52 protein-coding genes, 2 tRNA genes, 7 pseudogenes, 1 riboswitch and 1 other annotated feature are annotated in these 57,671 nt (G+C 32.0%); of the genes and pseudogenes, 46 read left to right on the top strand and 15 right to left on the bottom strand.

Translation table 11 applies throughout. The features are described from left to right. The 6 genes from dnaA to gyrA form a co-directional block, all read left to right on the top strand. On the top strand, positions 1 to 1,353 hold a 1,353-nt coding region (dnaA, locus tag NST64_RS00005), incomplete at its 5' end, for a chromosomal replication initiator protein DnaA (RefSeq protein ID WP_002447945.1). Between the two features lie 289 nt (positions 1,354 to 1,642). Then, on the top strand, positions 1,643 to 2,776 hold the full coding sequence (gene dnaN, locus NST64_RS00010) for a DNA polymerase III subunit beta (RefSeq protein ID WP_107632234.1): 1,134 nt from the start codon (positions 1,643 to 1,645) through the stop codon (positions 2,774 to 2,776). Between the two features lie 359 nt (positions 2,777 to 3,135). Then, positions 3,136 to 3,378, top strand: a complete 243-nt coding sequence (gene yaaA / locus NST64_RS00015) for a S4 domain-containing protein YaaA (RefSeq protein WP_172457903.1) — start codon at positions 3,136 to 3,138, stop codon at positions 3,376 to 3,378. After that, positions 3,375 to 4,490 (top strand): DNA replication/repair protein RecF, encoded by a 1,116-nt coding sequence (gene recF / locus NST64_RS00020; protein ID WP_002454554.1) that lies wholly within the window; start codon positions 3,375 to 3,377, stop codon positions 4,488 to 4,490. Before yaaA ends, recF begins: the two co-directional genes overlap by 4 nt. Before the next feature lie 9 nt (positions 4,491 to 4,499). Further along, positions 4,500 to 6,434 carry a DNA topoisomerase (ATP-hydrolyzing) subunit B gene (gene gyrB, locus NST64_RS00025; protein ID WP_039983987.1) on the top strand — a complete coding sequence of 645 codons (1,935 nt, stop codon included), beginning with the start codon at positions 4,500 to 4,502 and terminating at the stop codon, positions 6,432 to 6,434. 41 nt (positions 6,435 to 6,475) lie between these two features. Then, positions 6,476 to 9,130: a DNA gyrase subunit A gene (gene gyrA, locus NST64_RS00030; protein WP_002447991.1), complete on the top strand. Its 2,655-nt coding sequence runs from the start codon at positions 6,476 to 6,478 to the stop codon at positions 9,128 to 9,130. Positions 9,131 to 9,178: 48 nt separating this feature from the next. Here gyrA and NST64_RS00035 read toward each other — a convergent pair whose 3' ends face one another. Continuing rightward, positions 9,179 to 9,991, bottom strand: coding sequence for an NAD(P)H-hydrate dehydratase (locus NST64_RS00035; RefSeq protein WP_002488487.1), 813 nt, complete (start codon positions 9,989 to 9,991; stop codon positions 9,179 to 9,181). Positions 9,992 to 10,260: 269 nt separating this feature from the next. Then, positions 10,261 to 10,464: a binding site (T-box leader), on the top strand. Between the two features lie 75 nt (positions 10,465 to 10,539). On the opposite strand from NST64_RS00035, the gene serS reads away from it, so the two are divergent. The 26 genes and pseudogenes from serS to NST64_RS11590 form a co-directional block, all read left to right on the top strand. After that, entirely contained in the window at positions 10,540 to 11,823 is a 1,284-nt protein-coding gene (gene serS, locus NST64_RS00040; protein WP_002449409.1) for a serine--tRNA ligase, read from the top strand. Positions 11,824 to 12,111: 288 nt separating this feature from the next. Further along, entirely contained in the window at positions 12,112 to 12,807 is a 696-nt protein-coding gene (locus NST64_RS00045) for an AzlC family ABC transporter permease (RefSeq protein ID WP_049418820.1), read from the top strand. After that, entirely contained in the window at positions 12,804 to 13,133 is a 330-nt protein-coding gene (locus NST64_RS00050) for an AzlD domain-containing protein (protein ID WP_049418822.1), read from the top strand. The genes NST64_RS00045 and NST64_RS00050 overlap by 4 nt, the downstream gene beginning before the upstream one ends. Positions 13,134 to 13,218: 85 nt before the next feature. Continuing rightward, positions 13,219 to 13,320: riboswitch (SAM riboswitch) on the top strand. Positions 13,321 to 13,391: 71 nt separating this feature from the next. Then, positions 13,392 to 14,360, top strand: coding sequence for a homoserine O-acetyltransferase MetX (gene metX / locus NST64_RS00055; RefSeq protein ID WP_340731007.1), 969 nt, complete (start codon positions 13,392 to 13,394; stop codon positions 14,358 to 14,360). An 89-nt stretch (positions 14,361 to 14,449) separates the two neighbouring features. Further along, positions 14,450 to 15,361, top strand: a complete 912-nt coding sequence (locus NST64_RS00060) for a YybS family protein (RefSeq protein WP_049418828.1) — start codon at positions 14,450 to 14,452, stop codon at positions 15,359 to 15,361. 27 nt (positions 15,362 to 15,388) lie between these two features. Next, positions 15,389 to 17,356 (top strand): DHH family phosphoesterase, encoded by a 1,968-nt coding sequence (locus tag NST64_RS00065; protein WP_049418829.1) that lies wholly within the window; start codon positions 15,389 to 15,391, stop codon positions 17,354 to 17,356. Continuing rightward, the gene (rplI, locus tag NST64_RS00070; protein WP_002488452.1) at positions 17,353 to 17,799 is read left to right on the top strand and encodes a 50S ribosomal protein L9; all 447 of its coding nucleotides are present in this window, start codon (positions 17,353 to 17,355) and stop codon (positions 17,797 to 17,799) included. Before NST64_RS00065 ends, rplI begins: the two co-directional genes overlap by 4 nt. Positions 17,800 to 17,910: 111 nt before the next feature. Further along, positions 17,911 to 19,311 (top strand): replicative DNA helicase, encoded by a 1,401-nt coding sequence (gene dnaB, locus NST64_RS00075; protein ID WP_002449507.1) that lies wholly within the window; start codon positions 17,911 to 17,913, stop codon positions 19,309 to 19,311. 280 nt (positions 19,312 to 19,591) lie between these two features. Beyond that, complete coding sequence (locus NST64_RS00080) at positions 19,592 to 20,875, top strand: adenylosuccinate synthase (protein ID WP_049335768.1); 1,284 nt, start codon at positions 19,592 to 19,594, stop codon at positions 20,873 to 20,875. A gap of 385 nt (positions 20,876 to 21,260) precedes the next feature. Next, positions 21,261 to 21,335: transfer RNA gene (locus tag NST64_RS00085), tRNA-Glu, on the top strand. A 5-nt stretch (positions 21,336 to 21,340) separates the two neighbouring features. Next, positions 21,341 to 21,413, top strand: a tRNA-Asp gene (locus NST64_RS00090). A 488-nt stretch (positions 21,414 to 21,901) separates the two neighbouring features. Further along, entirely contained in the window at positions 21,902 to 22,603 is a 702-nt protein-coding gene (gene yycF, locus NST64_RS00095; protein WP_002449444.1) for a response regulator YycF, read from the top strand. A 12-nt stretch (positions 22,604 to 22,615) separates the two neighbouring features. Continuing rightward, positions 22,616 to 24,442, top strand: coding sequence for a cell wall metabolism sensor histidine kinase WalK (gene walK / locus NST64_RS00100; protein WP_002449341.1), 1,827 nt, complete (start codon positions 22,616 to 22,618; stop codon positions 24,440 to 24,442). Continuing rightward, positions 24,432 to 25,763, top strand: a complete 1,332-nt coding sequence (locus NST64_RS00105; RefSeq protein ID WP_049418831.1) for a YycH family regulatory protein — start codon at positions 24,432 to 24,434, stop codon at positions 25,761 to 25,763. Before walK ends, NST64_RS00105 begins: the two co-directional genes overlap by 11 nt. Beyond that, positions 25,764 to 26,555, top strand: a complete 792-nt coding sequence (locus NST64_RS00110; RefSeq protein ID WP_049418833.1) for a two-component system regulatory protein YycI — start codon at positions 25,764 to 25,766, stop codon at positions 26,553 to 26,555. 273 nt (positions 26,556 to 26,828) lie between these two features. Next, complete coding sequence (locus tag NST64_RS00115) at positions 26,829 to 27,611, top strand: MBL fold metallo-hydrolase (RefSeq protein WP_087437087.1); 783 nt, start codon at positions 26,829 to 26,831, stop codon at positions 27,609 to 27,611. Positions 27,612 to 28,030: 419 nt separating this feature from the next. Next, on the top strand, positions 28,031 to 28,510 hold the full coding sequence (gene rlmH / locus NST64_RS00120; protein WP_107632235.1) for a 23S rRNA (pseudouridine(1915)-N(3))-methyltransferase RlmH: 480 nt from the start codon (positions 28,031 to 28,033) through the stop codon (positions 28,508 to 28,510). Positions 28,511 to 28,556: 46 nt separating this feature from the next. Then, positions 28,557 to 29,087, top strand: a complete 531-nt coding sequence (locus NST64_RS00125) for a hypothetical protein (RefSeq protein ID WP_049418327.1) — start codon at positions 28,557 to 28,559, stop codon at positions 29,085 to 29,087. Positions 29,088 to 29,431: 344 nt separating this feature from the next. After that, positions 29,432 to 29,809, top strand: a pseudogene (locus NST64_RS00130) (transposase); the annotation flags it as partial. Next, positions 29,787 to 29,975, top strand: a complete 189-nt coding sequence (locus NST64_RS00135; RefSeq protein ID WP_049418332.1) for a hypothetical protein — start codon at positions 29,787 to 29,789, stop codon at positions 29,973 to 29,975. The pseudogene NST64_RS00130 and the gene NST64_RS00135, both read left to right, overlap by 23 nt. A 90-nt stretch (positions 29,976 to 30,065) precedes the next feature. After that, positions 30,066 to 30,566 carry a hypothetical protein gene (locus NST64_RS00140; RefSeq protein ID WP_152907175.1) on the top strand — a complete coding sequence of 167 codons (501 nt, stop codon included), beginning with the start codon at positions 30,066 to 30,068 and terminating at the stop codon, positions 30,564 to 30,566. Positions 30,567 to 30,674: 108 nt separating this feature from the next. Next, positions 30,675 to 31,532, top strand: coding sequence for a hypothetical protein (locus NST64_RS00145; protein ID WP_049418335.1), 858 nt, complete (start codon positions 30,675 to 30,677; stop codon positions 31,530 to 31,532). A 238-nt stretch (positions 31,533 to 31,770) separates the two neighbouring features. After that, positions 31,771 to 32,256: a GNAT family N-acetyltransferase gene (locus NST64_RS00150; RefSeq protein ID WP_049418337.1), complete on the top strand. Its 486-nt coding sequence runs from the start codon at positions 31,771 to 31,773 to the stop codon at positions 32,254 to 32,256. A 176-nt stretch (positions 32,257 to 32,432) separates the two neighbouring features. After that, a complete protein-coding gene (locus NST64_RS00155; RefSeq protein WP_049418338.1) occupies positions 32,433 to 32,576 on the top strand; it encodes a hypothetical protein in 144 nt (47 codons plus the stop codon). A 69-nt stretch (positions 32,577 to 32,645) separates the two neighbouring features. After that, positions 32,646 to 32,969, top strand: coding sequence for a restriction endonuclease subunit S (locus NST64_RS00160; RefSeq protein WP_080984376.1), 324 nt, complete (start codon positions 32,646 to 32,648; stop codon positions 32,967 to 32,969). 89 nt (positions 32,970 to 33,058) lie between these two features. Then, positions 33,059 to 33,741, top strand: a pseudogene (locus tag NST64_RS11590) (restriction endonuclease subunit S); the annotation flags it as partial. A 335-nt stretch (positions 33,742 to 34,076) separates the two neighbouring features. Here the strand turns inward: NST64_RS11590 and NST64_RS00175 are convergent. The 7 genes and pseudogenes from NST64_RS00175 to NST64_RS00205 form a co-directional block, all read right to left on the bottom strand. Further along, positions 34,077 to 34,574 (bottom strand): GNAT family N-acetyltransferase, encoded by a 498-nt coding sequence (locus tag NST64_RS00175; RefSeq protein WP_017175155.1) that lies wholly within the window; start codon positions 34,572 to 34,574, stop codon positions 34,077 to 34,079. 272 nt (positions 34,575 to 34,846) lie between these two features. After that, entirely contained in the window at positions 34,847 to 35,068 is a 222-nt protein-coding gene (locus NST64_RS00180) for a hypothetical protein (RefSeq protein WP_049418340.1), read from the bottom strand. 25 nt (positions 35,069 to 35,093) lie between these two features. Then, the gene (locus tag NST64_RS00185; protein WP_049418342.1) at positions 35,094 to 35,585 is read right to left on the bottom strand and encodes a DUF1643 domain-containing protein; all 492 of its coding nucleotides are present in this window, start codon (positions 35,583 to 35,585) and stop codon (positions 35,094 to 35,096) included. A 14-nt stretch (positions 35,586 to 35,599) separates the two neighbouring features. Continuing rightward, positions 35,600 to 35,910, bottom strand: a pseudogene (locus tag NST64_RS00190) (DUF960 family protein). 86 nt (positions 35,911 to 35,996) lie between these two features. After that, on the bottom strand, positions 35,997 to 36,347 hold the full coding sequence (locus tag NST64_RS00195; protein ID WP_049418344.1) for an SAUGI family uracil-DNA glycosylase inhibitor: 351 nt from the start codon (positions 36,345 to 36,347) through the stop codon (positions 35,997 to 35,999). A 534-nt stretch (positions 36,348 to 36,881) separates the two neighbouring features. Further along, entirely contained in the window at positions 36,882 to 38,420 is a 1,539-nt protein-coding gene (gene putP, locus NST64_RS00200) for a sodium/proline symporter PutP (RefSeq protein WP_049418347.1), read from the bottom strand. 684 nt (positions 38,421 to 39,104) lie between these two features. Continuing rightward, positions 39,105 to 39,339 (bottom strand): annotated as a pseudogene (locus NST64_RS00205) (cassette chromosome recombinase CcrB); the annotation flags it as partial. Positions 39,340 to 39,512: 173 nt separating this feature from the next. On the opposite strand from NST64_RS00205, the gene NST64_RS00210 reads away from it, so the two are divergent. Both NST64_RS00210 and NST64_RS00215 read left to right on the top strand, forming a co-directional pair. Then, positions 39,513 to 40,529 (top strand): hemolysin family protein, encoded by a 1,017-nt coding sequence (locus tag NST64_RS00210; protein ID WP_049418348.1) that lies wholly within the window; start codon positions 39,513 to 39,515, stop codon positions 40,527 to 40,529. Between the two features lie 217 nt (positions 40,530 to 40,746). Further along, a pseudogene (locus NST64_RS00215) lies at positions 40,747 to 41,073 on the top strand (HAD-IIB family hydrolase); the annotation flags it as partial. 264 nt (positions 41,074 to 41,337) lie between these two features. Here NST64_RS00215 and cstB read toward each other — a convergent pair. Both cstB and NST64_RS00225 read right to left on the bottom strand, forming a co-directional pair. Beyond that, positions 41,338 to 42,666: a persulfide dioxygenase-sulfurtransferase CstB gene (gene cstB / locus NST64_RS00220; RefSeq protein ID WP_049418349.1), complete on the bottom strand. Its 1,329-nt coding sequence runs from the start codon at positions 42,664 to 42,666 to the stop codon at positions 41,338 to 41,340. Positions 42,667 to 42,684: 18 nt separating this feature from the next. Then, entirely contained in the window at positions 42,685 to 43,752 is a 1,068-nt protein-coding gene (locus NST64_RS00225) for a DsrE/DsrF/DrsH-like family protein (protein WP_049418350.1), read from the bottom strand. 138 nt (positions 43,753 to 43,890) lie between these two features. Here NST64_RS00225 and cstR point away from each other — a divergent pair, with 138 nt between their 5' ends. The 6 genes and pseudogenes from cstR (at position 43,891) to NST64_RS00255 (ending at position 47,949) form a co-directional block, all read left to right on the top strand. Continuing rightward, complete coding sequence (gene cstR / locus NST64_RS00230; protein ID WP_000456194.1) at positions 43,891 to 44,151, top strand: persulfide-sensing transcriptional repressor CstR; 261 nt, start codon at positions 43,891 to 43,893, stop codon at positions 44,149 to 44,151. Further along, positions 44,148 to 44,906, top strand: a complete 759-nt coding sequence (locus NST64_RS00235) for a sulfite exporter TauE/SafE family protein (RefSeq protein ID WP_002473148.1) — start codon at positions 44,148 to 44,150, stop codon at positions 44,904 to 44,906. Before cstR ends, NST64_RS00235 begins: the two co-directional genes overlap by 4 nt. Positions 44,907 to 45,587: 681 nt before the next feature. Beyond that, positions 45,588 to 45,788, top strand: a pseudogene (locus tag NST64_RS00245) (hypothetical protein); the annotation flags it as partial. A gap of 40 nt (positions 45,789 to 45,828) precedes the next feature. Continuing rightward, a pseudogene (locus tag NST64_RS11595) lies at positions 45,829 to 46,008 on the top strand (copper-transporting ATPase); the annotation flags it as partial. Positions 46,009 to 46,013: 5 nt separating this feature from the next. After that, positions 46,014 to 47,447: a multicopper oxidase family protein gene (locus NST64_RS00250; RefSeq protein ID WP_049417917.1), complete on the top strand. Its 1,434-nt coding sequence runs from the start codon at positions 46,014 to 46,016 to the stop codon at positions 47,445 to 47,447. Between the two features lie 19 nt (positions 47,448 to 47,466). After that, on the top strand, positions 47,467 to 47,949 hold the full coding sequence (locus tag NST64_RS00255) for a YdhK family protein (protein ID WP_070855475.1): 483 nt from the start codon (positions 47,467 to 47,469) through the stop codon (positions 47,947 to 47,949). 205 nt (positions 47,950 to 48,154) lie between these two features. On the opposite strand, the gene arsC is transcribed toward NST64_RS00255, so the two are convergent. The 5 genes from arsC to arsD form a co-directional block, all read right to left on the bottom strand. Continuing rightward, entirely contained in the window at positions 48,155 to 48,550 is a 396-nt protein-coding gene (arsC, locus tag NST64_RS00260; protein WP_019835552.1) for an arsenate reductase (thioredoxin), read from the bottom strand. Between the two features lie 18 nt (positions 48,551 to 48,568). Continuing rightward, positions 48,569 to 49,858: an arsenite efflux transporter membrane subunit ArsB gene (gene arsB / locus NST64_RS00265; protein WP_049418523.1), complete on the bottom strand. Its 1,290-nt coding sequence runs from the start codon at positions 49,856 to 49,858 to the stop codon at positions 48,569 to 48,571. A gap of 2 nt (positions 49,859 to 49,860) precedes the next feature. Next, a complete protein-coding gene (locus NST64_RS00270; protein ID WP_019835554.1) occupies positions 49,861 to 50,175 on the bottom strand; it encodes an ArsR/SmtB family transcription factor in 315 nt (104 codons plus the stop codon). Positions 50,176 to 50,314: 139 nt separating this feature from the next. Next, positions 50,315 to 52,039 carry an arsenical pump-driving ATPase gene (gene arsA / locus NST64_RS00275; protein ID WP_193391461.1) on the bottom strand — a complete coding sequence of 575 codons (1,725 nt, stop codon included), beginning with the start codon at positions 52,037 to 52,039 and terminating at the stop codon, positions 50,315 to 50,317. Continuing rightward, a complete protein-coding gene (gene arsD, locus NST64_RS00280) occupies positions 52,026 to 52,373 on the bottom strand; it encodes an arsenite efflux transporter metallochaperone ArsD (protein WP_049418520.1) in 348 nt (115 codons plus the stop codon). The genes arsA and arsD overlap by 14 nt, the downstream gene beginning before the upstream one ends. Positions 52,374 to 52,655: 282 nt before the next feature. Between arsD and NST64_RS00285 the strand changes: the two genes are divergently transcribed. The 6 genes from NST64_RS00285 (at position 52,656) to NST64_RS00310 (ending at position 57,664) form a co-directional block, all read left to right on the top strand. Further along, positions 52,656 to 52,850: a hypothetical protein gene (locus tag NST64_RS00285; protein WP_002441924.1), complete on the top strand. Its 195-nt coding sequence runs from the start codon at positions 52,656 to 52,658 to the stop codon at positions 52,848 to 52,850. Positions 52,851 to 52,895: 45 nt separating this feature from the next. Continuing rightward, on the top strand, positions 52,896 to 53,216 hold the full coding sequence (locus NST64_RS00290) for an ArsR/SmtB family transcription factor (RefSeq protein ID WP_002449352.1): 321 nt from the start codon (positions 52,896 to 52,898) through the stop codon (positions 53,214 to 53,216). An 87-nt stretch (positions 53,217 to 53,303) separates the two neighbouring features. Continuing rightward, the gene (locus NST64_RS00295) at positions 53,304 to 54,188 is read left to right on the top strand and encodes a permease (protein WP_049418518.1); all 885 of its coding nucleotides are present in this window, start codon (positions 53,304 to 53,306) and stop codon (positions 54,186 to 54,188) included. 13 nt (positions 54,189 to 54,201) lie between these two features. Continuing rightward, positions 54,202 to 54,330, top strand: coding sequence for a hypothetical protein (locus NST64_RS00300; protein ID WP_002449516.1), 129 nt, complete (start codon positions 54,202 to 54,204; stop codon positions 54,328 to 54,330). A gap of 710 nt (positions 54,331 to 55,040) precedes the next feature. Further along, positions 55,041 to 57,101 (top strand): heavy metal translocating P-type ATPase, encoded by a 2,061-nt coding sequence (locus NST64_RS00305; protein ID WP_049418526.1) that lies wholly within the window; start codon positions 55,041 to 55,043, stop codon positions 57,099 to 57,101. 17 nt (positions 57,102 to 57,118) lie between these two features. Further along, positions 57,119 to 57,664: a YdhK family protein gene (locus NST64_RS00310; RefSeq protein ID WP_199184097.1), complete on the top strand. Its 546-nt coding sequence runs from the start codon at positions 57,119 to 57,121 to the stop codon at positions 57,662 to 57,664. Positions 57,665 to 57,671: the final 7 nt, after the last annotated feature.

Raw genomic sequence — 57,671 nt, forward strand, 5'->3', positions numbered from 1 at the left:
ATGTCGGAACAAGAAATTTGGAAAAAGGTATTAGAAGTAGCTGAGTCAGAGATTTCGAAAACAACGTTTAATACGTTTTTAAAAGACACTGAACTTAAAGAAATTCGCGACAATGTTGCTTACATCTTTGTTATTCATGAGTTTTACGCTGATTGGTTAAACTCAAATTATAAAGATGTAATTCAAACAATTATGAAAGACATCATTGGTTATGAAGTTGATCCAAAATTTTACACTGCTGAACAACTTGCTGAACTTGACGAAACGAGTCGTAAACAATCAAATACTGTAAAAAAAACGTCTGCCATTGATGATAGTCATGATGATATGGATCAATTTAATACGCATAATACGTTTGATACATTTGTGATTGGGCCTGGCAACCGCTTCCCACATGCAGCAAGCTTAGCTGTAGCTGAAGCACCTGCACAAGCTTATAATCCATTATTTATCTATGGCGGCGTAGGATTAGGGAAAACGCATTTAATGCATGCCATTGGTCATCACGTACTAAGTAATAAACCGAATGCCAAAGTGCTGTATACTTCAAGCGAAAAGTTTACAAATGATTTTATTAAATCCATTCGTAACAATGAACCTGAAGCATTTAGAGAAAAATATAGAAATATCGATGTATTATTAATTGATGATATTCAATTCATTCAAAATAAAGAACAAACACAAGAAGAATTTTTCCATACATTTAATGAATTGCATCAAAATAAAAAGCAAATTGTTATTTCAAGTGATCGTCCGCCTAAAGAAATAGCAAAACTTGAAGATCGCTTACGTTCTCGATTTGAATGGGGACTTATTGTTGATATCACACCGCCAGATTATGAAACACGCATGGCCATCTTGCAGAAAAAAATCGAAGAAGAGAACTTAGAAATTCCAGCAGAAGCATTGAATTATATTGCAAATCAAATTCAATCAAATATCCGTGAACTTGAAGGAGCTTTAACACGTTTACTTGCTTATTCAAAATTACAAGGTAAACCGATTACAACAGAACTTGCTGCTGAAGCATTAAAAGATATTATTCAAGTTCCTAAATCTAAAAAAATCTCGATTCAAGATATTCAAAAAGTAGTTGGACATTATTACAATGTACGCATCGAAGATTTTAGCGCTAAGAAAAGAACAAAGTCGATTGCCTATCCAAGACAAATCGCAATGTATCTGTCTAGAGAATTAACTGATTTTTCATTACCAAAAATTGGTGAGGAATTTGGAGGACGCGATCATACTACAGTTATTCACGCACACGAAAAAATTTCGAATGATATTAAGGCGGATTCAATTTTTAAGCAAGAAGTTGAAGATTTAGAAAAGGAAATACGTAAACAGTAATAGGAAATATGAATCTGTTGTATAACAGTGTTGCTAAAATATAACATTCAATATCAAAGATGACTATGTTTCTAAATAATTTTATAAATATAGCAAGGAGTTAGAAAATGTTAAATTGTGGATAATGTGAAAAAGTAATACACATCATTAACAACTTATCCACATGTGCATAACTTTGATATAAAAGGTGTTTCGTTAGATATCCACTAATCCACAAGCCCTACTACTATTACTATGATTTTAAAACCTATATAATTTAAGTATAAACGACTGGAAGGAGTTTAAATTAATAATGGAATTTACAATAAAAAGAGATCACTTTATTACGCAATTGAATGACACATTAAAAGCAATCTCACCAAGAACAACTTTACCAATTTTAACAGGTATCAAAATTGATGCTAAAGATAATAACGTTATTTTAACTGGTTCTGACTCAGAAATTTCAATTGAAATCACGATTCCTAAACAAGTAGATGGAGAAGATATTGTTGACATTACTGAAACGGGATCAGTGGTTCTTCCTGGTCGTTTCTTTGTCGACATCATTAAAAAATTACCAGGCAAAGATGTTAAATTATCAACAAATGAACAGTTCCAAACGCTTATCACATCAGGGCATTCAGAATTTAATTTAAGTGGTTTAGATCCTGAACAATATCCATTGTTACCACAAGTATCACGTGATGATGCCATTCAATTATCTGTAAAAGTACTTAAAAACATCATTGCGCAAACAAACTTTGCAGTGTCCACCTCAGAAACACGCCCAGTTTTAACTGGTGTGAACTGGCTTATACAAGATAATGAATTAATATGCACTGCTACTGATTCACATCGTTTGGCTGTAAGAAAATTAAAGCTTGAAGATGAATCGGAAAACAAAAATGTTATTATCCCAGGTAAAGCATTATCTGAATTAAATAAAATTATGAGTGATAACGATGAAGACATCGATATCTTCTTTGCCTCTAATCAAGTATTGTTCAAGGTCGGTAACGTGAACTTTATTTCACGTTTATTAGAAGGTCACTATCCTGATACAACACGTCTTTTCCCTGAAAACTATGAAATCAAATTAGGATTAGATAACGGTGAATTCTATCATGCGATAGATCGTGCGTCATTACTTGCACGTGAAGGTGGAAATAACGTAATTAAATTAAGTACTGGAAATGAGGTTATAGAATTATCATCTACATCACCAGAAATCGGTACAGTAAAAGAAGAAGTTACAGCAACTGATGTTGAAGGTGGCAATTTGAAAATTTCATTCAACTCAAAATATATGATGGACGCATTAAAAGCAATTGATAATGAGGAAGTTGAAGTAGAATTCTTTGGTACGATGAAACCATTTATCTTAAAACCAAAAGCAGATGATTCAGTCACTCAACTCATTTTACCAATCAGAACATATTAGTGATTAAAGAGTAATTAAAAAGTTAAAGTAGGACAGAGTTCTTATTGAATTACTGTTCTACTTTTTTATTGATTAAAACAGTTATTTTAAACTATCTCAGAAGTTCATAGTGAAGCTAAATTAAGTAAAACGTGGTTTTTATCCACAACTCATTATATTCGCTAAAATAGGCCTTAAAATTAAAAATTGAGATATTATCTCTGATTACTTTTGTCATAATTTCAAAAAATGATCTATTTTTTACATAACAAATTAAAATAACAAAAACTTATTTAAAAGTAAACGGTTTCACACTTCATTTTAAATGAAATTTATTCCTAAAAAAGGTATAATATAGTAATGATATATAAAGAAATGGAGTGATTATTTTGGTTCAAGAAGTAACAGTTGAAGGCGAGATTACGTTAGGTCAATTTCTTAAAACAGAAGGGATCATTGAATCAGGTGGACAAGCAAAATGGTTCTTACAAGATTACGACGTTTTATTAAATGGCGAACGTGAAACACGTCGTGGAAAAAAGTTAGCTGACCAAGATCGTATCGACTTCCCTGATATTCCAGATATCGATTCATTTATTATTATTCATCAAGGTGAGCAATGAAACTTAAAACACTCCAATTAGAAAACTATCGCAATTATGAAGCGGTTACGTTAAATTGTCATCCTGAAGTGAATATTCTTATTGGAGAAAATGCACAGGGAAAGACAAATTTACTTGAATCAATTTACGTCCTTGCTTTAGCTAAAAGTCACCGAACCTCCAATGACAAGGAACTTATACGGTTTAACTCTGAGTATGCTAAAATAGAGGGTGAGCTAAGTTATAGACATGGAACCATGCCATTAACGATGTATATAACTAAAAAAGGTAAACAAGTTAAAGTGAACCACTTGGAACAAAGTCGACTCACACAGTATGTTGGACATCTAAATGTGGTTCTTTTTGCACCTGAAGACTTAAATATTGTTAAAGGTTCTCCTCAAATTAGAAGACGATTTATAGATATGGAATTAGGGCAAATTTCGGCAGTATATCTCAACGATTTAGCTCAATATCAACGTATTCTCAAACAAAAAAATAATTATCTTAAGCAGTTACAACTTGGTCAAAAAACAGATAAAACGATGCTAGAAGTTTTAAATCAACAATTTGCACAATACGCACTTAATGTCACTTTAAGACGTGAGCAATTTATTGAAGAATTAGAAGCTTTAGCGCAACCTATCCACGCTGGTATTACGAACCAACGTGAAACATTATCTCTAACATATTTACCAAGTATTAAACTTAGCGATACAAGTAAAAATAAGAGTGAATTATTAGATGAAGTTATCACGTTATTGAATGAATATCAACAACGTGAAATGGATAGAGCAGTATGTTTATATGGTCCACATAGAGATGACTTAGGATTTAATGTGAATGACATGGATGCCCAAACATATGGATCTCAAGGTCAACAAAGAACAACCGCTTTATCAATTAAACTAGCAGAAATAGAATTAATGAACATTGAAGTCGGAGAATATCCGATTTTATTATTAGATGATGTCTTAAGTGAACTTGATGATTCTCGTCAGACGCATTTACTCAGTACAATTCAACATAAAGTACAAACATTCGTAACAACTACATCGGTAGACGGTATTGATCATGAAATCATGAATAATGCGAAACTTTACCGAATTAATCAAGGTGAAATTATTAAGTAATAGAAAGTGATGGTGAATACATTGTCAGATGTAAACAACACAGATAATTATGGTGCTGGACAAATACAGGTATTAGAAGGACTTGAAGCGGTACGTAAACGTCCTGGTATGTATATTGGCTCAACTTCAGAAAGAGGTTTGCATCATTTGGTATGGGAAATCGTTGATAACAGTATTGACGAAGCGCTAGCTGGATATGCGAATCAAATTGAAGTAGTGATTGAGAATGACAACTGGATTAAAGTGACTGACAATGGTCGTGGTATTCCTGTAGATATTCAAGAAAAAATGGGACGTCCCGCAGTAGAAGTTATTCTTACTGTGCTTCATGCTGGAGGTAAATTCGGTGGTGGCGGATACAAAGTATCTGGCGGACTACATGGTGTAGGTTCATCTGTAGTAAATGCGTTATCACAAGATTTAGAAGTGTATGTACACCGTAATGAAACAATTTATCATCAAGCATACAAAAAAGGCGTGCCTCAATTTGATCTTAAAGAAGTAGGTAGTACGGACAAAACAGGTACAGTGATTCGCTTTAAAGCAGATAGTGAAATCTTTTCAGAAACAACAGTTTATAATTATGAAACACTTCAAAAACGTATTAGAGAATTAGCATTCTTAAATAAAGGTATTTCAATTACACTAAGAGACGAACGTGAAGATAAAGAACAACGTGAAGACACGTATCATTATGAAGGTGGTATTAAATCTTACGTTGAATTACTGAACGAAAATAAAGAACCTATTCATGACGAACCTATTTATATTCATCAGTCAAAAGATGATATCGAAGTAGAAATTGCAATACAATACAATAGCGGTTATGCTACAAACTTATTATCTTATGCGAATAATATCCACACATATGAAGGTGGTACACATGAAGATGGTTTTAAACGTGCACTTACACGTGTCTTAAATAGTTATGGAACTCAAAGTAAGATTATTAAAGATGATAAAGAACGTCTTTCAGGTGAAGATACACGTGAAGGTTTAACAGCAGTCGTCTCTGTAAAACATGGTAATCCACAATTCGAAGGTCAAACGAAGACGAAATTAGGTAACTCTGAAGTACGTCAAATCGTTGATCGATTATTTTCAGAACACTTTGAACGCTTTTTATATGAGAATCCAAATGTTGCAAGAATCATTGTTGAAAAAGGAATCATGGCGTCAAGAGCACGTGTAGCAGCTAAAAAAGCGCGTGAAGTGACACGACGTAAATCAGCATTAGAAATTTCAAGTTTACCGGGTAAACTGGCAGACTGTTCAAGTAAAAATCCTGACGAAAGTGAAATCTTCTTAGTTGAGGGTGACTCTGCCGGGGGGTCTACAAAAGAAGGTCGTGACTCAAAAACACAAGCTATTTTACCGTTGAGAGGTAAAATATTAAATGTGGAAAAAGCACGTTTAGATCGTATTTTAAATAACAATGAAATCCGTCAAATGATTACAGCATTTGGTACAGGCATAGGTGGCGAGTTTGATATTTCTAAAGCTCGTTATCATAAGATTGTTATCATGACAGATGCTGATGTAGATGGTGCGCATATTCGTACATTATTACTTACATTCTTCTACAGATTTATGCGTCCATTAATTGAGGCTGGGTATGTATACATCGCTCAACCACCATTGTATAAGCTAACACAAGGTAAACAAAAATATTACGTCTTTAACGATCGTGAATTGGATAAATTAAAAGCTGAACTAAATCCTACTCCAAAATGGCAAATTTCTCGTTACAAAGGTTTAGGTGAAATGAATGCCGATCAATTGTGGGAAACAACAATGAACCCTGAAAATCGTATGATGTTACAAGTAAAACTTGAAGATGCAGTAGAAGCGGATCAAACATTTGAAATGTTAATGGGTGACGTTGTTGAAAATCGTAGACAATTTATCGAAGATAATGCAGTTTATGCTAATTTAGATTTCTAATTTAACTTAATGTGAACTGACTATAAAAGGAGGATATCTTGATGGCTGATTCTCTACCACAATCAAGAATTAATGAAAGAAATATAACCAATGAAATGCGCGAATCATTTTTAGACTATGCGATGAGCGTTATCGTTTCACGTGCATTACCAGATGTACGTGATGGTTTAAAACCTGTACATCGTCGTATTTTATATGGTCTAAATGAACAAGGAATGACTCCAGACAAACCTTATAAAAAATCAGCACGTATTGTTGGGGACGTTATGGGGAAATATCATCCACACGGCGACTCTTCAATTTATGATGCTATGGTAAGAATGGCACAAACCTTTAGCTATCGTTATCCTCTTGTTGATGGTCAAGGTAACTTTGGTTCAATGGATGGTGACGGTGCTGCGGCAATGCGTTATACCGAAGCAAAAATGACCAAAATCACATTAGAACTGTTACGTGATATCAATAAAGATACTATTGATTTCTTAGATAACTATGATGGTACAGAAAGAGAGCCCGAAGTCTTACCTTCTCGTTTCCCTAACCTTTTAGTGAATGGCGCTTCAGGTATTGCGGTTGGTATGGCTACAAATATTCCGCCACATAATTTAACAGAAGTCATTGACGGAGTCTTACGTTTAAGTCAAAATCCTGATGTCACAATCTCAGAATTGATGGAAGACATTCAAGGTCCTGATTTTCCAACTTCTGGCTTAATTTTAGGTAAAAGTGGCATTAGACGTGCCTATGAAACTGGTCGTGGATCGATTCAAATGCGAGCACGTGCATCAATAGAAGAACGTGGCGGTGGCCGTCAGCGTATTGTTGTGACTGAAATTCCATATCAAGTGAATAAAGCAAGAATGATTGAGAAAATTGCAGAATTAGCGCGTGAGAAAAGAATTGAAGGTATCACAGATCTTCGTGACGAAACAAGTTTACGTACAGGGGTAAGAGTGGTTATTGATGTACGTAAAGATGCCAATGCAAATGTTATTTTAAATAATTTATATAAACATACGCCATTACAAACGTCATTTGGTGTAAATATGATTGCCCTTGTGAATGGTCGACCTAAATTAATTAACTTAAAAGAAGCGCTTGTTGAATATTTAGAACATCAAAAAACAGTTGTACGTCGTCGTACAGAATACAATTTGAAAAAAGCGAAAGATCGTGCACATATCTTAGAAGGTTTAAGAATTGCGCTTGATCATATTGATGAAATTATTTCTATTATTCGTGAGTCTGACACAGATAAAGTGGCGATGGAAACATTGCAAGAACGTTTTAAATTGTCTGAACGTCAAGCTCAAGCCATTTTAGATATGCGTTTACGTCGTTTAACTGGGTTAGAGCGCGATAAAATTGAAAATGAGTATAATGAATTATTAAGTTATATTGCAGAATTAGAAGAGATCTTAGCAAATGAAGAGGTATTACTTCAACTGGTTCGTGATGAACTTACAGAAATTAAAGAACGTTTCGGTGATGAACGTCGTACTGAAATTCAATTGGGCGGTTTAGATCACTTAGAAGATGAAGACTTAATCCCTGAAGAACAAATCGTCATCACTTTAAGTCATAACAACTATATTAAACGTTTACCTGTATCTACATATCGTTCACAAAACAGAGGTGGACGAGGTGTACAAGGGATGAATACCTTAGAAGAAGACTTTGTCAGTCAACTTGTAACATTAAGTACACATGATAATGTTTTATTCTTTACGAATAAAGGCCGTGTTTATAAGTTGAAAGGATACGAAGTACCTGAATTATCTCGTCAATCTAAAGGTATTCCAGTCATTAATGCGATTGAGCTTGAAAATGATGAAGTGATTAGTACGATGATTGCTGTAAGAGATTTAGAAGATGAGAACAGTTTCTTAGTCTTTGCTACTAAAAAAGGTATTGTTAAACGTTCTGCATTAAGTAACTTCTCTCATATTAATAAGAATGGTAAAATTGCGATTGGCTTTAAAGAAGATGATGAATTGATCGCAGTTCGTCTTACTGATGGTAAACAAGATATTTTACTTGGTACAGCACATGCCTCATTAATTCGATTCCCTGAAAATAGTTTACGTCCACTAGGTCGTACCGCTTCAGGTGTGAGAGGTATTTCTCTAAGAGAAAATGACGTAGTCGTAGGTTTAGACGTAGCCTATGCTGAAAGTGAAGATGAAGTTCTAGTTGTTACTGAAAAAGGTTATGGTAAACGAACACCTGTAAGTGAATATCGTTTATCTAATCGTGGCGGTAAAGGTATAAAAACAGCTAAAATTACAGAACGTAATGGTAATGTTGTATGTATTACAACGGTAAGCGGTCAAGAAGATTTAATGATTGTGACGGATGGTGGCATTATTATTCGTCTACAAGTTGAAGATATTTCTCAAAATGGCCGTGCTACACAAGGCGTGCGATTAATGAAATTAGGCGATAATCAAGCCGTATCAACCGTTGCGAAAGTTATTGATAAAACTGAAGATGAAGCTGCAACGGAAGCGGCTCAACAAACAGAACATGCAAGTGCCCAAACTACAGAAAGTGCAAATGAACAAGTGATAGATGATACGACACCTGGTAACGCTTTGCATACTGAATCTGATGAAGATGATGAACGCACTGAAGTAAGACAAGATTTCATGGATCGTGTAAATGAAGATATTGAGAATGATTCAGATCAGAATTAAATATAAAAATAAGACTTCCCATATATAGGGAAGTCTTATTTTTATTATTTATCGTTCTAATTCTTTCATTACATAAGGAATTTGATTAATTAATTTTGAAGGGGGCACGACGTACATTTTTTCAGAAAGTTTTTCACCAATATAACTGTGAATATAAGTTGCGCTCGTAACGGCATCTTGTAAGCTATCAAATTGACCTACAAAACTTGTAATCATACCAGCTAATGTATCACCCATACCACCTGTAGCCATTGCAGGTGTGCCAATTGGTAATTTGTATTCTTTATCTTTAAAGAAGATTTCTGTACCGTGTTTTTTTAGTACTACAGTAGCGCCTAATTTATCCACAGCTTCTCTATTTCTTTCATACGTTTGTTCTTCAATAGGAATACCACTTAGACGTTCCCATTCTTTTTGATGGGGTGTAAAGATAACACGACATGTAGGAATATCAGGTTTAAGTTTACAAAATATTGTAATTGCATCACCATCTACAATTAAGTTTTGATGAGGTTGAATATTTTGTAGTAAGAAAGTAATCGCATTATTTCCTTTGAAATCAACGCCAAGACCTGGTCCAATTAAAATACTATCTGTATTCTCAATCATTTTTGTTAACATTTTAGTATCATTAATATCTATTACCATTGCTTCAGGACAACGTGAATGAATGGCTGCATGATTAGTAGGATGTGTGGCTACAGTAATTAAACCACTTCCACTAAAAAGACATGCACGGGCAGCTAACATGATTGCTCCGCCTAAATTTGCACTACCACCAATTAAAAGAATTTTTCCATAATCACCTTTATGCGTTTCGTCATTACGTTTAGGAATTGTCACATTAGTTAATGTTTCCATATGATGAATCCTCCCTATTTAGATTCGAAAGTCATAACTTCTATATATTAAATCAATGAAATGATGAGTTATTAAGACAAGCGAAAATATCATGTGCGTTTTAAGTACAATAGAAAATATTATACCTGCTTAAGCGTTTCGTCAACACTATTTTAAATAAATTTATAAATGCTAAAATTGATAGATATTAACGTATATAGTTTGTTATATTTGGAAAAGGTAACTGCTTGAAAATTATATATGACTTTGCTATATTAAAATTAAGTTAATAAAGTATTGTTCGTAGGCTAAGTAACATAAGGGTATTAATTTCAGAGAGCTTGTGGTGAGTGTAAACAAGTAATTAATTTTTATGCGAATCTACCTACTTATATTGAACAATCGGTTTTAACCGTTATCGATAGTGGAGTGCAATTTAGTTTATTTAATTAAATTGTTAAATAGGGTGGCAACGCGTAGACCACGTCCCTTGTATGGGGATGTGGTCTTTTTTTATTTTAAATCGCTATGGTCACTCAATATAAATTTTTTGGAAGGATGAATATTATATGTTAGACATCAAGCAATTCAGAGACGAAACGGACAAAGTTAAGAGTAAAATTGAATTACGAGGAGATGATTCAAAGGTTGTTGATGAAGTATTAGAATTAGATAATCAACGTCGTGATTTAATTGGTAAAACAGAAGAAATGAAAGCACGTCGTAACAAAGTCAGTGATCAAATCGCTGAAAAAAAACGTAACAAAGAAGATGCTGATGACGTCATTAAAGAAATGCGTGAATTAGGCGATGAAATTAAAGAAAATGATGCAAAATTAAATGAAGTAGATAATAAAATTCGTGATATCTTAATTCGTATTCCAAACTTAATTGCAGATGACGTACCACAAGGTGCTGACGACACTGAAAATGTTGAATTAAAAAAATGGGGCACACCTCGTGAATTTGATTTTGAACCAAAAGCACACTGGGATTTAGTAGAAGAATTAAAAATGGCTGATTTCGAACGTGCTGCAAAAGTATCAGGTGCGCGCTTCGTTTATTTAACTAAAGACGGTGCTTTATTAGAACGTGCATTAATGAACTATATGTTAACAAAACATACAACACAACATGGTTATACAGAAATGATGACACCTCAATTGGTAAATGCAGATACAATGTTTGGTACAGGCCAATTACCTAAATTTGAAGAAGATTTATTCAAAGTTGAAAAAGAAGGCTTATATACAATTCCAACTGCAGAAGTGCCATTAACAAACTTCTATAGAAATGAAATTATCCAACCGGATGTGTTACCAGAAAAATTCACTGGTCAAACTGCATGTTTCCGTAGTGAAGCGGGATCAGCTGGTAGAGATACAAGAGGTTTAATTCGTTTACATCAATTCGATAAAGTTGAAATGGTGCGTTTTGAAAAACCTGAAGATTCTTGGGATGCATTAGAAGATATGACTCAAAATGCCGAAGCAATTTTAGAAGAATTAAAATTACCATATCGTCGCGTGAACTTATGTACTGGAGATATTGGTTTCAGCGCAAGTAAAACATATGACTTAGAAGTATGGTTACCAAGTTACAATGACTACAAAGAAATTAGTTCTTGCTCAAACTGTACTGATTTCCAAGCTCGTCGTGCTAACATTCGTTTCAAACGTGATGCTTCTTCTAAACCAGAATTAGTACACACATTAAATGGTAGTGGACTTGCAGTAGGTCGTACCTTTGCAGCTATCGTAGAAAACTATCAAAACGAAGATGGTTCAATTACAATTCCAGAAGCACTTGTACCATTTATGGGCGGCAAAACAGAAATTCGTCCAGTCAACTAATCATTAAATAGAATTCAACTCATAAAGTGATAGAGTGACGTAGTCCTCTATCGCTTTATTTATTTTTATATTAAAATAAGACTGCCCTGAGAAAGGTAACTTTAAAAAATATCAAAAATTTCTGATATTTTAAAAGTATTGAAGTTTCAATATTTTAAAACATCCTTCTCTCTAACCTCACTCAAACAGACGTCTAAAGATATTGAAGCGCCTCTTAGATTATATTAGACTGAATTTAATTATACTATATAGTCAATTTGAAAATATATATATAAAGGAGGAGCTAACATGACGTCACATGTAACATTTCAACAAGGGGTCCAAGAATGTATTCCAACACTACTAGGATACATCGGTATAGGACTATCATTTGGCATCGTGGCAGCTTCTCAAGATTTTAGTGTTCTAGAAATTCTTCTGTTATGTTTACTGGTTTATGCAGGCGCAGCACAATTTATTATTTGTGCTTTAGTCATTACTGGTACACCTATATCAGCAATCGTGTTAACAACGTTAATTGTGAATTCCCGCTTCTTTTTATTGTCTATGACATTATCACCTAATTATAAAGATTACGGTATATGGAATCGTTTAGCTTTGTCTTCTATTCTTACTGACGAGACATTTGGCGTTGCTATAACACCACACTTAAAAGGGGAAACAATTAATGACCGATGGTTACATGGATTAAATATTACTGCTTATTCATTTTGGGCAATAGCTTGTGTGTTAGGAGCAGTCTTTGGGAAATACATCTCTCATCCTGAAATGTTAGGGTTAGACTTTGCGATTACAGCCATGTTTATTTTCTTGGCTATGGCTCAATTTGAAACGATTACACGTTCCAAAGTAAGTATATATATCGTATTAATTGCGTTCGTTATTGTAATGATGTTCATTTTAAGTTGGTTGATGCCTTCTTATGTGGCCATTCTTGTTACATCAATTTGTGCTGCAACACTTGGGGTGGTGATGGATCGATGACGATAACTGGACATATGCTTTTACTCATCGTTTTATGTGGATTAGTGACATTAATTGTGCGTGTTGTACCATTTTTAATGATTTCACGTATTCAACTGTCAGAAACAGTCATCAAATGGCTGTCGTTTATTCCAATTTCATTATTCACTGCGTTAGTTATTGATAGTTTTATCGTTCAACATAAAGGCATGCAGGGCTTTGAATTAAATATTCCATTCATTGTAGCAACCATTCCTACAGTCATTATCGCAGTTGTGACGCGTAGTCTAACCATTACTATTATTGTAGGTATTGTATTCATTGCAGCGATACGATGGTTCTTTTAATTCATTTATTTACTGCGCATTGAAGTTAACTAGGCAATTGTATTAAAATAAGTTTAAATTAAACCATTCAATCAATATATAGATACTCTTATTTTGAGAAGTAGAGGGAATTGGCCCTATGAAGCTTCAGCAACCGACAAATCATTTGTACGGTGCTACAACCAACGAGATACTCGAATGATAAGTACTAAAGTATTATCGCTTCATACTTTTAAAATTAAGGGTAGAAGCGATTTTTTTATTCTAAGGAGGCATAGCATGACAAATTATACAGTAGATACATTACATTTAGGTGCTTTTACAACGGAATCAGGTGAAACGATTGAGAATCTAAAATTGCGTTATGAGCACGTAGGTTATTCGGGACAACCGCTTGTTGTGGTTTGTCATGCTCTGACTGGGAATCATTTAACTTATGGTACAGATGAACATCCTGGATGGTGGCGCGAAATCATTGATGGTGGTTATATGCCGATATATGATTATCAGTTTCTTACTTTTAATGTTATTGGAAGTCCTTTTGGTTCAAGTTCCCCTTTAAACGATGCTCATTTTCCTAAAACCATAACATTAAGAGATATCGTTAAGGCAATTGAATTGGGAATCAAGGCCCTTGGATTTACTAAAATTGATATTTTAATTGGTGGCAGTTTAGGTGGCATGCAAGTAATGGAATTATTATATAATCATCGATTCGAAGTAGATAAAGCAGTCATCTTAGCAGCTACGGATAAAACCTCTTCATACAGTCGTGCCTTCAATGAAATTGCACGTGAAGCGATTCATATTGGAGGTAAAGAAGGACTTAGTATTGCAAGACAACTTGGATTCTTAACATATCGTTCTTCAAAAAGTTATGACGCGCGTTTCACACCAGATGAAGTAGTCAATTATCAACGTTATCAAGGTAATAAGTTTAAAGAATCCTACGATTTATCGTGTTATTTAACGATGTTGAATGTCTTAGATAGTCATCATCTTGATCGTCAGCGCGATGGTGTGGATGAGGTCTTCCAATCTTTAAATACAAAAGTACTAACTATGGGCTTTACAGATGATTTGTTATATCCAGATGATCAAGTCAGAGCAGTAGGAGAACGTTTTAAATATCATCGTCACTTTTTTGTTCCAGACAACGTAGGCCATGATGGTTTTTTACTTAATTTTAATGACTGGGCGCCTAACTTGTATCATTTTTTAAAAGTTTCGAAATTCAAACGAAAATAATAGATAAGAGAACAGTTAACACATTTGTTTAATTTGAATATAGAAGGTAAAATAGACCTTATAGTCAAAAAAGTATAGGAGTGGCGAATGTGTTTTCAAAAGTACATCCTAAAGCAATGATTGTAGGAACTATCGTGCTTGTAGCAGTTGCTTTAGTTACGTATGTATTGCCAATAATTGGTCTGATTCTATGTTTATTCGCTACCATTCCAGGGATTATCATGTGGCATAAATCAATTGCTACATTTGGAATTGGAGCTTTACTCACTGTAGTCATCACGACCTTATTAGGGAATACCTTTGTATTAAGTGCCATGATTCTAGTTTTATTACTAAGTTTTGTAATTGGCCAATTATTAAAAGAACGTACATCTAAAGAACGCATTTTATATATTACAACAATGTATATAAGTATTGTGACGTTAATTGCATTTATGTTATTACAAGCGTTCAAAAAGATTCCAAATACCGAAGTATTGATTAAACCAGCAAAAGACGCAATGAACAATGCGATTGTAAATTCAGGCGTTGAATCAGATTATAAGATCATCTTAGAAGAAGGATTTCGTCAAATGGCTGTTCAACTTCCAAGTTACATCATTATTATTGTTTTTCTTTTAGTTTTAATTAATATCATTATTACATTTCCAATTTTACGCAAATTCAAAGTAGCAACACCTATGTTTAGACCTTTATTTGCTTGGCAGATGAATCGCACATTATTATGGATTTACATGATTGTGCTAGTATGTGTGATGTTTGCGATGAAACCAAGTATATTCCAAAGTATCGTATTGAATTTCGAAGTTGTGTTATCATTATTAATGTATATCCAAGGATTGAGTTTGATTCATTTCTTTGGAAAGGCCAAACGATTACCTGATGCGGTATCCATATTATTAATGGTCGTGGGGACAGTTATTTCACCCTTTACGCATATCGTATCATTACTTGGCGTACTTGATTTAGGAATTAACTTAAAACGAATGATTAAAAAATGACTTTAAAAAGTGAATAGAGGTGGAAGAATGAACCGTCAATCCACTAAAAAAGCATTGCTTATTCCTTACATTTTGATGGTGCTTACGGCAATTGCAATTGTTATTGTAGGGTTTATATTTAAACCTTTAATGGCAACGTTTACGGCGATTGCTTTAATGATTATGATCATCATTAGTGCGGTATTGATTAAACAAGCATTATCAAAAATGGATAATTATGTGGATAATCTGAGTGGTCATATTTCAGCAGGAAGTAATAAAGCAATTAAACGCATGCCAATTGGTTTAGTTGTGATTGATGCTGACGATCACATCGAATGGATCAACCAATATATGTCTGAACATCTAGAAACGAATGTCATCTCAGAACCAGTCAATGAAGTTTTTCCGAATATTCTTAAGCAACTTGAAAGAGTACAAGAAATAGAAATCGAACATGGTCAGTACCATTATCATGTACGTTATTCTGAAGAAGAGCATTGTTTATATTTCTTCGATATTACAGAAGAGGTACATACAAATGAATTATATGAAGAATCAAAGCCTATTATTGCAACGTTGTTTTTAGATAACTACGATGAAATTACACAAAATATGAATGACACACAACGTTCTGAAATCAACTCAATGGTGACACGTATTATTAGTCGATGGGCAACTGAATATAACATTTATTTTAAACGTTATAGTTCAGATCAATTCGTAGCTTATTTAAACCAAAAAATCTTAGCAGAAATAGAAGATTCTAATTTTGATATTCTAAGTCAGTTACGTGAAAAAAGTGTAGGCTATCGTGCACAATTGACATTAAGTATTGGTGTTGGTGAAGGTACCGAAGATTTAATTGAACTTGGTGAATTATCTCAATCAGGACTTGATTTAGCCTTAGGTCGTGGAGGAGACCAAGTTGCAATTAAAAACATGAATGGTAATGTCCGTTTTTACGGAGGTAAGACTGACCCGATGGAAAAACGAACACGTGTTAGAGCACGTGTTATCTCTCACGCATTGAAAGATATCTTAACTGAAGGCGACAAAGTGATTATTATGGGACATAAACGTCCCGACTTAGATGCGGTTGGCGCAGCTATTGGAGTATCTCGATTTGCGTCAATGAATAATTTAGAAGCATATGTGGTACTTAATGAAGAAGATATCGATCCAACATTAAGTCGTGTGATGGAAGAAATTGATAAAAAACCTGAATTAAAAGAACGATTTGTGACATCTGATGAGGCTTGGGATATGATGACGTCAAAAACAACGGTTGTTGTGGTAGACACACATAAACCTGAAATGGTATTAGATGAAAATATTCTAAATAAAGCGAATCGTAAAGTAGTCATTGATCATCATAGACGTGGAGAAAGCTTTATTTCAAATCCATTACTCGTTTATATGGAACCTTATGCAAGTTCAACTGCAGAACTTGTCACAGAGTTATTAGAATATCAGCCAACAGAACAACGGTTATCACGTTTAGAATCTACAATTATGTATGCAGGTATTATTGTTGATACACGTAATTTTACATTACGAACAGGGTCAAGAACGTTTGATGCGGCAAGTTATTTACGTGCGCATGGTGCGGATACAATTTTAACGCAACAATTCCTTAAAGATGATGTTGATACGTATATTAATCGTTCTGAATTGATACGCACAGTGGAAGTTCAAGATAACGGTGTCGCAATTGCTCACGGTTCTAATGATAAAATCTATCATCCTGTAACAGTTGCACAAGCTGCGGATGAATTGTTAAGTTTAGAAGGCATTGAAGCTTCTTACGTTGTAGCGAAACGTGAAGATAATCTTATTGGTATTTCAGCACGTTCATTAGGCGGTATTAATGTTCAATTAACAATGGAAGCTTTAGGTGGCGGAGGTCACTTAACAAATGCTGCAACGCAAATAAAAGGTGTCACTATAGAAGAAGCAATCGAGCAATTACAACAAGCAATTACTGAACAAATGAGTAGGAGTGAAGATACATGAAAGTAATATTTACACAAGATGTTAAAGGTAAAGGTAAAAAAGGTGAAGTTAAAGACGTGCCAGTAGGTTACGCAAATAACTTTTTATTAAAAAATAAATATGCTGTTGAAGCAACACCAGGTAATTTAAAACAATTAGAACAACAAAATAGACGTGCTGAAGCGGATAGACAACAAGAAATCGATGATGCTAAAGCATTAAAAGCAAAATTAGAAGATATCGAAGTTGAAGTAAGTGCTAAAACTGGTGAAGGCGGTAAATTGTTTGGTTCTATTAGTACAAAACAAATTGCTGACGCATTAAAAAATCAACACGATATTAAAATTGATAAACGTAAAATGGATTTACCACACGGTATTCACGCGTTAGGTTATACTAATGTACCTGTTAAATTAGACAAAGAAGTTGAAGGTACAATTCGTGTACACACTGTAGAAAAATAAAAAATTTGGGACACACATAGGTAGTCCACTCTTTTAAAAACAATTCATAGAAATAGATATAATGTTGCACTAGCATGTCGAAAATTTTAAGATGGATGGGTGTAATGATTGATGGATAATATGTATGATCAAAGACAAATGCCCCATAACAATGAAGCTGAACAGTCTGTCTTAGGTGCAATTATTTTAGATCCAGAATTAATAGGTTCGACTCAGGAGGTATTACTTCCTGAGTCGTTTTATAGAGGTGCACACCAACATATCTTCAGAGCAATGATGAATTTAAACGAAGATGCTCATGAGATTGATGTAGTTACGTTAATGGAACAATTAACGAAAGAAGGTACGTTAAGTGAGGCTGGTGGCCCTCAATATTTAGCTGAATTATCGAATAATGTACCGACGACACGTAATATTGAATACTATAGAAATATAGTTGCTAATCTTGCGCTTAAACGTCGATTAATTCAAACAGCTGATAGCATTGCGAATGATGGGTATAATAATGAGCTTGAATTAGATGCTATTTTAAGTGATGCTGAAAAACGTATTCTTGAACTCTCAGCAAACCGTCAAAGTGATGGATTTAAAGATATTAGAGATGTCTTAGGTCAAGTATATGAGACTGCAGAAGAACTTGACCAAAATAGTGGGCAAACGCCGGGTATTCCTACTGGATACCGCGATTTAGACCAGATGACTGCGGGCTTTAATAGAAATGATTTAATTATTTTAGCAGCCCGTCCTTCTGTAGGTAAGACTGCCTTCGCACTTAATATCGCTCAAAAAGTAGCCACTCATGAAGATAACTATACAGTAGGTATTTTCTCACTTGAAATGGGTGCCGATCAACTTGCGACACGTATGATTTGTAGTTCAGGAAATGTAGATTCTAACCGTTTAAGAACAGGGACAATGACAGAAGAAGACTGGAATCGATTTACGATTGCAGTTGGTAAATTATCGAGAACAAAGATTTTTATTGATGATACACCAGGAATTCGTATTACAGATTTACGATCAAAGTGTCGTCGTCTTAAACAAGAACATGGCCTTGATATGATTGTGATTGACTATTTACAACTTATTCAAGGGAGTGGCTCACGTTTTTCAGATAATAGACAACAAGAAGTTTCTGAAATCTCACGTACGTTAAAAGCCATCGCGCGTGAATTAGAATGTCCCGTTATTGCACTGAGTCAGTTATCTCGTGGCGTAGAACAACGTCAAGATAAACGACCAATGATGAGTGATATTCGTGAATCAGGATCAATTGAGCAAGACGCAGATATTGTTGCGTTCTTGTATCGTGATGATTACTATAATCGAGGCGATGGTGAAGAAGATGACGATAGTACGCAGTTCGAACCTCAATCCAATGACGATAATGGTGAGATTGAAATTATTATTGCTAAACAACGTAATGGCCCTACAGGCACAGTGAAGTTACACTTTATGAAACAATATAATAAATTTACAGACATTGATTATGCACATGCAGACATGTCATAAAAATATTTTTTTACCGTACATTATTATTATTTTTAATATAAATGTACGGTTTTTATTTTATTTTTGAAAAATAAAGTTAAGTGAAGTATGTGTATTAAATATTTGTAAAACTGTCTTGAAATACTGGTAAATTAACAATGTTAAAGGTTTTTTAATAAAATATACATATTGATTTGACTGATGTGAATACTATTTTTAATGTTCGATTTTTATTTGCATTATATAAAACGTATTGATAGAATACTTAGTGGTTAATTGAGAAAACTTTGGAGGTGCTCACATGTCATCAATCGTAGTAGTTGGGACACAATGGGGAGACGAAGGTAAAGGTAAAATTACAGATTTCTTAGCAGAACAAGCAGATGTGATTGCGCGTTTTTCAGGTGGTAATAACGCAGGCCATACCATTCAATTTGGTGGAGAAACATACAAATTACATTTAGTACCATCAGGTATTTTTTATAAAGATAAATTAGCAGTGATTGGTAATGGTGTGGTTGTAGATCCTGTTGCATTATTAAAAGAATTAGACGCTTTAAATGAACGTGGTATTTCTACAGATAATCTACGTATTTCAAACCGTGCGCAAGTCATCTTACCATATCACTTAGCACAAGATGAATATGAAGAACGTCGTCGCGGTGATAATAAAATCGGTACAACGAAAAAAGGTATCGGACCAGCTTACGTAGATAAAGCACAACGTATTGGTATTCGTATGGCTGATCTATTAGAAAAAGATACATTTGAAAGACGTTTAAAAGAAAATATTGAGATTAAGAATGCATATTTCAAAGGAATGTTTAATGAAACATGCCCACACTTTGATGAAATATTCGATGAATACTATGCCGCTGGTCAACGTTTAAAAGAATTCGTTACAGATACAGCTAAAATTTTAGATGACGCTTTCGTAGCTGATGAAAAAGTTTTATTTGAAGGTGCACAAGGAGTTATGTTAGATATCGACCATGGTACATATCCTTTCGTAACGTCAAGTAATCCTGTCGCAGGTAACGTGACAGTAGGAACTGGCGTGGGTCCAACCTTCGTATCTAAAGTGATTGGGGTATGTAAATCCTATACCTCTCGTGTAGGTGATGGCCCATTCCCTACTGAATTATTCGACGAAGATGGTCATCATATTAGAGAAGTAGGTCGTGAATATGGAACGACAACAGGACGTCCTCGTCGTGTAGGTTGGTTTGACTCAGTTGTATTACGTCACTCTCGCCGTGTAAGTGGTATTACAGACTTATCTATTAACTCAATTGACGTGTTAACAGGTTTAGATACAGTTAAAATCTGTACAGCTTATGAGTTAGATGGTGAAACAATCACAGAATATCCAGCAAACTTAGACCAATTACGTCGTTGTAAACCAATTTTCGAAGAGTTACCTGGTTGGACGGAAGACATTACAGGTTGTCGTACATTAGAAGAATTACCTGAAAACGCACGTAAATACTTAGAACGTATTTCTGAATTATGTGGCGTTCATATTTCAATCTTCTCTGTAGGCCCTGACCGTGAGCAAACAAACTTATTAGAAAAATTATGGTAAGAAAAGCGTATAAACATAGAGCAATAACGTGCTAAGAGCGAAAATCGGCTTTTGATTTTAAGATGAGCATACGATTGACGAGCGGGTTGCTTTTCGAAGCCCATTAATAATAAAGCATTTAATGGTATACATTTAACGTTGTTAAAGTCACTCACTTTAGCAACGTTTTTTATATACATCAAATAAGGTAATGATAACCATATCATTTAAATTTGAATTAATAATGTAAAAGTAAAGAAAAAAAGTATATTCTCACGTAATCTACCTTCAAAACAACTCTTTTTTTCTAAAAATTAAGGAATTATAAAAAAATATTAAAATTATGTAAAAAAGTTCTTGTCTTTAAAATAAAAGCTATGCTATAATCTATCTTGTGCTTAAGAACGGCTCCTTGGTCAAGCGGTTAAGACACCGCCCTTTCACGGCGGTAACACGGGTTCGAGTCCCGTAGGAGTCACCATTTTAGGTCTCGTAGTGTAGCGGTTAACACGCCTGCCTGTCACGCAGGAGATCGCGGGTTCGATTCCCGTCGAGACCGTATTGCTTATCCAAAAGGGTAGGCATTTTTTTTATACTTTTTTAATATTGCTTCTTTATTTTTATAAATATATAGACGTTATCATGAGTAAAGCGATGTGTGTATTACAAATAGATGACGTCGCAATATATTTTTAATATTTCTCTCTTTTTTTATACATCTTTTATATATCACTCTTAATTTTCAACGACTATCCGCTATCATCATTTTGTAACATTGTACCGTTTCAGTCTTCCTACGACTTTTGTCGAATATTCAAGGCGCTCAACTTATTTGTAATATAAAACGAGCGTGGTAAACTTTAAATTAATGTTATTCTATAATTTTAAATATGAAAATAGAATTAAGTGAATATTAATGTTAAATTATATAGTAGATAAACGTGCGTTAAGACGTAAGATAGCGCCATATAATACAGTTAATGTTTTACTCAAAATATAATAAACATTAAGGTTTGAACTACAATTTGAGAAATGAGGTTTATAGATATGGCTAGAAAAGTTGTTGTAGTTGATGATGAAAAGCCAATTGCGGATATTTTAGAATTTAATTTAAAAAAAGAAGGCTATGAAGTGCATTGCGCTTATGATGGTAATGATGCCGTCGATTTAATTTATGAAGAAGAGCCAGACATCGTATTGTTAGACATTATGTTACCTGGTCGCGATGGTATGGAAGTATGTCGTGAAGTACGTAAAAAATATGACATGCCAATTATTATGTTAACAGCGAAAGACTCAGAAATTGATAAAGTATTGGGCCTTGAATTAGGCGCTGATGATTATGTGACGAAACCATTTAGCACACGTGAATTAATTGCACGTGTGAAAGCAAATTTAAGACGTCACTATGCTCAACCTGCGCAAGAATCAGAAGGTACAACGAATGAAATTGCGATTAAAGATATCGTAATTTATCCTGAGGCTTACTCAATTAAAAAACGTGGTGAGGATATTGAATTAACACATCGTGAATTTGAATTATTCCACTATCTGTCAAAACATATGGGTCAAGTTATGACACGTGAACACTTACTACAAACGGTTTGGGGCTACGATTATTTTGGAGACGTGCGTACAGTGGATGTAACCATTCGTCGTTTAAGAGAAAAAATTGAAGACGATCCATCTCATCCAGAATATATAGTGACACGTCGAGGCGTTGGATACTTCCTCCAACAACATGATTAGGGGTTGCAAACGATGAAGTGGCTGAAACAACTCCAATCCCTTCACACAAAACTCGTTATTGTTTATGTCTTACTGATTATTATTGGAATGCAGATTATTGGTCTGTATTTCACTAATAGTTTAGAAAAAGAATTAACCAATAATTTCATGAAGAATATTAAACAATATGCGACACAACTCGAAGTCAATATTGAGCGTATTTATAAAGATAATCCTTCAAATGCACAAAAGGAAGTTCAATCGCTACTGAATGAATACGCTAACCGACAAGAGATTGAAGAAATCCGCTTTATTGATAAAGATCAAATTATCATGGCTACAGCGAAGTTATCATCCCATAGCTTAATTAATCAAAAAGTGAATGATAATTCTGTTCAAAAAGCAATCTCTCTTGGCGAAGCAAATAGTCATAACGTCTTAAAAGACTATGGTAATGGTAAAGAACGGATTTGGATTTACAACTTACCAGTTAAGAATGGCAATGATGTGATCGGTAATATTTACATAGAGTCAAATATTAATGATGTATATAACCAACTTAACAATATCAATCAAATCTTTATTATTGGTACGGCTATTTCCTTATTTATCACGGTCATACTCGGTTTCTTTATTGCGCGAACGATTACGCGACCGATTACAGATATGCGTAACCAAACAGTTGAAATGTCAAAAGGGAACTATACACAGCGTGTTAAGATTTATGGCAATGACGAAATTGGTGAACTTGCGCTTGCGTTTAATAATCTTTCTAAACGTGTACAAGAAGCCCAAGCGAATACAGAAAGTGAAAAACGTCGACTCGATTCTGTCATTACACATATGAGTGATGGTATCATTGCGACGGATCGACGTGGTCGTATTCGTATTGTGAATGATATGGCGATTAAAATGTTAGGTATGGCGAAAGAAGACCTCATTGGTTATTACATGCTAAATGTTTTAAAAATAGAAGGCGATTTTTCATTAGAAGAAATTCAAGAGAATAATGATAGTATCTTAATTGATATGAACGAAGAAGAAGGTATTATTGCACGTGTCAACTTTAGCACGATTGTACAAGATACAGGATTTGTTAATGGTTATATCGCCGTATTACACGATGTTACAGAGCAACAACAAGTGGAACGTGAACGTCGCGAATTCGTTGCCAATGTATCACACGAATTACGTACGCCACTAACCTCAATGAACAGTTATATTGAAGCACTTGAAGAAGGCGCTTGGAAAGATGAAAATCTTGCGCCATCGTTCCTTTCAGTCACACGTGAAGAAACGGTACGTATGATTCGACTGGTCAATGACTTACTTCAATTATCTAAAATGGATAATGAGACAGAACAAATTACAAAAGAAATTGTCGACTTTAATATGTTTATTAATAAAATTATTAATCGACATGAAATGGCAGCGAAAGATACAACGTTTGTACGTGAAATTCCAAATGAAACGATTTTCACAGAAATAGATCCAGATAAGATGACGCAAGTATTTGATAACGTCATTACGAATGCGATGAAATATTCTCGTGGAGATAAACGTGTCGAGTTCCACGTGAAACAAAATGCACTTTATAATCGAATGACCATTCGTATTAAAGATAATGGCATCGGTATTCCAATTAATAAAGTAGATAAAATCTTTGATCGCTTCTATCGCGTAGATAAAGCACGTACACGTAAAATGGGTGGTACGGGTCTTGGACTGGCCATTTCAAAAGAAATTGTCGAAGCACATAATGGTCGTATCTGGGCAAACAGTGTTGAAGGACAAGGCACATCGATATTTATTACACTTCCATGTGAAGTGATAGACGACGGTGATTGGGATGAACAGTAAGGAACATATTAAATCAGTTATCCTTTTTCTTTTAGTCATGATGAGTATTGTCCTTACGTATATGATTTGGAACTTTACTCCAGATTTAAATAATTTAGACAGCGCGGATAGTAAAAAAAATAATACTAAAACCATTGGTAAACCTTTAGCTGCAAAGATGGACACAGTGATTTCACCTTATCAAGTTGTGTCAGTTAAAGAGGATAAAGTAAAAGGATTGACACCATCAAGATCTCAACTCGCTCAAGTTATTGATCCACTCAAAGATCATGAAGTGAGTAAAGTAGAATTGATGCAAAAAGGGTATAATTTGCAAACCCCGATATTAGACCATGATTTTGTCGTATTGGATTTTACGTATGATATGCCATTAACCACCTATTTAGGTCAAGTACTTAATAACTCAGCTAAAATTCCTAAACATTTTAGCTTTAATCGGATTTTAATGGATAAAAATTCTAAGGGTGATCTAGAACTATATGCGCTGAGTAAACATCATCAACAAGTCATGAAAGTGACGATAGACGCTAAGGCAACGCCATTTACTAAAACCATTCATCATTTAGAAAAAGATATGGAAACCTATTCGGAAGTGATTACGAATAAGACAACGATTGATAAATCAACGCATATTTTTGCGCCGAAACATCCAAAAGACCTACACTCATATCGTATGGTATATGATACGATTTCAGTCGAAACGATGAACTCAATTTTATTTGATGATTCTGTCATTATTCGAAGCGGAAAAAGTGGTTCGACCACATATAATAATAATACTGGCGTCGCAAACTATAATGATGACAGTAAAAAGTACCATTATAAAAACTTATCGGAAGATGAATCAGGTTCGAAAGATATGGATACTTCCATCCCAAGTACATTCGAATATATTAATAATCATGGTGGTTTCTTTAACGATGATTTCCGTCTGTTCGATACAGATAATATGTCAGGAGAATTAACTTATCAACTATTCCTTAATGGACATCCTACATTTAATGATCAACAGTTGAATGAAATTAATGTGACTTGGGGAGAGAAAGGAATTTATGACTATAAACGTGCTCTTCTACGTTCAAGCGTCCCTTTAGAAGGTGTAACGACATCATTAGATAGTTTGGAAACGGTGCGTGCGTCACTTGCAAATAATCATAACATTGATTTTGAAAAAGTATCGAATATGATCGTTGGCTATAAAGAAGATGATAAGCCAGATAAAGATGACATCGAAGTACAACGGAATAGTGTATTTATTCCAACGTGGTATGTTGAGTATGATGGTGAGTGGTATGTATATCAGGATGGGAGGCTTGAATAAATGAACTGGAAACTAACCAAAACATTGTTTATTTTCGTGTTTGTTCTAGTCAATATCTTTCTCATTCTGATTTATATTAATAAGGTGACCAAATCGCAAATTAATGAAACTGAAAGCGATAATGAAGTCAACTTCCAGCAAGAAGAGATTAAAGTATCGAAAGATGTATTAAATAAAGATGTAAGTGGTACGAAGATGCAAATGATCACTGCTACTTCTAAAAACTTTAAATCATACGCTGAAAATAAATCTTCATTAGAAACAAGTGATTCTGGTTTTACATTAAGCGGGGACGTAGACAATACTGTAAATGTAAGTGATCGTAATCTTAGTGATTTAAAAGATTACATTATTAATCATATTTATAACGGTAAGGTCTATCAACTTGGCGATATTAATTCAAATACAGTCACTTACGAACAAACATATGATGGATACCCATTGCTTAATAACAATAAAGCACGCCTTCGCTTTAATATAGACGATGGTAAAGCGACCACGTATAAACAAACATTAATGAGTAAAATTGAACCTGCAAAAGGGGACAATAATCCTAAGAAGCAAGTCATTACGCCGCGTAAAGCAATTGAAAGCTTGTATTTCAATCGTTACTTAAAAGCTGGCGATGACGTATTAGATGCTAGACTAGGATATTACTCAGTAGTAAGAGAAACCAACGTTCAATTACTACAAGCAAACTGGGAAATCAAAGTGAAACATAAAGGTAAAGAAGAAACGAAAAAATATTATGTTGAAGCCACTTCAGTCAATCCTAAAGTGATTGATAACTAAAAAGTGATGCATTTTAAATAGAGCAAAACAGCGGTCAAAGTTGCCCGTTGTTTTGCTCTTAAATCGTTAATATAAACAGAGAATTGGAATTTCTAGTTACAGGTTGGTATAGTATACTATAAAAGTACTTTTAGAGCGGAAGGTTTCGAACAAAGATACAAGTTCGAAACTATATTTTTTTAGAAAAAAAGCAAATATAAAATAATTAGACTGAAGGCACTCTAAATAATTAAAATTTAAGATAATGAGAAAGGATGAACCATCTTGATTCGAATGAGCGTATTAGCAAGCGGTAGTACAGGAAACGCGACTTATGTAGAAAGTGAGAAAGGCAGTCTATTAGTAGATGTCGGTCTTACGGGTAAAAAGATGGAAGATTTATTTAGTCAGATTGATAGAGATATGAAGAATCTGAATGGTATCCTAGTGACACATGAACATAGCGACCATATTAAAGGACTTGGCGTCATTGCACGTCGATATGGTTTACCCGTGTATGCGAATGAAAAAACGTGGAAAGCGATTGAGAAAAAAGACGATAAAATTCCAATGGATCAAAAATTTATTTTCAATCCATATGAAACAAAATCCATTGCAGGTTTTGATATAGAATCATTTAATGTCTCTCATGATGCGATTGATCCACAATTTTACATTTTCCATAATAACTATAAAAAATTTACGATGATTACAGATACTGGTTATGTGTCAGACCGAATGAAAGGTATGATTCAAGGTAGTGACGCATTTATGTTTGAAAGTAATCATGATGTGGATATGTTACGCATGTGTCGTTATCCTTGGAAGACGAAACAGCGTATTTTAAGCGATATGGGACATGTGTCAAATGAAGATGCAGGACATGCGATGGCGGATGTGATTACAGGTCATACGAAACGTATCTATCTGTCACATTTATCTCGTGATAATAATATGAAAGATTTAGCACGAATGAGCGTTGGACAAGTATTAAATGAACATGATATTGATACTGAAAAAGAAGTATTATTATGTGATACAGATAAAGCACAAGCGACACCGATTTATACGTTATAAAATTGAAAAGAAGTATGAAGCTTAATGAAAATCTTAAGAAAGTATGAGGTTTTTATTAAGCTCTTTTTTTTTGAAAAATTAAAGTTATTATCTAACAATTGGACTATACATGAATATTCATTAAAAAGTGGGTAATTAGAGTGATTTACTTAGAATCTGTGAATAAATATAAAAGACGGTCGTGAAGTTATCCCCAAATTTAAAGAAAGTTATCCACTATTGTGAATAATACACACAGAAATACTCACATTATACACAGACTTATCCACAAAAATAGTGTATATGTGACATTTTTGTAGATAAATCTTAAATTTTCCACAGAATTTATATGCATTCCTGTTATAATTAGAGGGAATTCTGTTAACAAGTTGATAACTTGTGGATAAGTCGAATAACTATTATCAACACGGAGGACTATAATGAAGATTACTATTTTAGCTGTCGGCAAATTAAAAGAAAAATACTGGAAACAAGCGATTGCTGAATATGAAAAAAGACTCGGAGCATATTCTAAAATTGAGATGATTGAAGTACCGGATGAAAAAGCACCCGAAACTATGAGCGACAAAGAGATTGAACAAGTCAAAGCAAAAGAAGGACAACGATTATTAGCCAAAATTAAACCACAAGCCACCGTTATTACATTAGAAATACAAGGTAAAATGTTGTCATCAGAAGGTTTAGCTAAAGAACTACAACAACGTATGACACAAGGACAAAGCGACTTCGTCTTCGTCATTGGGGGGTCAAATGGACTCCATCAAGACGTCTTAAATCGCAGTAACTACGCACTCTCATTTAGCAAAATGACTTTCCCACACCAAATGATGCGCGTCGTCTTAATCGAACAAGTATATCGAGCATTTAAGATTATGAGAGGCGAAAGTTATCATAAGTGATGCGGTTTTTAAATTATTAATTAAATTATTGAGAGAGAGGGATTTTATGTTAAAACAAACTGAATTTGTTGATAACCTAAAAAAACGAATGAATTTGTCTATGGAAAATAGCTATTATCTTGAATCGATCACATGCTCATATGCAATTATTGAAAATAGAGTCAAAAAAATAGTTTTGCATTTGAATATGCCTGCTAATAGAAGTCTTTATAAAAATACAAGAAGTATTTATAACAAATTATATGAATTAAATACAATGACTGATAAAAAAGAAAGGAAAATTTTAAGATATATAAAATATAGATTGAAAAAATATAATTTATTAGATGTTGATGAAAATTTAGATTTTGATAATTGGTATAGCGATAAAAATAACTATAAAGTAGGAAATAAATTAATAAATTTTAGAATAGATAGAAATAATTTAACACATGATCTTGCAACTTTTGATGATAATAATCCAGAAATAATAAATTTTAATGATTATCTTGATTTAGCATATATGGGGAAAGAAGTAGCAGATGAATTATGTAGAATTTCTTCAAATATAAAAAAAATGAAGAATAGTAATGATTAATCCTCTATGTTAAAATAAAAATGTAAGGTATCGTTTTTAATGATGGTGCCTAGGGTGGCATCGAACTTTAATTAGTTCACCTTACAATGTTTCTTTAGAATTTAGTTTAGAGGCTGGGACATAATTCCTAGCAAAATAGCCAGTAAATGAGTTTTCATAAATTCATTTACTGGCTTTTTATTTACAATACTTCGTATTTATATGTAATTTTACATTGAAATACTAAAAAATAAGGCCCTGTCGTATAATTTAATAAATACAACTAAACTAAATTAACGAGGTGTCTTATGTATAAAGATTATAATATGACTCAACTTACTCTACCAATAAAAACTTAAGTTTTTATCTCCGCAAATGATATTTCACGACATGTAAATAATATTGTAGAAACGATTCTCGAGACTGAATTCGATGAATTAAGACATCATCGGGGTGCAACATCATACCACCCAAAAATGATGTTAAAAGTAGCTCTATATGCCTACACCCAATCTGTGTTTTCAGGACGTAAGATAGAAAAATTACTCAATGATAGTATCCGAATGATGTGGCTATCACAAAATCAAAAGCCTTCTTATAAAACGATTAATCGATTTAGAGTAAATCTCAAAGTAGACGCTTTATTAGAATCATTATTTATTCAATTTCATAGTCAGTGTTTGAAACAAAATCTTATTGATGGTACGAAAGTTGAGGTAAATGCCAATCGATATACATTTGTATAGAGATTCAATACAAATAACTACACCTGAACTTCCCAATGTATATTTAACAGAAACAGAATCTTCTATTTATCAATCTGAAGATATAACGCCTCTGTGGACTTTATGGGGTAATAGAAAAAATATATTTGAATCATTGAAGCATAATCAAGAACAACCTATCTGATTAGATAGTTAACAGTCTTTGTGTAATTATATAGATAGGATAGCTAAATACAATTTTTTACTTTTAGCAATGACAAGTTTTTTAAATTCATTGGAAAAGATTCACTCTGAATCTCGAGATCAAGCAATTAGAGATCATAATAAGTTTAATGTCGAATCATTAAAAAAGTTGAGAAGTAACTTTTTTACAATTAGTTTGAATTTGTCTTCACTTCAACAAGATTTAATGAGTTATTGGGATTTTATTAATAATTATCATAAAATTTTACATTTTGACTTGAAATTTGTAAAAGCTGACTCATTCAAGAATACGAATTCTAAACAAGAACAAGTTTTAGATTTTAATAAAATGTTAGAGAAAAGACATAAAAAAACTATACAGAGACTAATAGATACTGATAAAAATTACCGAAATATTATTAATAGTATAACATTTATTTCTGCTTCAGAAGATAATTCAAAAATTGGAAGAATGGCTATTTATGTATCAATAAGTTCTCTTATTGTTGTAGGTATCACATTTTTATTTTCAGACATTGGTTCTAAAAGTATTATTCAACGTGTAATTTCATATATATTATCTTTGATATAAATATTAAACAGTTGATATATTTTTATTAAATAATAGTAGTTGTCTTTAAATTCCATATATTCAATATAGGTAAATATATCATTACTAACAAGTAAAGGAGTTATTAATATGAGATCCATTAAATTAATAAAGTATAATGGTGTTCTATATACTAGTAAAAGACTAAAGAATACAAATCAGTTAAACACATCTAAATCGTATTTAGATATAATGAGAAATATTCAAAAAAGCATCTCAAAAATAAATAATATAATGGCAGATACTGTACTTAAAGTAAATAATACTTTAAATGATAGCTTTAAAGTTCATATAAATTTGATTAATAATATAACGACCAATATTGATTTTAATAAGTTGCAAAAAATAATTAGTTTACTAGAAGAAAATTTAATGCAATTTATCAGATACAGTGAGAAATACAGGCTGAGTATGAAATTAGAATATTTTTCTGATTACTATGGTATTTATCTTGAAAAAGAGAAAATCACTGATGAAGATATTTATACAACTTTTAAATCTCATTACTCGACTATTAAAAATAATCTCATGAAAAATGAATTTTACTATCCAAAGAGGTTTTATATCCGACGAGCTATAAATAACTTTGAAAATAAGCGATATCCAGAAACTGCTATGCTTGCACTAGCAGCTATTGAGTTTTTAACTATATATAATACGTTTCAGGAAAAAAGAGAAGCCAATTATAAAAGTATAAATATAATTTTGAATAAAGATATACTTAATAAAAAAGAAGAAATCGAACAAGTTATCACTCAGTATACTGTTAAATTGCTAAAGGAATATTACGGTATTAACAATGATATAGATGATCCGGACTATATTAATAGAAATCGATTAATGCATGGTATTATGGATATTGAATCAATTAAGAAAATTGATTGTATAAAACTTTTATATCTCATGGATGTATTGTCAACTATTAAAGTTGAGCTATTGAAAAACTAAGAAAATTATTAGTCATTTTATATTATAAGCATTTATATTTAAAAAACCGCATCATTAACCGATACGCAGAAGCATATCATAAATGATGCGGTTTTTTAATGATTAATAAAATGTATTGAGAAATATTTATGATTGATCAATAGTTTATTATATTTGAATTAAAAAGTACTATGTAGAAAAAGAAGGCCTAGATGAATACTTAGCAAAGAGTATTTTTAAAAGTAAGGGAGATGATCTTATGGGCATTAATATTCAACGTTTTGAAGAAAAGGATGCTAAGGAAATTGTTAAGCTAATTCATCGAGCAATGTTTGAAACGAACATCTTTGATTATTCTAAAGAAGACTTGGTAAAAGATGCTGAGAATATAACTGTGTCATCAATCATCGAAAGAGCTTCTTGGACTCACTTTTATGTATTTAGAGATGAGGAGACTATCATTGCGACAGGTGCAATTGGTCCTTATTGGGATAGTCTAACAGAGAGTAGTTTTTTCACTATTTTTGTTTTACCTGAATACCAAGGTAAAGGGGTTGGAAAACTTATTATTAATACATTGGAAGACGATGAGTTTTATAAGAGGGCTAGCCGGATAGAGATACCAGCATCAATTACTGCAGTTCCTTTTTATCAGAAGTTTGGCTATAACTTCAAGGATGGAGTTAGTATTGCTGATGAGGAAGGTATAATAAGAATGGAGAAAAAACTTTGCGACTTAAATTAACGTTACAAGTTAAGTAATTTTTAGTAATATTATTAGTCGGATTTACAGATAAAAAGTAATAAATATACTATATTTTAAAAAAGTTAGTTATTTATCTAGTATAAAATAACACATCCAATATTAATTATTACTAAATTTTGATATATTTAAGGAAAGATTAAGTTTAAGGTGGATGAATGGCTTATCAGAGTGAATATGCATTAGATAATGAGGTACTTCAAAAATTTAAGGATTTGAACTATGAAAGTGTAAATATACATAATATTGAATCAGAAATTAATGAATATCTCAAAGAACTAGGAGCGTTAAAACATGTCTGAACAAATAAATACTCCAAAACTGAGATTTCCGGAGTTTAGAGATGAATGGGAAATAAAAATTATTAAGAATTGTTTAATGTTGTTTCTGGCTCTACACTTCTTAGATCTAATACTTCTTATTATGAAAATGGAAATATACCTTGGATGAAAACTACAGACTTAAATAATTCATTAATTAATGATACTTCTGAAAAAGTAACTGATATTGTTTTAAATAACTTGAAACTTTTATCTAAAGATACCGTACTAATAGCTATGTATGGTGGGTTTAATCAAATTGGTAGAACAGGAATTTTGAATATCAAGGCAACCACTAACCAAGCAATTTCACCTCTAATAAAAAAGGTAATTATAATTCTAAGTTTTTGCAATCCTATCTCAATTTTAATGTAAAACAGTGGAGATGTTTTGCAGCAAGTAGTTGAAAAGATCCTAATATTACTAAAAGGGACATAGAAAAATTTAAAATACCATATACATGTCTAGAAGAACAAGAAAAAATAGGAACTTTCTTTAGCAAACTCGATCGTCAGATTGAGTTGGAAGAGAAGAAACTAGAATTGTTAGAGCAACAAAAGAAAGGTTATATGCAAAATATTTTTTCACAAGATTTAAGGATGAAAATGAAAATGAGTATTCTAAATGGGTAACTCAAAAAATTAAAGAATTAGGTAATGTTTATACAGGTAATACGCCTATTAACAAACAAAGTGTAAATTGGAATAGTAATAACTATATATGGGTTACACCTACTGATATAAATAATAAAAAAGAGTGAGTACATGTTGAGCGATGAAGGGTTTAAAAAAGCTAGACAATTAACCTAAAAATACATTGCTTATTACTTGTATAGCTAGTATTGGAAAGAATGCAATTTTAAGAAAAGAAGGATCATGTAATCAACAAATAAATGCGCTAGTTCCTAATAATGATAAGAACATAGACTTTTTATATTATGCTTTTGAAAGAGTGTTAAAATATATGAAACGTATTGTAGGGAAAACAGCAACTCAAATTGTAAATAAGTCTACGTTTGAAAATATTAGTATCGAAGTACCAAATTTTGAAGAACAATTAAAAATAGGAAGATTCTTGAATAGTTTTGATAAACTGATTGAAAAACAAGTTTCAAAGATTGAATGAATTATTAAAACAACGCAAATAAGGCTTTTTACAGAAAATGTTTGTCTGATTTTTATAAAGTCCTATTATGTTAATTGAAAATAGAAAAAATAAATTGAGAGCCTCCTTCACTTTGTGATGAGGGATGCTCTATTTTAGTTGAAATTAATATAAGCTTCATTCTGATAGATAGTCATTAATAATTGTTTGTAAATCGTTATTAAGTACTGTTGTTACAGCGTCATCATTCGTAAAATCCTCGTAGATTTTATCAAGAATTTCTTTCTCTTACGGACATTCGAGTGAAGCCCATTTCAATTTTAGTAGAAGTAATTTAGGTTTGAACCTACCTAAATGAATATATGAGTTATTTTTATGCTACAAAATATATTCAGATTTCAATAATGACATAAAATAGGCATCTTTATATTTACCTTTAGTATAGAATTGCTCTTTGAGTAATCCTTCTGTTTTAAATCCTTGTGACTCGTATATATGCACAGCTTTTTTGTTATCTGTATCAACATATAGATAAATTTTGTGCATGTTTAATATATCGAATGCATAATTTATCGCTTTTTCGAATGCGAATTTTGCATAACCTTTACCACTGAACTCAGGTTTAATAATTATTTGTATTTCACAATTACGATGGATGTAATTAATTTCTACTAATTCAACAATACCTACGACTTGATTTTCATCTTCAACAATAAAACGTCTTTCCGATTCATCTAATAAATGTTTATCAAATAAATATTGAAGTTCCGTTAAGGATTCATAAGGTTCTTCAAACCAATAAGCCATAATAGAATATTCATTATTTAATTCATGAACAAAAAGTAAATCACTATACTCTAATGCTCTTAGTTTCATAATTCCACTCCCAAGATTTTCTTATATATTTGTATTATAAATATAAATAACAAATAAGTCATCATTCACTGTGAACACTTTATTTTAACAATTCATCACATACTAATTCTCATTTTCTTGTTATTCTTGATTTATTACTTTTACTATGAAACCTATAAAATTCTCACATTTTTTGTATTAAGAATAAAAATATTAATAGTAACAATAAAAAAATAATAAAACATCCTCACCGTAAAAGTGAAGGATGCTCTAGTTTTATTAGAATATAGTTTTTATTTTGATAGATAATGGCTAATAATTGTTTGTAAATCATTGTTAAGTAACGTTGTTATAGAATCATCATTCATAAAATCATCATAGATCTTATCAAGTATTGCTTCATCTTCAATTGCTGTAAAATGGTGTATTAAACCTTTTACTATTGATACATAATCTTGCGATGCTAAACAACTAGCAACCATTCGCCAATCTGATTGTGTAGTGTCATGGTTCATAGATAATCTTCCTTTATTTCAATGTTCATTTTTGACGTGCTTTAGGATTAAGTGGATGCATAATTTCATTTGTTGCTGGATTAACGAGTTTTTTAATTTTCTTTTTATGAGATTTTAAAATTTCCATCACCTGTTCAACACGTTCGATAACAACAGGGCGCTTCGCATAGGCGCTATAGACTAGAATGACTGTGTCACTTTCGCTTATCGCTTTCATCAAGTAGATATCTGTGTGCTCGTCATAAGGTTCTTTGATATGTTTAAGGTTTTCAAGTGTTTTAATATTTGAAAATAGATTAACAAAATATACAGCGCCATATTGTTCAGAATTTACTAATTGGTTGAGGATGAGAACAGTTGTGAGATCGAGTGATAATACACTATCTAAATGAGGATACATGGTGATTACTGTACAAGCCGGTTTCTTTTCATCCCAAGTTTTCTTGAGTAAGTAGCGGTGTTGTTCATCATCGCTAAATATGGATTCTGTGTGTATTGTACTTTTGATTGTATTCATCATCGTCACTCCTTTTAGTGTTCTTCTGGTAAAAGCATCACATAAAAAAAATGTCTACATCATCTTCTCGGATGACGTAGACTTTCTTAGGTAATGCATTTTGATTTTTTATATAGTTTGTATAGTGATATTCCAATTTGTATGCGGGTTGTTCTTGTTCATGTGTGATTGTGAGTATATTTTCATCTTCTTGCAGTCTAAAAATGTGTAGGTAATCTATATGGGGTTGATTATCTCTTTCTTTCACCATATTCCAAAGTAATATTTGAAGCTCTAGAGATAGGTGTTCACTAATGCCTCTTGTGATATATCGATTGATTTTCATATTATTTTACCTCGTCTTGAATTTCTTTCATGATGATAATTGCTTGACTAATAATCGTAACAGATATTTGTGCAACTTTGATCCAATTATTCATGGTCTTTCCCTCCTTCTTTTAATAAATGACGTTCATCAATAATTGTATTTTTAGTATCAGTGAGGTAGAGAAAGTCCATATCAAAATGATCCAAATAACCAATGCTGATGAGTTGGTTATTGGCGTACATAAGAAATGGGTAGATACTTAGCTCATGTAGCTCATCATTATAGTAGGTATAAGTGTCAAGTGTAAGATGCGCAAGTGGGGTATCGTTAATAAAACGTTCGGGTAGAATATTATCTGCTGCTTCCTCTAATGCTTCACATTCCCACGTTTCATTGTTAGATAGTTGGAAGAGACGAGTTATATATTGTTTGAGTTCTTGAGTGATTGTTTCCATATCATTGCCTCCTAGATAGTGTGATAGTGATGTAGTTGATATACATCATTGGGATAATATATATTTGATTTGTCATTTATTACGAATCCCGGTGGGAATAAGAGAAAATTCCAATCAAAAACCCGTGATAAACGTTGGTGTAACGAGGAAATCCCGGAATCCCACTCATTTTGACGAACAATCAACTCATTATTTATAAGTATTGATGATAGGGTTGGGTCTCTGCTTCCTTATATATATTATTTATTTATAAAGAATAACGGGATTTTGGGATTGTGCTTGCACAATCCTTCTGCTTCTTCGAATCTGCAAATCCCATTCCTTTCCCGGTAAAAAATTATCGTGGGATATTCTTTAGCAATTTCAATATAAGCATCGTGTAGTTATGAAAATAATTACGACAATGACTGTTTCATTAGATAAGTGTTATTGAAATTGATAAAAACTATATACTTCAATAAAATGAAATTTGTAAATAAAAAAATAAGAGATAGAACCACAATTTCTTGTTCTACCTCTTTAAGTGACAAAGTGTTATTTTTCTTTTACAAGTTTTTTAACTTCTTCTAATTCTTTTTCAACATCTCTATTCGGTTTTTTAGTTATAAGACTTACGACATAAGTCACAATTAAACTTGTTAAAAATCCAGGAATAATTTCATATAAATTAAAGAAGTCATTATATTCTCCCAATGGTTTCACAAAAACAATCCAAATAATGACGACAACTGATCCTGATATCATACCAGAAATAGCTCCTGTACGACTTAATCCCTTCCAATAGAGAGATAGTAATACCAGTGGACCAAATGCAGCACCAAATCCAGCCCATGCATTACCAACAAGATTCAGTATAGTATCATTCGGAGTCCATGCGATTATAATAGATATAATTGCTATAATAAGAACAGATAATCGACCTACTAATAAAAACTCTTTTTTATGTTTTTTTGCAGCTTCTTCGCCTCTAATTAATTTATAGAAATCCTCAGTAAGTGAACTAGAAGTAACAAGTAGTTGTGAGGAGATTGTGCTCATAATAGCTGCTAAAATTGCTGCAAGAAGGAAACCACCAACCAATGGATGGAATAAAATTTGACCCATTAAAATAAAAAGCGTTTCTGGATCATTTAATTTAACTCCTCTATCTTGAACAAAAGCAATACCTATCAATCCTACACATACAGCACCAATTAAACTAATAGCCATCCAACTAATACCAAATCTTCTGGCTGTTTTTAATTGACTAACGGATTTGATTGACATGAATCGTACTATAATATGCGGTTGACCAAAGTAACCTAATCCCCAAGCAAAGAAAGAAATAATGCCCACAATAGTGGTACCTTTAAATAAATCTAAATTAGTCGGTTTTAAATCTGCTGCTTGAGAAAAAGCATCAATACCTCCGAGCTGCATCATGGCTACAATAGGTACCATAACCATCGCAATTAACATAACTACACCTTGAAAGAAGTCAGTTAATGATACAGCTAAATATCCCCCAAAGAATGTATAAGCAATAACAATCACCGAAACTAGAATAAGACCAGCATGATAATCTAGACCAAAAGCACTATTAAACAATTTACCACCTGAAACCATACCCGAGTGAGTATATAGTGTAAAGAATACAACAATAATACCACCAGAGATAATTTTAATAATATTAGAATGATCATTAAGGCGATGTGTAAAGTAGTTAGGTAATGTGATTGAGTCATTCGCTTTTTCAGTGTACACACGAAGTCTTGGTGCTACAAGTATGTAGTTAACATAAGCTCCAATAGTTAACCCAATAGCTAACCATGCTGCTGATAAACCTGTAGTATAAACTTCTCCAGGTAATCCCATAATCATCCAACCGCTCATATCAGAAGCGCCGGCTGATAATGCTGTGACGTAAGGTCCTATATTTCTCCCTCCAAGCATATATTCACTCAAATCCCCAGTTGCTTGTTTATAACCATAGTACCCAATAATAAGTAAAATAAAGAAATAAACTGCAAGCATAACATAAGTTCGCCAATCAGGATTTACTTGACTTGACAATGATGTAGCAAGAATAAACATAATTAATAACTCCTTTATTATATATTTATTTTAGTTACATACAATAATTATACAAAAAACAAGAGTTATTTAAAGGGTAAATTTAAATTTTATGTATTTAATTAATCTTATTAATTATAAATACTGTATTTATGTAGCAGTGAATATATTTTTAATATTAATTTTTAGTATATAATATTCATTAATTTTGTATATAACGATAATAAAAATAAATATACTATATTTGAGTAACATATAAATCGATATATTTGATTTGTCATTTATTACGAATCCCGTTGACAATATGAGAAAATTCTATATAAAAACCTGTGATAAAAGTTGGTGTAACAAGGAAATCCCGAAATACCGCGTATTTTGATGAACAATCAGCTCATTATTTATGAGTATTGATGAGGAGTGTATCTCTCTGATTCCCTATATATATTATTCATTTATAAAAAATAACGAGATTTTGGGATTGTGCTTGTACAATCCTTCTGTTTCTTCGAATCTACAAATCCCATTCCTTTTCCGGTAAAAAATCATTGTGGGATGTTCTTTAGCAATTTCAATATAAGCTTCGTGTAGTTATGAAAATAATGACGACAATGGCTGTTTCATTAGATAAGTGTTATTGAAATTGATAAAGAGAATTCTAAAATTGGTTAGATAAAATAAATGAAAGAATAACAGAATAGTCATTGTTTATTCAATAGTTATATATAAAGTTTGTGGCAAAAATAAAGACGAAATGCTGAGGGGGACTTTGTCGAGTGGGATGATTATCAAATAGTTGTGTAATAATAGCGTTATTCAATTTAAGGATAATGTAAAATTACTTTTTATTATATTCATCTATCCTTATATCCATACGATTGGTAACCGTTAGATACAGTGATTTCAATTACTCTTTCTCTAATTCTTCAATATCTTTGAATGTTGTCTGTGCAGTCATATCAGCATCATAATGTGGAGCTTCCGTTTGTTTATCTTGTTCTAGTTGATAGCACTATTGATATTAGTATTTAAAATCTAAATATTTTGATTATATATAAAACGTTGATACAATTCACATAATAGTAAGTCTATATTTTTTATTTTGGAGGAACATATTTGGGGACCCTATTTAGTCTGATTACTTTTATATTATTATTAGTCCTAACGGCATTTTTCGTAGCGACAGAGTTTGCTATCGTGAAAGTCAGAGAAACAAGAATTGCACAATTGTCTAATGCAGGAGAGAAGAAAGCAATCGCTGCTAAAAAAGTTGTCGATCATCTTGACGAATATTTAGCTGCCTGTCAATTAGGTATTACCATTACTGCTTTAGGTATTGGTATGGTCGGGGAGTCCACATTTGAATTTATTCTACACCCACTATTCAGTAGTATAGGTATTCCTGAAGCATGGATACATCCATTTACTATTGGTGGTGCGTTTGTTATCGCGACATTTTTACATGTAGTTGTAGGTGAGATGGCGCCTAAGACCATTGCGATTCAAAAAGCAGAGTATATTACATTACTCTTTGCGAAGCCGATCATCTTTTTCTATAAAATAATGTATCCATTTATTTGGCTATTAAATGGTGCAGCACGATTAATCTTGAAAATATTCAACATGAAACCAGCTAAAGAGAGTGAGGTATTCCACTCTGAAGAAGAATTGAAACAATTAATTCAAGATAGCCATGAAGGTGGCGAAATTAATGACAGTGAGTTACACCATATTAATCAAGCATTTAAATTCGATAATTTAGTCGCAAAAGATATTATGATTGATCAAGAACATGTCAAAACACTCAATTTAAATACGCGTTTTGATGATGCGCTTCAACAAATTAAAGAAGATGCATTTACAAGATATCCAGCTGTTAAAGATGAGCAAATTGTTGGTTTTATCCATTCCAAATCATTATTTAATGTGGATCAGCCATCTAAGTTAGCCACATTTGTTAATCCAATTATCAATGTTAAACTGAATACGCCATTGAAGCACATTTTGGAAATGATGAAAAAGAAAAAAATTCATATTGCTGCAGTTTATGATGATGCTGATTTCAAAGGTATCATTACTTTAGAAAATATTCTTGAAGAAATCGTTGGCGATATTGAAGATGAATATAATTAATACAATTGTTTATACTGACCCTATCATTGAGATTTGAAAGTCTGAATGATAGGGGATTTTTTATTTATCGACTTTAAACATTGACATCTGACTCAACTTGTAACTATAACGATTACATGCGATGAGAAGATTGAAAATTAGTAGTCGTTTTACTGTAGTTGGTGAACAAGTATCATTGATTAAACGAATCATTTAACACTAGACGATTTATTGTTATGGATATATTCATGATGACTACCGTATTGAATATTTACGTAAACATATTCAAGCTGCTATCGAAGCAGTAGATAAAGACGTTGATAAAGGAAAAACGATTCGCTTTTTACAAAATTTATTAAATATAAGTAGTGAACAAACGATTGTATTTGGTGATGGTTTAAATGATATTCCTTTATTTGAGCATGCACGATACAAAGTTGCTATGGACAACGCTTATCCAGAACTTAAAAGTAAAGCAAATTTAAGTTCAATTAATAATGATAGAGATGGCGTAATAGAAACATTGAATACATTACTTATAAATGACGATAATCATAGTGAATGAAACAATATGTAATTAACTTTTATACGATAAACCGCATCATAAAGGGATTTTGAACGTATCAGAACATATGAGGTTTATAAGAATTGCTGTTATGTTTTTTGATCACATCAATAAACAAAAAAGGTATGCACTATATAAAATATTTATTAAATGACATAAAGGAGGATACATAAATGATTTTTAAATAGATATGTATCCAATAATATAAAAAGGGACTATAAGCTATATCTAACTACTTATAGTCCTTCTTCATTAGTATAAATATTAAGAAAGGTGTATATCTTTGTAACCTTCATTTACATTAATAATGTTGTGATAACCTTTGTGTTCTAAAATACCAATAGCTATCGAACTTCTAATGCCAGATTGACAGTGTACATAAATAACATCATTTTTACTGAAAGGTAAATCTGTGTCTAAAAGTTTGCCGTGTGGTACATGAACCGCTTGAGATAAGTGGCCATTATTCCATTCATTATCATTACGTACATCCAATATATGTGATTCGTTACCTGTAATATCTTCACTATGAATGGAACGTGTTTGAACTTTAGATTGAGGTAATTGATATCCAGCAACATCATCGTATCCAATGAGTTGCAAGGTGTGCGTTGCTTTTGAAACAAGATGATAGTCTCCAATCAAGTTAATTTCTTGATTATAGTTTAAATACCAGCCAATTTGATTGATGAAATTTTTATCATATGGAATATTGATTGTACCTTCAATATGTCCACCATGATAAGCCTCCTTACTGCGGAGATCAAAAGTTAATCTGTTTGTACTTGTAGCTGGATAAACTGTATAAGGTTGGTATAAATCCATACCGAGTTGATTGATTTTTTTCATTTGTGCAAAATGATGTGGTGGTGCAGGTTGGTCAGAAATGAGTTTATCGATAAAGGTAGCTTCGTTATTTTCAGAAAAAGCCCAGTTCGTTTGTTTTTCATAGCCAAGCGTAGATGTTGGAATAGCACCTAAAGATTTACCACAAGGACTACCAGCGCCATGACCAGGCCAAATTTGAATGTAGTCTGGCAAGTCTTTAATACTTTCAATCGATTTAAACATTTGTTTAGCGCCTATTTCAGATGATCCTTCTACTTTAACCGCTTTTTCTAGTAAATCAGGTCTACCGATATCTCCTACAAAAATAAAATCACCACTGAATAGTCCCATTGGAACTTGTGCTCCAGCACCTTCGTCAGTAAGTAAAAAACTTATACTTTCTGGCGTGTGACCAGGTGTATGAAGCACTTTTAATTTTATATTTCCTACATAAATATCGTCATTATGTTGAACAAAATGAGTGTGGTTAGGCATATTTTTATAACCTAATGTGTCATCACTTTCACCCGATACATAAATATTAGCATTTAACTTTATAGCAACATCTCTAATTCCTGAAGCAAAATCTGCATGTATATGTGTTTCAGCTGCATGAGTAATGGTTAAACCTTCTTCATCAGCAACTCGAATATATGAAGATAAGTCACGAATAGGATCAATAATCATGGCTTCTCCAGTTTTTTGACAACCGATTAAATAAGATGCTTGAGATAAATGTTTATCATAAAATTGTTTAAAAAACATAATATCATTCCTTTCTAATTATATAAATAAATTGTGATTAGCTTGTTCTGTATATCCAATATATGCACCTACGCCACCGTATTCTACATCATCGCGTAATTCTTCTTTTGTAATGCCCATCACATCCATACTCATTGTACAAGCGATAAGTTTAACACCTTGCTCAACCGCTTGATCAATAAGAGAAGGTAAAGTATCGACATTTTTCTTTTTCATGACATAACGCATCATTAGATTGCCTAAACCAAACATATTCATTTTAGAAATAGGCATGTTAATTGGTGAATTTGGAAGCATAAAGTCAAAAAGTTTTGCAATACCTTTTTTCTTAATGCGTTGACTTTGAATTTTTTTAAGTGCATTTAAGCCCCAAAATGTGCAAAAGATGGTTACATCTCTACCTGCAGCTTTAGCACCATTAGCAATAATCATTGCTGCAACTGCTTTATCTAGCTCGCCGCTAAATAAAACAATTGTTGTTCCACTTTTCGTGTGTGTCACTTCTATATTTTTATTTTCTTCTTTTTGAATAATAGCGCGAATTTCATTACCAAAATCGTTGAGTCTAACAAGCGTATGTCCAGTTTGTTTGACCCAACTTTTAATATCATTTAAAAATCCGTGATCAGTCACAACAACTTCTATTTGATCACCAATAGCGATGTTTTTGATTTCTTTACTAATATTAACAATAGGTCCTGGACACTGTAGATTACTATAATTGAATGTCTTACGATTATCTTTAATTTCTCTATCTTCTTTTACTTTAGATAAATTATCATTATGATGTTGTTCTTCGTATGCGATATAACCTCCGTCTAAATTCACCACATCGTATCCGCGTTGTGCAAGAAATTGACTTGCTTTTCTACTTCTATTACCACTTTTACAATAGATATAGTAAGTTTTATTTTTGCTTTGTTTAAAAGTCTCTATATTTTCAACTGAATGTAATAAAGCATTTTTAATGTGTCCTAATTCAAATTCTTCAGGCTGTCGAACGTCAATTAATTGACCCTTAGAACCCAATTCTTCTAATTCCTTTTTAGTGAAATCATTAATGTGTTTCGTTTTATATTGTGACATAATTGCCTCCTTTTAAATACCTATGGGGGTATATTATAACGAATTAGATAGTTTGTCAAATACCTACGGGGGTATTTGACAAAATAAAATTTAATCAATATGATGTAATTATTAAAAATGAATGTGGAGTGAAATATATTGGAATATAATAAAAAGATGATTAATCGTATTCATCGCATACAAGGACAGCTTAATGGAGTCATTAAAATGATGGAGGAAGAAAAAAATTGTAAAGACGTCATTAGTCAATTAAGTGCCTCTAAAAGTTCTATTCAACGGTTAATGGGTATTATCATTAGTGAAAACTTAGTAGAATGCGTCAAAATGTCTGAAGAAAATAGTGAAGATTCTCAGGCACTAATTAATGAAGCAGTTGAATTATTGATAAAAAGTAAATGATAAGTATAACCACCATTATAGTAATGTTAGTTATTGGTATCTTAGGAGGATTTATTTCTGGATTAGTCGGTATAGGGGGAGCCATTGTTATTTACCCAGCTCTCTTATTATTACCACCATTATTTGGTTTACCTACTTATAGTGCTTATATTGCTTCAGGATTAACTTCAAGTCAGGTGTTTTTTAGTACATTGAGTGGATCTTTAAACGCATATAAAAATAAAAATTTTTCTAGAACGCTTATACTTAATATGGGAAGTGGAATGGTAATAGGTAGTATGCTAGGTGCAATCTTAGCGAATTTAATAAATGTTCAGTTTGTTAATACGGTTTATATTATTATTGCATTACTAGCTCTTATTCTAATGTTTATAAAAGTCACACCATCTACTAGTCATATTAAGTTTAATCGTCTACTTTTAATTACAATAGGTGGTATCATCGGTTTGGTATCTGGTATTGTAGGAGCTGGTGGCGCATTTATTATTATTCCAGTACTACTTGTTATATTTAAATTACCAATGAACATGGTGGTTACAAATAGTATTGTAATTGCATTCATTTCTTCTATTGGAGCATTTATGATTAAATTATTACAGGGGTATATTCCTATCAATAGTGCAATACCGTTAATTTTAGGTAGTATACTATTTACGCCTCTAGGTATGAAAATGGGCCAGAAAATACCTGACTATATTCAAAAAACGATAATATGTATTTTAATCGTCGTTGCAATTATTAAGTTGATATTTTAAAAACATGGGAGTGGGACAACATTCATTTTGAATTTGTAGTCTCGCTCCCTAAATTAATTCATACTATATTTAATTTAAAAGTTATTTTACATGTTTAAGATTTATGATAAAACAATATTAAAAAAACCGTATCATTAACTGATGCGCAGACTCATACTATAAATAAAACTAAAAATGAGGTTATATATAACTCACTCTGAAATTGATTGAATATATAGTATCTTTAATAAAATGCAGCTATTGTGGCGTAGAATTTGAGAATCAAAAAATGATTAATATAGTTTGAAAAGACTGAATATAAATACTAGAAAAGTAGCCAGTAAATGAGTTTATTATGAATTCATTTACTGGCTTCTTTAAATAATGATCTAGACAATTTGCTTTTCTAGACCTACTTTGAAATGCGTTATTTTCTTTAAGAATAGTAATATATGACTTGTGTTGATAATGCTAACCTTGGTCAGAGTGTATTGTCATGCGAGAGTTCAGATGAGATTTTTTAATTAAAACCTTGTTTTAAACATCGATGACAAGGTCTAATGTAGGACGTGTAGACATCATTTTCAGAATGATATAAATAAATCCATAAATTGAGATAAATCGAAACTATTTATACCCTGTGGGGGTATATGTTATAGTATAAGTAATTTTACTATAACATTTTTATTAGGAAGGGTTAATTTGAAGAATAATGGTGAAGCGCATAATCATCAAAATCACATGAATCATTCTAATCAAATGCATCATGATAACCATGCCTTACATCATCATAGTGGCCATGCACATCATCATGGAAATTTTAAAGTTAAGTTTTTTGTTTCATTAATTTTTGCAATACCTATCATTCTTTTATCGCCACTGATGGGTGTTAACTTACCTTTTTAATTCACATTTTCAGGTTCTGAATGGGTAGTGTTAATATATGGTGCAAAACTTATGGTAGGGTGCAGGTTATAATATTGTTGCTGTACCTTTAGCAGCTGGCGCATTAGCTTTTATCGGGTTAATATTATCACCAGCTGTAGGAGCAATATTAATGTCTTTAAGTACAGTTATAGTAGCGATTAATGCTTTTACATTAAAATTAAAAGAAAAGAGGTAAACCTTATGTATAATAAAGTTTTTGCAATTTTAATTATAATTTTTTCCATAATAATTATTGCGTCTAATGATACTTTCGCAGAAAGTAAGAATGATATGATGAATATGAAAGAAGATAAGAAAAATACAATGGATATGACAAATATGAAACATCATGACGAAAGAAAGAAATTAAATTCTTCACAAGGAAAAAATGAAATAATATTTCCTAAAGTTGCAGAGTCAAAAAAAGATAACAATGGTTATAAAAATTATACATTAAAAGCTCAGGAAGGAAAGACAGAGTTTTACAAAAATAATTTTTCTAATACTCTAGGCTACAATGGAAATTTACTTGGACCAACTTTAAAATTAAAAAAAGGAGATAAAGTTAAAATTAAGTTAATAAATAACTTAGATGAAAATACAACATTTCATTGGCATGGATTAGAAGTAAATGGAAAAGTGGATGGAGGGCCTTCTCAGGTTATAAAACCAGGAAAAGAAAAAACTATAAAATTTGAGGTTAATCAAGATTCTGCTACGTTATGGTATCACCCCCACCCCTCTCCAAATACAGCTAAACAAGTTTATAATGGCTTATCAGGATTATTATATATAGAAGATAGTAAAAAGAATAATTATCCTAGTAATTATGGAAAAAATGATTTGCCTATAATAATCCAAGATAAAACATTTGTATCTAAAAAATTAAATTATTCAAAAACGAAAGACGAAGATGGCACTCAAGGTGATACTGTTCTTGTGAACGGAATAGTAAACCCCAAACTTACAGCAAAAGAAGAGAAAATACGTTTGAGACTTTTAAATGGTTCTAATGCTCGAGATTTAAATCTTAAGCTAAGTAATAATCAAAGTTTTGAGTATATTGCTTCAGATGGCGGTCAATTAAAAAACGCTAAAAAATTAAAAGAAATTAATTTAGCTCCTTCAGAAAGAAAAGAAATAGTAATAGATTTATCTAAAATGAAAGGCGAGAAAATCAGTCTGGTTGATAATGATAAAACTGTAATTTTACCGATTAGTAACAAAGAGAAAAGTTCTAACAAAAGTAATACACCAAAAGTAGGTAAGAAAATAAAATTAGAAGGTATGAATGATCATGTTACCATTAATGGTAATAAATTCGATCCTAACAGAATAGATTTTACACAAAAGTTAAACCAGAAAGAAGTATGGGAAATTGAAAACGTCAAAGATAAAATGGGTGGTATGAAACATCCTTTCCACATCCATGGAACGCAATTTAAAGTTTTATCTGTGGATGGGGAGAAACCTCCAAAAGATATGAGGGGTAAAAAGGATGTTATATCTTTGGAACCTGGACAAAAAGCTAAAATAGAGGTTGTATTTAAAAATACTGGAACATACATGTTTCACTGTCATATACTTGAGCATGAAGATAATGGAATGATGGGTCAAGTAAAAGTAACAAACTAATCAATAGGGAGATTTTAATATGATGAAAAAAGATAAAGACACTAATGACCAAAAAAGTGAGAGCCATATGAAGCATAATGATGAAAGTAAAGTTCCTGAAGATATGACATCGACTAATGAGGGTGAATTTAAAGTAGGAGATAAAGTAACGATTACAGCAGGGCATATGCCAGGTATGAAAGGTGCAGAAGCTACTGTAAAAGGTGCGTATAAAACATATGCTTATGTTGTAAGTTATAAACCCACAAATGGAAATGAAAAAGTAAACAATCATAAATGGGTCGTAAACGAAGAGATCAAAGATGCACCTAAAGATGGATTTAGTAAGGGCGATACTGTTAAATTAGAAGCAAATCATATGTCTGGTATGAAAGGTGCTACAGCCAATATAGATAACGTGAAAAAGACGACTGTTTACGTAGTTGATTACAAATCCAAAGATAATGGTAAAATCATTAAAAATCATAAATGGATGACAGGAAATGAGCTGAAAGCACGATAAAAATCTAGTTCTAGATTGAGAAATAAATAGATATAAAAATATCCTCCTTAATCAATAATTTAAATAACTTATTATTGTTAAGGAGGATATTTTTAAGTGTGTAAATTAAATAGATAAGAAAAATGACTAATCCTGGAGATAAATCAAAAAGTATAAAATAATTAATAATAAAAAAGCGTCTCAATGATATTGAGACGCTTAAAATTTATCTAGCCTTAAATGAGTCAATGGCTGCTTTGATTTCATCTCTAACACGTTGGAATTCTGACCAAGGTTTGCCAGCAGGATCGTCAAATCCCCAATGTTCCTTCTTTACATTAGGCGGCAATACAGGACAGTTTTGATCAGCATCACTACATAGAGTTACTACTAAATCAGATTGGTTTAGTATAGTGTTGTCAATTAAATTAGAAGTATGATTTGAGATATCAATTCCGACTTCTTTCATCGCTTCGATTGCTTTCGGATTGACACCGTGTGCCTCAATACCGCCAGAATATACTTGCCATTCATCACCTAAAATGTTCTTAGCCCAACCTTCAGCCATTTGGCTACGGCATGAATTACCTGTACATATAAAGTAAATTGTTTTTTTATCCATAAATAGTCTCCTCTTTTTTTAGAAAATAATAAGTGTAACGTATAAACCAACTAATGTGATAAACAGAACAGGAATCGTAATAACAATACCTGTTTTAAAATATGTGCCCCATGAAATTTTTACTCCCTTTTGTGTTAAAACGTGTAACCATAGTAGTGTTGCTAAGGAGCCGATAGGTGTAATTTTAGGTCCTAAATCTGCGCCAATAATATTAGCATAAATCATGCCTTCTTTGATTAAACCGGTAGTTGCAGATTGTCCAATAGCAATTGCATCAATTAATACGGTAGGCATATTATTCATAATTGCTGAAAGGAATGCGGATATGAAACCCATACCCATAACACTACTAAATAATCCATAGTTTGATATGCTTGATAGAATATTAGCTAATAGTGCAGTAATACCCACGTTTTTCAGACCAAATACAACTAAATACATTCCTATAGAAAAGAGCACAATATTCCAAGGTGCGCCTTTGATCACTTGTTTCGTGTTTACAACGCTTGATTGATAGGCCAATACAGTAAATATAAACGCAATTGAACAAGCAATGATCGATACTGGAATTTGAATAAATTCACTAACTATATAACCAATGAGTAAGATTGATAAAACAATCCATGAAAACTTGAATAATTTTGGATCTTTAATGGCTTGATCAGGTGTTTTAAGGTTTTTAATTTCAAAATGGTTGGGGATAACTTTTCTGAAATATAACCATAATACAACGATACTTGCAAGTAAAGAGAATAGATTTGGAATCATCATGCGACTTACATATTCAATAAATCCAATATGGAAGTAGTCAGCAGAAACGATATTAACCAAGTTACTTACAATTAATGGAAGAGACGTAGTATCTGCAATGAATCCACTTGCAATGATAAAAGGAAAAATGACTTTTTGATTAAACCCAAGATTTCTTACCATAGCGAGCACGATTGGAGTGAGGATTAATGCAGCTCCATCGTTCGCAAAGAAGGCTGCTACAATAGCGCCTAACAACATAATGTAGACAAACATCTTAAACCCATGACCATTTGAAGCTCTGACCATATGTATAGCTGCCCATTCGAAAAATCCAATTTCATCTAAAATTAATGAAATGAGTATAACAGCGACAAAGGTTAACGTCGCATTCCAAACAATCCCTGTAACTTCAATAACATCTGAGAGACTAACAACACCTGTAATAATGGCGATGATAGCGCCAATCAATGCTGTAATACCAATATCTAACCCCTTAGGTTGCCAAATGATAAAAATTAACGTTAATAGAAAAATAGTGATTGCTAATATCGTCATTGTTAACACTCACCTTTCTCTACAGTTTCACATATACATGGGACAGTATTGGAACTCAATAGAGTGAGTCGTGATGTAATGTCATCTAATACATCATGATTCAATTTATATAAATTTTTATTACCATCCTTTCTAGATGTAATTAAATTATTGTCTTTTAATACTTTCATATGATGACTTAATGTGGGTTGAGAAAAAGAAAAATGCTCTAATAAATCACAAGCGCATAATTCACCACAAGATAACAAATCTAATATTTCAAGACGACTACTATCAGCAATCACTTTTAAGTATTGTGAAATTTCTTTATAATTCAATTTTTCTTCTTCCTTTCTACTTGGAACCTTTTATAACGTTGATAATTTTTATTGTCACTTGATAAATTATATACTTGCTTAACTCCTAAATTATTAACTGGTTTAAAGTAGACGCTAGGTCTCATTATAATCAATAACATTAATATTCTGATATTCGATAAGGTATGACAAAATAATTATCAAGACTTTCATTTTTAATCTTGTTTATCCAAAATGATTCATCTTCTTTTTTGTTACTAAAAAGGTCATCACGTTGATTTAGCGTAACTAACGATTGATTAACAACCCACCAATTATGGCCTATATTAGCTCTATTTAAATCTTCTACTAAACGTTTAGATTCTAAATAAGGTGTTTTTTCTGCTAGTGTTACGATTATCATCTGTGTTAAATTTTTATTTTGAATTTTAGGTAATAATGTTTCAACATTACTGGTAGTTTGAGTTGATTTTTTCTTTAATTCTCTATGATGATTTTCACTAGAATCAAGTAACAGCAAGGTATGGCCTGTAGGAGCTGTATCTACAATGACGTAATCCATGTCGTCTTGATTCTCCATAATGTCACTAAAGGCTTTGAAAAATGCTATTTCTTCTGTACAAGGTGATTTTAAATCTTCCATAATATAATCGATATCGTCTTGTGGTGTATCATCATTCACTGTGGCTAGTACTTCTTTTTTATACTTTTCTAATGCTTGTTCTTCATCAATATAAGCAGTATTTAAATTACTTGTAGTTTCAACATTAATTTCTTTAGTAGGGTCAGTAGTTGCTAAAAGAACACGATATCCTTTATTAGATAACGTTGTAGCTAATTGCGTTGCTACTGTCGTTTTACCAACGCCACCTTTTCCCATTGTAAATAAATATTGAACTTTACTATTTTCAATTTCATCGATTAATTTATTGAATTGCGGATGATCTTCAACAATAAAGTCATCATTTTCAATTAAGTTATCATCATTTAATAGATTAGTTAAACTTTCTATACCTTCTTCTTTCTGCTTTTTATATGGAACATAATAAGCATGGTTGTTATTTAACCATTCAGTAAAATGATTAATGTTTTTATCTTGTTCTGATTTCATCTGACTCGAAATTAAACCGTGACTTTCTTCTATATAGTTGTTAATGATTACTTTGAATTTAGAAATTGACAGTTGTTGTAATTCTTGTTGCGCTCTTTGAATTTCATATATAGAAGAGTGAGTAGGTCTCGCAACTAACATCATGGTCGTATCATCTTGGTTACGTAGTTTTTCAAGTGCTGAATTATATTTAACTCTATTTTCATTTAAACCTGATAATTGACCTAAGCAAGAAGCGTCATTACTCGTTGTATTTAAATAATCTGTCCATGCAGAAGGTAATTCAAGCATTCTCAAGGTGTGACCTGTGGGAGCTGTATCAAATATAATGAAATCAAATTCTTGTTCTAAAGTTTTATCGGATAAAAAATTTGTAAATTCATTAAATGCTGCTACTTCAACTGTACATGAACCACTTAACTGTTCTTTCATTTCAGAAAGCACATCTTCTGGTAGAATCCCCTCATAAGGTTCTATAGATTGTGCTTTATAATCGTCTGCAGCAGCAATCGGGTCAAAATTGGCTATAGAGAGATTAGGTATAGGTTGATATTTAGTTAATTTATTAGATAATTCCATTTGAAATACATCTTGTAAATTACTAGCTGGATCAGTACTTACTAAAGCTACTTTCTTTCCATTCTCTGCTAAGTTTAAAGCAATAAAACTTGATATCGTTGTTTTGCCTACGCCACCTTTACCAGTAAAAAACAAATATTTTGTTAACTCAATGTTATCTAAATTCAATTTATTTAAGTATTTAACAGCATCCATCTCCACCACAGCATCCTCCATTTCTCATTTGATTAACTGTAATGATTTCATTAGCTTCTTCTTGGGTAATATAAGCGCCCGTTTTAGCTATACCGCCTTCTATAAAAGTGATGGGTAAAACTTCATCACCTTTTTCTTGAATTAAACGAATAACTTCTTGATTTTTAATGAATTCATTCGGATTATTATTCATATTATAACGTTGAACTTCTATTTGATTTTGTTTTAAATATTCATTGATTTGGTTCGCTTTTATTAGTGTTTCATCCGGTTCTGGACCACATACCCCAGTAGAACAGCACATAGCTTCTTCGTATATTTCAATATTTAACATTATACTCACCTCATTAATTAATTTACGATTATAGACTAACATCTATATAGATGGATGTCTATGTTTTTATTTGAGTTTTAAAAATTTTACTAAATTTAATTCTTAATAATACAATTTATAAAAAAATTATTTTAGTATTTCTGTGAGCAATACCTAAGTTTATGTAAAAATTATAGTTTTTTTCTTGCGATAATATGGATATTGATTTACATTTAATACATCAAAAAAAATTGATGTATTAAATGATATAAAACTACGTTGACAATAAGGAGGCGTGCTTGATTGCGAGTAAACCATGCAAGTACTTTAACTGTTGGTTATTTTGTAAGTTATTTAAATCTTGTTATGCTATCAAGAGAAATCAATTTAAAAGAAGCTACAATATATATGGAAAAGGAGTTTTTTAAAGGGAACATTAATCAGTATGGCGAATCAACAAAAAATAACTATAAACAAGCAATTCAAGAATTGAAATAAAGATAATATAAACTCAATGAAATATTATAAAAAGGATGGTCTTTTATGGAAGTTATTAAAGCAAAGACTGATATGAGTGAAGATCAACAATTTGACTTTTATGAAAATATGTTTAATGCACTTGCCGATAAAATCAGATTAAAAATACTAAATCAAATTAGCCAAAGCTTCAATAAATCATTATGTGTATGTGATTTAGAAGAGTTATTAGATATAAAACAATCTAAACTTTCTTATCATTTAAAAAAATTAGTAGATGCAAATGTTCTTATTGCTGAAAAGCATGGCACATGGAATTATTATAAAATTAATGAGCAGCAAATACAGGTTGTTTTAAATGAAGATACTTGTTGTAAGATACTTTAAGTATCTTTTTTAATGTAGTATTAATCAATTTTTTTTGATTAATACATCAAGAAATATTGATTAATTAAATTTGGAGGCATTATACTCATGTTAGATTCAATTATGGAATTTATAAAAACATTTGTGATGTTGTTTTTTGAACTATTCATACTATTTATCATCGTGAGCTTTATTGTAAGTATCATCCAGCAGATAGTTTCAGAAGAAAAAATAAAATACTTTTTAAGTAAACCTAATCAAGCTATTAATTATATTTTGGGAATGGCTTTTGGTGCGATGACACCATTTTGTTCTTGTTCTACAATTCCTATACTTGCAGGTTTATTAAATTCTAAAGTTCCATTTGGTCCTGCAATGAGTTTTTTAATTGCGTCACCTTTAATGAATCCCTTAATGATATTTATGTTATGGGCCTTATTAGGTTGGAAAGTTGCTGTTGTTTATTTTATTGTACTAGCAATCTTTAGTGTCTTAACGGGTCTAGTATTTTCAAAAATGAATTTATCTAAAAGTTATAAAGGTGTAAATGTTAAAGGCGATGGGTTTTTCGCTAATAAACATGGATCTCGTTTTAAACAAGCATTAAATGATGCTTGGGTATTCTTATATCCAATGATTCCTTACTTATTTATCGGTGTATTTATTGGTGCTTTTATATATGGCTTTGTACCCGAAACATTTATTACTAAATATGCGAGTGGAGGTGGCATTATATCCGTATTTATTGCTTCTATTATAGGTATTCCTATGTATATTAGACCTGAAACCATGTTACCTATAGCTGAAGCATTAGCTTCAAAAGGAATGTCGCTTGGGACAGTTGTTGCTTTGATCATTGGTGGTGCTGGTGCAAGTATTCCAGAAGTTGTATTATTATCGAAACTATTCAAGAAAAAATTTGTAATCTCATTCGTTATCGCCATTTTAGTTGTAGCTATTTCTACAGGTTTGATGGTGAACATCGTTATTTAAAGGAGGTGAGATAATGGGAGTCAAAGACGTATTAAAAAAATTAAAACCTCAGGAACAATCTTGTTGTTCTGTAGAAATTGAAGAAAAAAAAGAAAAAAATGAAAAAGAGCAACAGGATAATAATTGTTGTTGTAACAATTAATTTAGAAGTCTGTAAAATATATGCTTCTAATAAATGAACGACAAATTCCAATGTAATAGTATGGAATTTGTCGTTCTTTCGTTTCAATTAAGGAAAATGATGTTGTTTATTTAGTATTTCTTTAAGACTTATAACAAAAAGACGTTAATTAAAAACCGCATCATTAACCTATGTGCAGAATCATATTATAAATAAAACTAAAAATGAGGTTGTATATAACTCACTCTGAAATTGATTGAATATATAGTATCTTTAATAAAATGCAGCTATTGTGGCGTAGAATTTGAGAATCAAAAAATGATTAATATAGTTTGAAAAGACTGAATATAAATACTAGAAAAATAGCCCGTAAATGAGTTTATTATGAATTCATTTACTGGCTTCTTTAAATAATGATCTAGACAATTTGCTTTTCTAGACCTACTTTGAAATGCGTTATTTTCTTTAAGAATAGTAATATATGACTTGTGTTGATAATGCTAACCTTGGTCAGAGTGTATTGTCATGCGATAGTTCAGATGAGATTTTTTAATTAAAACCTTGTTTTAAACATCGATGACAAGGTCTAATGTAGGACGTGTAGACATTATTTTCAGAATGATATAAACAAATCCATAAATTGAGATAAATCGAAACTATTTATACCCTAAGGGGGTATATGTTATAGTATAAGTAGCTTTACTATCACGTTTTCATTGGGAGGGGTTAATTTGAAGAATAATGGTGAAGCGCATAATCATCAAAATCACATGAATCATTCCAATCAAATGCATCATGATAATCATGCTTCACATCATCATAGTGGCCATGCACATCATCATGGAAATTTTAAAGTTAAGTTTTTTGTTTCATTAATTTTTGCAATACCTATCATTCTTTTATCGCCAATGATGGGTGTTAATTTACCTTTTCAATTCACATTTCCAGGTTCTGAATGGGTAGTGTTAATATTAAGTACAATTTTATTCTTTTATGGTGGTAAACCGTTCTTGTCTGGTGGTAAAGATGAAATTGCTACAAAAAAACCAGGCATGATGACCTTAGTTGCCCTAGGTATCTCAGTAGCTTATATTTATAGCTTGTATGCTTTTTATATGAATCACTTTGGTAGTGCAACTGGTCATACAATGGACTTTTTTTGGGAATTAGCAACCTTAATTTTAATTATGCTATTAGGACATTGGATAGAAATGAATGCTGTCGGAAATGCTGGAGATGCTTTAAAGAAAATGGCAGAACTGTTACCTAATAGTGCTATTAAAGTTATGGATAATGGCCAACGCGAAGAAGTTAAAATATCAGACATCATGACTGATGATATCGTCGAAGTAAAAGCCGGAGAAAGCATTCCGACAGATGGTATTATCGTTCAAGGACAAACATCTATAGATGAATCCCTAGTCACTGGAGAATCTAAAAAAGTCCAAAAAAATCAAAATGACAACGTCATCGGGGGTTCTATTAATGGGTCTGGAACAATACAAGTCAAGGTTACAGCTGTGGGAGAAGATGGATATCTTTCTCAAGTTATGGGACTTGTTAATCAAGCACAAAATGATAAATCTAGTGCTGAATTGTTATCTGATAAAGTAGCGGGTTATTTATTCTACTTTGCTGTAAGTGTTGGCGTGATTTCTTTTATTGTCTGGATGCTCATTCAAAATGATGTTGATTTTGCATTAGAACGTCTTGTAACTGTGTTAGTCATTGCTTGTCCACATGCGTTAGGCTTGGCAATACCTTTAGTCACTGCACGTTCGACTTCAATTGGTGCACATAATGGTTTAATTATTAAAAATAGAGAGTCTGTAGAAATAGCTCAACATATCGATTATGTAATGATGGATAAAACTGGTACTTTAACTGAGGGTAACTTTTCTGTGAATCATTACGAGAGCTTTAAAAATGATTTGAGTAATGATACAATATTAAGCCTTTTCGCCTCATTAGAAAGTCAATCTAATCACCCATTAGCTATAAGTATTGTTGATTTTGCGAAAAGTAAAAATGTTTCATTTACTAATCCACAAGACGTTAATAATATTCCGGGTGTTGGATTAGAAGGTCTAATTGATAATAAAACATATAAAATAACAAATGTCTCTTATCTTGATAAACATAAACTTAATTATGACAATGACTTGTTTACTAAATTAGCTCAACAAGGTAATTCAATCAGCTATTTAATTGAGGATCAACAAGTCATTGGCATGATTGCTCAAGGAGATCAAATTAAAGAAAGCTCAAAACAAATGGTAGCTGATTTACTATCAAGACATATTACACCAGTCATGCTTACAGGTGACAATAATGAAGTGGCACACGCTGTCGCAAAAGAATTAGGTATTAGTGATGTCCACGCACAACTCATGCCAGAAGATAAGGAAAGCATTATAAAAGATTATCAAAGTGACGGTAATAAAGTCATGATGGTCGGAGACGGTATCAACGATGCGCCGAGTCTTATAAGAGCCGATATTGGTATAGCAATTGGTGCAGGCACAGATGTTGCAGTGGATTCAGGTGATATCATACTTGTTAAAAGTAATCCATCAGATATCATTCATTTCTTGACCCTTTCAAATAATACTATGAGAAAAATGGTGCAAAACTTATGGTGGGGTGCAGGTTATAATATTGTTGCTGTACCTTTAGCAGCTGGTATTTTAGCATTTATCGGCTTGATTTTATCACCTGCAATAGGTGCTATTTTAATGTCACTAAGTACGGTTATTGTTGCAATTAATGCCTTTACATTAAAATTAAAATAAAAGATAGGAGTTTTATTATGATTAAAAAATTATTTTTTATGATATTAGGATCATTACTAATATTATCAGCTTGCTCCAATAATGATGAAAAAGATAAAGACACTAATGACCAAAAAAGTGAGAGCCATATGAAGCATAATGATGAAAGTAAAGTTCCAGAAGATATGAAATCGACTAATGAGGGTGAATTTAAAGTGGGAGATAAAGTAACGATTACAGCAGGGCATATGCCAGGGATGAAAGGCGCAGAAGCTACTGTAAAAGGTGCGTATAAAACATATGCCTATGTTGTAAGTTATAAACCCACAAATGGAAATGAAAAAGTAAACAATCATAAATGGGTCGTAAACGAAGAGATTAAAGATGCACCTAAAGATGGATTTAGTAAGGGCGATACTGTTAAATTAGAAGCAAATCATATGTCTGGCATGAAAGGTGCTACAGCCAATATAGATAACGTAAAAAAGACGACTGTTTACGTGGTTGATTACAAATCCAAAGATAATGGTAAAATCATTAAAAATCATAAATGGATGATAGGAAATGAACTGAAAGCACGCTAAAAATCTA

It is taken from the genome of Staphylococcus sp. FSL W8-1268, assembly GCF_038003965.1.
Classification (GTDB): domain Bacteria; phylum Bacillota; class Bacilli; order Staphylococcales; family Staphylococcaceae; genus Staphylococcus; species Staphylococcus hominis.

Excerpts from the sequence above, each read along its gene's own strand:
- NST64_RS00290 (WP_002449352.1), top strand. The coding sequence starts at position 52,896 with ATGGAAGTTATTAAAGCAAAGACTGATATGAGTGAAGATCAACAATTT.
- serS (WP_002449409.1), top strand. The coding sequence starts at position 10,540 with ATGTTAGACATCAAGCAATTCAGAGACGAAACGGACAAAGTTAAGAGT.
- arsD (WP_049418520.1), bottom strand. The coding sequence starts at position 52,373 with ATGTTAAATATTGAAATATACGAAGAAGCTATGTGCTGTTCTACTGGG.
- arsB (WP_049418523.1), bottom strand. The coding sequence starts at position 49,858 with ATGACGATATTAGCAATCACTATTTTTCTATTAACGTTAATTTTTATC.
- NST64_RS00180 (WP_049418340.1), bottom strand. The coding sequence starts at position 35,068 with ATGAACCATGACACTACACAATCAGATTGGCGAATGGTTGCTAGTTGT.
- NST64_RS00155 (WP_049418338.1), top strand. The coding sequence starts at position 32,433 with ATGGCTTATCAGAGTGAATATGCATTAGATAATGAGGTACTTCAAAAA.
- NST64_RS00175 (WP_017175155.1), bottom strand. The coding sequence starts at position 34,574 with ATGAAACTAAGAGCATTAGAGTATAGTGATTTACTTTTTGTTCATGAA.
- NST64_RS00145 (WP_049418335.1), top strand. The coding sequence starts at position 30,675 with ATGAGATCCATTAAATTAATAAAGTATAATGGTGTTCTATATACTAGT.
- NST64_RS00105 (WP_049418831.1), top strand. The coding sequence starts at position 24,432 with ATGAACAGTAAGGAACATATTAAATCAGTTATCCTTTTTCTTTTAGTC.
- NST64_RS00135 (WP_049418332.1), top strand. The coding sequence starts at position 29,787 with ATGCCAATCGATATACATTTGTATAGAGATTCAATACAAATAACTACA.
- NST64_RS00185 (WP_049418342.1), bottom strand. The coding sequence starts at position 35,585 with ATGAATACAATCAAAAGTACAATACACACAGAATCCATATTTAGCGAT.
- recF (WP_002454554.1), top strand. The coding sequence starts at position 3,375 with ATGAAACTTAAAACACTCCAATTAGAAAACTATCGCAATTATGAAGCG.
- NST64_RS00250 (WP_049417917.1), top strand. The coding sequence starts at position 46,014 with ATGTATAATAAAGTTTTTGCAATTTTAATTATAATTTTTTCCATAATA.
- arsA (WP_193391461.1), bottom strand. The coding sequence starts at position 52,039 with ATGGATGCTGTTAAATACTTAAATAAATTGAATTTAGATAACATTGAG.
- rplI (WP_002488452.1), top strand. The coding sequence starts at position 17,353 with ATGAAAGTAATATTTACACAAGATGTTAAAGGTAAAGGTAAAAAAGGT.
- NST64_RS00115 (WP_087437087.1), top strand. The coding sequence starts at position 26,829 with ATGAGCGTATTAGCAAGCGGTAGTACAGGAAACGCGACTTATGTAGAA.
- NST64_RS00045 (WP_049418820.1), top strand. The coding sequence starts at position 12,112 with ATGACGTCACATGTAACATTTCAACAAGGGGTCCAAGAATGTATTCCA.
- NST64_RS00150 (WP_049418337.1), top strand. The coding sequence starts at position 31,771 with ATGGGCATTAATATTCAACGTTTTGAAGAAAAGGATGCTAAGGAAATT.
- walK (WP_002449341.1), top strand. The coding sequence starts at position 22,616 with ATGAAGTGGCTGAAACAACTCCAATCCCTTCACACAAAACTCGTTATT.
- NST64_RS00195 (WP_049418344.1), bottom strand. The coding sequence starts at position 36,347 with ATGGAAACAATCACTCAAGAACTCAAACAATATATAACTCGTCTCTTC.
- putP (WP_049418347.1), bottom strand. The coding sequence starts at position 38,420 with ATGTTTATTCTTGCTACATCATTGTCAAGTCAAGTAAATCCTGATTGG.
- gyrA (WP_002447991.1), top strand. The coding sequence starts at position 6,476 with ATGGCTGATTCTCTACCACAATCAAGAATTAATGAAAGAAATATAACC.
- NST64_RS00065 (WP_049418829.1), top strand. The coding sequence starts at position 15,389 with ATGAACCGTCAATCCACTAAAAAAGCATTGCTTATTCCTTACATTTTG.
- NST64_RS00125 (WP_049418327.1), top strand. The coding sequence starts at position 28,557 with ATGTTAAAACAAACTGAATTTGTTGATAACCTAAAAAAACGAATGAAT.
- NST64_RS00050 (WP_049418822.1), top strand. The coding sequence starts at position 12,804 with ATGACGATAACTGGACATATGCTTTTACTCATCGTTTTATGTGGATTA.
- NST64_RS00080 (WP_049335768.1), top strand. The coding sequence starts at position 19,592 with ATGTCATCAATCGTAGTAGTTGGGACACAATGGGGAGACGAAGGTAAA.
- yycF (WP_002449444.1), top strand. The coding sequence starts at position 21,902 with ATGGCTAGAAAAGTTGTTGTAGTTGATGATGAAAAGCCAATTGCGGAT.
- NST64_RS00225 (WP_049418350.1), bottom strand. The coding sequence starts at position 43,752 with ATGTCACAATATAAAACGAAACACATTAATGATTTCACTAAAAAGGAA.
- gyrB (WP_039983987.1), top strand. The coding sequence starts at position 4,500 with ATGGTGAATACATTGTCAGATGTAAACAACACAGATAATTATGGTGCT.
- rlmH (WP_107632235.1), top strand. The coding sequence starts at position 28,031 with ATGAAGATTACTATTTTAGCTGTCGGCAAATTAAAAGAAAAATACTGG.
- NST64_RS00295 (WP_049418518.1), top strand. The coding sequence starts at position 53,304 with ATGTTAGATTCAATTATGGAATTTATAAAAACATTTGTGATGTTGTTT.
- arsC (WP_019835552.1), bottom strand. The coding sequence starts at position 48,550 with ATGGATAAAAAAACAATTTACTTTATATGTACAGGTAATTCATGCCGT.
- NST64_RS00310 (WP_199184097.1), top strand. The coding sequence starts at position 57,119 with ATGATTAAAAAATTATTTTTTATGATATTAGGATCATTACTAATATTA.
- NST64_RS00255 (WP_070855475.1), top strand. The coding sequence starts at position 47,467 with ATGATGAAAAAAGATAAAGACACTAATGACCAAAAAAGTGAGAGCCAT.
- dnaB (WP_002449507.1), top strand. The coding sequence starts at position 17,911 with ATGGATAATATGTATGATCAAAGACAAATGCCCCATAACAATGAAGCT.
- NST64_RS00300 (WP_002449516.1), top strand. The coding sequence starts at position 54,202 with ATGGGAGTCAAAGACGTATTAAAAAAATTAAAACCTCAGGAACAATCT.
- NST64_RS00110 (WP_049418833.1), top strand. The coding sequence starts at position 25,764 with ATGAACTGGAAACTAACCAAAACATTGTTTATTTTCGTGTTTGTTCTA.
- NST64_RS00235 (WP_002473148.1), top strand. The coding sequence starts at position 44,148 with ATGATAAGTATAACCACCATTATAGTAATGTTAGTTATTGGTATCTTA.
- NST64_RS00035 (WP_002488487.1), bottom strand. The coding sequence starts at position 9,991 with ATGGAAACATTAACTAATGTGACAATTCCTAAACGTAATGACGAAACG.
- cstB (WP_049418349.1), bottom strand. The coding sequence starts at position 42,666 with ATGTTTTTTAAACAATTTTATGATAAACATTTATCTCAAGCATCTTAT.
- metX (WP_340731007.1), top strand. The coding sequence starts at position 13,392 with ATGACAAATTATACAGTAGATACATTACATTTAGGTGCTTTTACAACG.